The sequence below is a fragment of the Amycolatopsis dongchuanensis genome, from assembly GCF_039542405.1.
Taxonomy (GTDB): domain Bacteria; phylum Actinomycetota; class Actinomycetes; order Mycobacteriales; family Pseudonocardiaceae; genus Amycolatopsis_E; species Amycolatopsis_E sacchari.
Genome location: NZ_BAABIB010000141.1, coordinates 1 through 52,301 on the forward strand (window position 1 = coordinate 1; position 52,301 = coordinate 52,301).

General features: G+C 72.9%; 51 protein-coding genes. 19 read left to right on the top strand and 32 right to left on the bottom strand.

Annotated elements, in window-relative coordinates:
* Nucleotides 1-248: 248 nt before the first annotated feature.
* The 6 genes from ABFX51_RS33760 to ABFX51_RS33785 form a co-directional block, all read right to left on the bottom strand.
* Nucleotides 249-1,046, bottom strand: coding sequence for an SAM-dependent methyltransferase (locus ABFX51_RS33760; RefSeq protein WP_346056162.1), 798 nt, complete (start codon nt 1,044-1,046; stop codon nt 249-251).
* A 12-nt stretch (nt 1,047-1,058) separates the two neighbouring features.
* Nucleotides 1,059-1,970: a helix-turn-helix domain-containing protein gene (locus ABFX51_RS33765; protein ID WP_143249836.1), complete on the bottom strand. Its 912-nt coding sequence runs from the start codon at nt 1,968-1,970 to the stop codon at nt 1,059-1,061.
* A gap of 67 nt (nt 1,971-2,037) precedes the next feature.
* Nucleotides 2,038-2,826, bottom strand: a complete 789-nt coding sequence (locus ABFX51_RS33770) for an HpcH/HpaI aldolase/citrate lyase family protein (protein WP_346056163.1) — start codon at nt 2,824-2,826, stop codon at nt 2,038-2,040.
* Complete coding sequence (locus tag ABFX51_RS33775) at nt 2,819-3,619, bottom strand: HTD2 family dehydratase (RefSeq protein ID WP_346056164.1); 801 nt, start codon at nt 3,617-3,619, stop codon at nt 2,819-2,821. Before ABFX51_RS33775 ends, ABFX51_RS33770 begins: the two co-directional genes overlap by 8 nt.
* The gene (locus ABFX51_RS33780) at nt 3,616-4,761 is read right to left on the bottom strand and encodes a CaiB/BaiF CoA transferase family protein (protein ID WP_346056166.1); all 1,146 of its coding nucleotides are present in this window, start codon (nt 4,759-4,761) and stop codon (nt 3,616-3,618) included. Before ABFX51_RS33780 ends, ABFX51_RS33775 begins: the two co-directional genes overlap by 4 nt.
* The gene (locus ABFX51_RS33785) at nt 4,758-5,936 is read right to left on the bottom strand and encodes an acyl-CoA dehydrogenase family protein (protein ID WP_346056167.1); all 1,179 of its coding nucleotides are present in this window, start codon (nt 5,934-5,936) and stop codon (nt 4,758-4,760) included. The genes ABFX51_RS33780 and ABFX51_RS33785 overlap by 4 nt, the downstream gene beginning before the upstream one ends.
* Nucleotides 5,937-5,977: 41 nt before the next feature.
* On the opposite strand from ABFX51_RS33785, the gene ABFX51_RS33790 reads away from it, so the two are divergent.
* The gene (locus ABFX51_RS33790; RefSeq protein WP_346056168.1) at nt 5,978-6,940 is read left to right on the top strand and encodes a LysR family transcriptional regulator; all 963 of its coding nucleotides are present in this window, start codon (nt 5,978-5,980) and stop codon (nt 6,938-6,940) included.
* A gap of 3 nt (nt 6,941-6,943) precedes the next feature.
* On the opposite strand, the gene ABFX51_RS33795 is transcribed toward ABFX51_RS33790, so the two are convergent.
* Nucleotides 6,944-7,882: an NADP-dependent oxidoreductase gene (locus ABFX51_RS33795; protein WP_346056169.1), complete on the bottom strand. Its 939-nt coding sequence runs from the start codon at nt 7,880-7,882 to the stop codon at nt 6,944-6,946.
* Nucleotides 7,883-7,932: 50 nt separating this feature from the next.
* On the opposite strand from ABFX51_RS33795, the gene ABFX51_RS33800 reads away from it, so the two are divergent.
* A complete protein-coding gene (locus ABFX51_RS33800) occupies nt 7,933-8,553 on the top strand; it encodes a TetR/AcrR family transcriptional regulator (protein ID WP_346056170.1) in 621 nt (206 codons plus the stop codon).
* Between the two features lie 50 nt (nt 8,554-8,603).
* Here the strand turns inward: ABFX51_RS33800 and ABFX51_RS33805 are convergent, their stop codons facing one another.
* On the bottom strand, nt 8,604-9,170 hold the full coding sequence (locus tag ABFX51_RS33805; protein ID WP_346056171.1) for a class I SAM-dependent methyltransferase: 567 nt from the start codon (nt 9,168-9,170) through the stop codon (nt 8,604-8,606).
* Nucleotides 9,171-9,262: 92 nt separating this feature from the next.
* On the opposite strand from ABFX51_RS33805, the gene ABFX51_RS33810 reads away from it, so the two are divergent.
* Nucleotides 9,263-9,847: a helix-turn-helix domain-containing protein gene (locus tag ABFX51_RS33810; RefSeq protein WP_346056172.1), complete on the top strand. Its 585-nt coding sequence runs from the start codon at nt 9,263-9,265 to the stop codon at nt 9,845-9,847.
* Here ABFX51_RS33810 and ABFX51_RS33815 read toward each other — a convergent pair.
* Both ABFX51_RS33815 and ABFX51_RS33820 read right to left on the bottom strand, forming a co-directional pair.
* Nucleotides 9,823-10,965 carry an FAD-dependent monooxygenase gene (locus tag ABFX51_RS33815; RefSeq protein WP_346056174.1) on the bottom strand — a complete coding sequence of 381 codons (1,143 nt, stop codon included), beginning with the start codon at nt 10,963-10,965 and terminating at the stop codon, nt 9,823-9,825. The two genes, ABFX51_RS33810 and ABFX51_RS33815, sit on opposite strands and share 25 nt — an antisense overlap.
* Before the next feature lie 57 nt (nt 10,966-11,022).
* Nucleotides 11,023-11,889, bottom strand: coding sequence for an enoyl-CoA hydratase-related protein (locus ABFX51_RS33820; protein WP_346056176.1), 867 nt, complete (start codon nt 11,887-11,889; stop codon nt 11,023-11,025).
* A gap of 215 nt (nt 11,890-12,104) precedes the next feature.
* Here ABFX51_RS33820 and ABFX51_RS33825 point away from each other — a divergent pair, with 215 nt between their 5' ends.
* Entirely contained in the window at nt 12,105-13,328 is a 1,224-nt protein-coding gene (locus ABFX51_RS33825) for an MFS transporter (protein ID WP_346056212.1), read from the top strand.
* Between the two features lie 405 nt (nt 13,329-13,733).
* Here the strand turns inward: ABFX51_RS33825 and ABFX51_RS33830 are convergent, their stop codons facing one another.
* From ABFX51_RS33830 to ABFX51_RS33845, 4 genes are all read right to left on the bottom strand, one after another.
* Complete coding sequence (locus ABFX51_RS33830) at nt 13,734-15,329, bottom strand: DUF2079 domain-containing protein (protein ID WP_346056177.1); 1,596 nt, start codon at nt 15,327-15,329, stop codon at nt 13,734-13,736.
* Between the two features lie 65 nt (nt 15,330-15,394).
* Nucleotides 15,395-16,750: an MFS transporter gene (locus tag ABFX51_RS33835; protein WP_346056178.1), complete on the bottom strand. Its 1,356-nt coding sequence runs from the start codon at nt 16,748-16,750 to the stop codon at nt 15,395-15,397.
* 31 nt (nt 16,751-16,781) lie between these two features.
* Nucleotides 16,782-17,696: an amidohydrolase family protein gene (locus tag ABFX51_RS33840; protein ID WP_346056179.1), complete on the bottom strand. Its 915-nt coding sequence runs from the start codon at nt 17,694-17,696 to the stop codon at nt 16,782-16,784.
* Nucleotides 17,693-18,724, bottom strand: coding sequence for an amidohydrolase family protein (locus ABFX51_RS33845; RefSeq protein WP_346056180.1), 1,032 nt, complete (start codon nt 18,722-18,724; stop codon nt 17,693-17,695). Before ABFX51_RS33845 ends, ABFX51_RS33840 begins: the two co-directional genes overlap by 4 nt.
* A 72-nt stretch (nt 18,725-18,796) precedes the next feature.
* Between ABFX51_RS33845 and ABFX51_RS33850 the strand changes: the two genes are divergently transcribed.
* Both ABFX51_RS33850 and ABFX51_RS33855 read left to right on the top strand, forming a co-directional pair.
* Complete coding sequence (locus ABFX51_RS33850; RefSeq protein ID WP_346056181.1) at nt 18,797-19,099, top strand: hypothetical protein; 303 nt, start codon at nt 18,797-18,799, stop codon at nt 19,097-19,099.
* Nucleotides 19,096-19,911, top strand: a complete 816-nt coding sequence (locus tag ABFX51_RS33855; RefSeq protein WP_346056182.1) for an MBL fold metallo-hydrolase — start codon at nt 19,096-19,098, stop codon at nt 19,909-19,911. The genes ABFX51_RS33850 and ABFX51_RS33855 overlap by 4 nt, the downstream gene beginning before the upstream one ends.
* On the opposite strand, the gene ABFX51_RS33860 is transcribed toward ABFX51_RS33855, so the two are convergent.
* Genes ABFX51_RS33860 through ABFX51_RS33875 form a run of 4 tightly spaced genes read right to left on the bottom strand, consistent with a single transcriptional unit; the run spans nt 19,899 to nt 24,931 of the window.
* Complete coding sequence (locus tag ABFX51_RS33860) at nt 19,899-21,059, bottom strand: epoxide hydrolase family protein (RefSeq protein WP_346056183.1); 1,161 nt, start codon at nt 21,057-21,059, stop codon at nt 19,899-19,901. The genes ABFX51_RS33855 and ABFX51_RS33860 overlap by 13 nt on opposite strands.
* Nucleotides 21,056-21,490, bottom strand: a complete 435-nt coding sequence (locus tag ABFX51_RS33865; protein ID WP_346056184.1) for a hypothetical protein — start codon at nt 21,488-21,490, stop codon at nt 21,056-21,058. The genes ABFX51_RS33860 and ABFX51_RS33865 overlap by 4 nt, the downstream gene beginning before the upstream one ends.
* Before the next feature lie 19 nt (nt 21,491-21,509).
* Nucleotides 21,510-24,620 carry a WXG100 family type VII secretion target gene (locus ABFX51_RS33870; protein ID WP_091505525.1) on the bottom strand — a complete coding sequence of 1,037 codons (3,111 nt, stop codon included), beginning with the start codon at nt 24,618-24,620 and terminating at the stop codon, nt 21,510-21,512.
* A complete protein-coding gene (locus tag ABFX51_RS33875; protein WP_091505527.1) occupies nt 24,620-24,931 on the bottom strand; it encodes a hypothetical protein in 312 nt (103 codons plus the stop codon). The genes ABFX51_RS33870 and ABFX51_RS33875 overlap by 1 nt, the downstream gene beginning before the upstream one ends.
* A gap of 244 nt (nt 24,932-25,175) precedes the next feature.
* On the opposite strand from ABFX51_RS33875, the gene ABFX51_RS33880 reads away from it, so the two are divergent.
* Nucleotides 25,176-26,354: an acyltransferase family protein gene (locus tag ABFX51_RS33880; RefSeq protein ID WP_346056185.1), complete on the top strand. Its 1,179-nt coding sequence runs from the start codon at nt 25,176-25,178 to the stop codon at nt 26,352-26,354.
* On the opposite strand, the gene ABFX51_RS33885 is transcribed toward ABFX51_RS33880, so the two are convergent.
* Genes ABFX51_RS33885 through ABFX51_RS33895 form a run of 3 tightly spaced genes read right to left on the bottom strand, consistent with a single transcriptional unit; the run spans nt 26,347 to nt 28,897 of the window.
* A complete protein-coding gene (locus ABFX51_RS33885; RefSeq protein ID WP_346056186.1) occupies nt 26,347-26,823 on the bottom strand; it encodes a hypothetical protein in 477 nt (158 codons plus the stop codon). The genes ABFX51_RS33880 and ABFX51_RS33885 overlap by 8 nt on opposite strands.
* Nucleotides 26,820-28,226: a sensor histidine kinase gene (locus tag ABFX51_RS33890; RefSeq protein ID WP_091505531.1), complete on the bottom strand. Its 1,407-nt coding sequence runs from the start codon at nt 28,224-28,226 to the stop codon at nt 26,820-26,822. The genes ABFX51_RS33885 and ABFX51_RS33890 overlap by 4 nt, the downstream gene beginning before the upstream one ends.
* Nucleotides 28,223-28,897 (bottom strand): response regulator transcription factor, encoded by a 675-nt coding sequence (locus ABFX51_RS33895; RefSeq protein ID WP_091505533.1) that lies wholly within the window; start codon nt 28,895-28,897, stop codon nt 28,223-28,225. Before ABFX51_RS33895 ends, ABFX51_RS33890 begins: the two co-directional genes overlap by 4 nt.
* Before the next feature lie 112 nt (nt 28,898-29,009).
* On the opposite strand from ABFX51_RS33895, the gene ABFX51_RS33900 reads away from it, so the two are divergent.
* Nucleotides 29,010-29,747, top strand: coding sequence for an SGNH/GDSL hydrolase family protein (locus ABFX51_RS33900; RefSeq protein ID WP_177228630.1), 738 nt, complete (start codon nt 29,010-29,012; stop codon nt 29,745-29,747).
* 381 nt (nt 29,748-30,128) lie between these two features.
* On the opposite strand, the gene ABFX51_RS33905 is transcribed toward ABFX51_RS33900, so the two are convergent.
* Together ABFX51_RS33905 and ABFX51_RS33910 are read right to left on the bottom strand one after the other, a co-directional pair.
* Nucleotides 30,129-30,875 carry an alpha/beta fold hydrolase gene (locus tag ABFX51_RS33905; RefSeq protein WP_346056187.1) on the bottom strand — a complete coding sequence of 249 codons (747 nt, stop codon included), beginning with the start codon at nt 30,873-30,875 and terminating at the stop codon, nt 30,129-30,131.
* On the bottom strand, nt 30,875-31,249 hold the full coding sequence (locus tag ABFX51_RS33910) for a DUF1330 domain-containing protein (RefSeq protein WP_346056188.1): 375 nt from the start codon (nt 31,247-31,249) through the stop codon (nt 30,875-30,877). Before ABFX51_RS33910 ends, ABFX51_RS33905 begins: the two co-directional genes overlap by 1 nt.
* A 79-nt stretch (nt 31,250-31,328) precedes the next feature.
* Here ABFX51_RS33910 and ABFX51_RS33915 point away from each other — a divergent pair, with 79 nt between their 5' ends.
* Entirely contained in the window at nt 31,329-31,931 is a 603-nt protein-coding gene (locus ABFX51_RS33915; protein ID WP_346056190.1) for a TetR/AcrR family transcriptional regulator, read from the top strand.
* Here ABFX51_RS33915 and ABFX51_RS33920 read toward each other — a convergent pair.
* Nucleotides 31,894-32,781 (bottom strand): LysR family transcriptional regulator, encoded by an 888-nt coding sequence (locus ABFX51_RS33920; protein ID WP_346056191.1) that lies wholly within the window; start codon nt 32,779-32,781, stop codon nt 31,894-31,896. The genes ABFX51_RS33915 and ABFX51_RS33920 overlap by 38 nt on opposite strands.
* 84 nt (nt 32,782-32,865) lie before the next feature.
* On the opposite strand from ABFX51_RS33920, the gene ABFX51_RS33925 reads away from it, so the two are divergent.
* The gene (locus ABFX51_RS33925; protein ID WP_346056192.1) at nt 32,866-33,735 is read left to right on the top strand and encodes an LLM class flavin-dependent oxidoreductase; all 870 of its coding nucleotides are present in this window, start codon (nt 32,866-32,868) and stop codon (nt 33,733-33,735) included.
* Nucleotide 33,736: 1 nt separating this feature from the next.
* Here the strand turns inward: ABFX51_RS33925 and ABFX51_RS33930 are convergent, their stop codons facing one another.
* Entirely contained in the window at nt 33,737-34,741 is a 1,005-nt protein-coding gene (locus ABFX51_RS33930; protein ID WP_346056194.1) for an Lrp/AsnC family transcriptional regulator, read from the bottom strand.
* Nucleotides 34,742-34,851: 110 nt separating this feature from the next.
* Here ABFX51_RS33930 and ABFX51_RS33935 point away from each other — a divergent pair, with 110 nt between their 5' ends.
* From ABFX51_RS33935 to ABFX51_RS33945, 3 genes are read left to right on the top strand one after another with little or no spacing between them, the layout of a single operon-like run.
* Nucleotides 34,852-36,057 (top strand): M20 metallopeptidase family protein, encoded by a 1,206-nt coding sequence (locus ABFX51_RS33935; protein WP_091505545.1) that lies wholly within the window; start codon nt 34,852-34,854, stop codon nt 36,055-36,057.
* Nucleotides 36,054-37,331, top strand: coding sequence for an MFS transporter (locus ABFX51_RS33940; protein WP_091505547.1), 1,278 nt, complete (start codon nt 36,054-36,056; stop codon nt 37,329-37,331). The genes ABFX51_RS33935 and ABFX51_RS33940 overlap by 4 nt, the downstream gene beginning before the upstream one ends.
* Complete coding sequence (locus tag ABFX51_RS33945) at nt 37,328-38,122, top strand: cyclase family protein (RefSeq protein ID WP_346056195.1); 795 nt, start codon at nt 37,328-37,330, stop codon at nt 38,120-38,122. Before ABFX51_RS33940 ends, ABFX51_RS33945 begins: the two co-directional genes overlap by 4 nt.
* Before the next feature lie 2 nt (nt 38,123-38,124).
* Here the strand turns inward: ABFX51_RS33945 and ABFX51_RS33950 are convergent, their stop codons facing one another.
* The 4 genes from ABFX51_RS33950 to ABFX51_RS33965 are packed head-to-tail and all read right to left on the bottom strand — an operon-like array spanning nt 38,125 to nt 42,214.
* Nucleotides 38,125-39,018 (bottom strand): SMP-30/gluconolactonase/LRE family protein, encoded by an 894-nt coding sequence (locus tag ABFX51_RS33950; protein ID WP_346056196.1) that lies wholly within the window; start codon nt 39,016-39,018, stop codon nt 38,125-38,127.
* Nucleotides 39,018-40,025 (bottom strand): LLM class flavin-dependent oxidoreductase, encoded by a 1,008-nt coding sequence (locus tag ABFX51_RS33955; RefSeq protein ID WP_346056197.1) that lies wholly within the window; start codon nt 40,023-40,025, stop codon nt 39,018-39,020. The genes ABFX51_RS33950 and ABFX51_RS33955 overlap by 1 nt, the downstream gene beginning before the upstream one ends.
* Nucleotides 40,026-40,040: 15 nt before the next feature.
* A complete protein-coding gene (locus ABFX51_RS33960; protein ID WP_346056198.1) occupies nt 40,041-40,883 on the bottom strand; it encodes an SGNH/GDSL hydrolase family protein in 843 nt (280 codons plus the stop codon).
* Nucleotides 40,880-42,214, bottom strand: coding sequence for an MFS transporter (locus tag ABFX51_RS33965; protein ID WP_346056199.1), 1,335 nt, complete (start codon nt 42,212-42,214; stop codon nt 40,880-40,882). The genes ABFX51_RS33960 and ABFX51_RS33965 overlap by 4 nt, the downstream gene beginning before the upstream one ends.
* A 156-nt stretch (nt 42,215-42,370) precedes the next feature.
* Here ABFX51_RS33965 and ABFX51_RS33970 point away from each other — a divergent pair, with 156 nt between their 5' ends.
* A complete protein-coding gene (locus ABFX51_RS33970; protein ID WP_346056200.1) occupies nt 42,371-42,991 on the top strand; it encodes a TetR family transcriptional regulator in 621 nt (206 codons plus the stop codon).
* Nucleotides 42,992-43,025: 34 nt separating this feature from the next.
* Here ABFX51_RS33970 and ABFX51_RS33975 read toward each other — a convergent pair whose 3' ends face one another.
* Nucleotides 43,026-43,373: a VOC family protein gene (locus ABFX51_RS33975; protein WP_346056202.1), complete on the bottom strand. Its 348-nt coding sequence runs from the start codon at nt 43,371-43,373 to the stop codon at nt 43,026-43,028.
* Nucleotides 43,360-44,091 carry an IclR family transcriptional regulator domain-containing protein gene (locus ABFX51_RS33980; protein WP_346056203.1) on the bottom strand — a complete coding sequence of 244 codons (732 nt, stop codon included), beginning with the start codon at nt 44,089-44,091 and terminating at the stop codon, nt 43,360-43,362. Before ABFX51_RS33980 ends, ABFX51_RS33975 begins: the two co-directional genes overlap by 14 nt.
* Nucleotides 44,092-44,223: 132 nt before the next feature.
* On the opposite strand from ABFX51_RS33980, the gene ABFX51_RS33985 reads away from it, so the two are divergent.
* The 5 genes from ABFX51_RS33985 to ABFX51_RS34005 are packed head-to-tail and all read left to right on the top strand — an operon-like array spanning nt 44,224 to nt 50,648.
* Entirely contained in the window at nt 44,224-45,213 is a 990-nt protein-coding gene (locus ABFX51_RS33985; RefSeq protein WP_346056204.1) for an alcohol dehydrogenase catalytic domain-containing protein, read from the top strand.
* Entirely contained in the window at nt 45,210-47,117 is a 1,908-nt protein-coding gene (locus ABFX51_RS33990; protein ID WP_346056205.1) for an oxidoreductase, read from the top strand. The genes ABFX51_RS33985 and ABFX51_RS33990 overlap by 4 nt, the downstream gene beginning before the upstream one ends.
* Complete coding sequence (locus ABFX51_RS33995; protein ID WP_346056207.1) at nt 47,114-48,487, top strand: FAD-dependent oxidoreductase; 1,374 nt, start codon at nt 47,114-47,116, stop codon at nt 48,485-48,487. Before ABFX51_RS33990 ends, ABFX51_RS33995 begins: the two co-directional genes overlap by 4 nt.
* A 16-nt stretch (nt 48,488-48,503) precedes the next feature.
* Complete coding sequence (locus ABFX51_RS34000; RefSeq protein ID WP_091505562.1) at nt 48,504-49,811, top strand: MFS transporter; 1,308 nt, start codon at nt 48,504-48,506, stop codon at nt 49,809-49,811.
* Between the two features lie 18 nt (nt 49,812-49,829).
* The gene (locus ABFX51_RS34005) at nt 49,830-50,648 is read left to right on the top strand and encodes an IclR family transcriptional regulator domain-containing protein (protein WP_346056208.1); all 819 of its coding nucleotides are present in this window, start codon (nt 49,830-49,832) and stop codon (nt 50,646-50,648) included.
* A 10-nt stretch (nt 50,649-50,658) separates the two neighbouring features.
* On the opposite strand, the gene ABFX51_RS34010 is transcribed toward ABFX51_RS34005, so the two are convergent.
* Nucleotides 50,659-52,301, bottom strand: a 1,643-nt coding sequence (locus ABFX51_RS34010; protein ID WP_346056210.1) for a LuxR C-terminal-related transcriptional regulator, incomplete at its 5' end; no start/stop codon positions are given.

Consider the following 52,301-nt stretch of genomic DNA (forward strand, 5'->3'; position numbering starts at 1 on the left):
ACCCGTCCCCTCACCTCAGGCCCTCACCCACGTCACCAACGTCACGACCCGCAACAACTAGACCTCATTGACTTTCCGCCAAAAGCGGCGCGGGGCGCAGCGGAGTTTCAGCTTTTGCAGCATCCGCCATTGGCCGTTCATCGATGCTGGCGTCTACGCTGCCCGTGGCTTCCGGCAAGCGCCCTCTCCATCACCTGCCGTCCGACCGGTTCGAGCAGGACTCCGTACGCCCTGGCCGTCCTGTACCGTCAGACCCGGCCCACGCCACCCGCGAGGACGGCGCTCGCCTCGTCCTCCTCGTCGTGTTCGTGTGCCGGGTCCTCCGGGTGCCACTCCGTGGCGAGGACGAGCCCCGGCGGCACCAGGGTCGTGCCGGCGAACAGGCTTTCGATCTCCGCGAACGTGCGGGTGTAAGCGCTTTCGCTCACCTTGCGGTTGTACGTCTCGTTCGTCGCCGTCTGGTTGGCCAGTTCCCGAGCGCCCGCGGCGTACGTGCCGTGGCTGATCGCCAGATAGCTGCCGGGCGCGAGGTGGTCGACGTAGCGGCGCACGGTGCGTGCGGCCTCGGCGGTGTCAGGCAGGAAGTGCAGGACGGCGATCATCAGCACGCCCACCGGTTCCGTGAAGTCGAGCAGCTCGCCGACCTCGGGGTGGTTCAGCACGCCCTCGGGATCACGCACATCTCCCAGAATGCTTGTCGCGTCAGGATTTCCGGCGAGGATCTCGCGGCCGACGTCCACTGTGCCCTGTTCGTGGTCGACGTACACCACCCGCGCGCCGGGCTCGAGCTCCTGCGCGATCTCGTGCACGTTGCCGGAACTCGGGTAGCCCGAACCGAGGTCGAGGAACTGCCGCACCCCCTGCCCGACGAGGTGCCGCACGACGCGCTGCAGGAACTGCCGGTTGTACAACACGGTGCGGGCCAGCACGGGGAACGCCCGCTGGCTGGCGATCGCCGCCTCGATGTCGGCCTCCCGCGCGTACCGGCCGCCGAGGAACCAGTCGTACACGCCGGCCGCCGTGGCCTTTTCACCGCTGGGGGACATCCGTTACCGCCTTCAGTCGAGCTCGTTCAGGACCGTGGTGAGGAACGCGCGGGTCTCGGCCGGGGTCAGCGCCGCCGCGGTCGCCTCGGTCCACAGCGTCTCGTAGTGCCGCACGTGATCGCTGAACGTGAGGTCCGCTCCGCTCTTCGTGAACGCGTAGTCGAGGTGCTCGGGCAGCTTGCCCGGCACCTCCGGCGTGGTCAGCCGCAGCAGCGCGAACCGTTCGAGCAGCCCCGTGCGGGCGATCGGCCGGACCGGGCCGCGCGGCCGGAACGGCACCAGCTGGATGGTGATGTGCGGGCGCCGCGACAGCGAGATCAGGTGCGCCACCTGTTCCCGCAGCACGGCGTCGTCGCCCTGGGTGCGGCGGACGCAGGATTCGCTGAGCACCGCGTAGAACTGGGCCGGGTCCGGCCGGAGCAGCACGGTCCGCTGCCGGGCCAGTTTCGCTTGCAGCTCGGGCGCGTCCGCGCGGGTGGCCGGGTGTTCGGCACGCAGGTACGAGGGGCTCTGCAGGATCTCCGGCACGACCTCCGCCGCCACCAGGCGGATGAGCGTGGCGTCCTCCTCCAGGTCGATGTAGCGGCGCGTGGCGTCGTCGTGCACCGCGCGGAACCCCGTCCAGCGGCCGCGCTGCGAAAGGCCCGACTGCAGCTGCAGCGCGAGGTCGGTGACCGCCGCGTCCTGGACGCCGTACACCGCCAGCAGGCTGCGCAGGTCCTCCAGCTTGATCCCGGCGTCACCGCTCTCGAGCCGCGCGATCTTGTTCTGCACGCTGGCCGCGCTCGAAGACGGCCACACGGAGCGGCCCGCGTCGCCCTGCGTCAGCCGGGCCTGCTCCCGCAGGCGCCGCAGCAGCACGGCGAGCTGCATCCGGCGCCCGGTGGGGGTGCGTGCGGCCACCGTCATCACCACAGCACTCACCTCACCCTCTCACCCGCGCCGCCGCATCCTCCCCGATCCCGGGCAGGCAGGGCAAGGAAAGCCGGGATCAGCCCGGTGCCCGGGCGAGCACGGCCTGTGCCCGCAGCACCACGGGCCGGTCGATCATCTGCCCCTCGAACACCGCGACCGAACCGTCCCCCGCCGCGGCGAGGACGCCGCGTGCCCACGCGACTTCCTCCGGTGTCGGCGCGAGACGGCGGTGCACGACCGGCACCTGGCGCGGGTGCACGCACAGCTTTGCGGTCAGCCCCAGCGTGAGGGCGTGTTCGAGATCCGCGACGAGCGCGTCCTCGTCGTCGAGTGCGGTGGTCACGCCGTCGACCGGGGCGGCCCGCCCCGCGGCCGCCGCGGCGACCACCAGCGCCGACCGCGCGTACCGCAGCGCCTCGTGCGAGCGGTGGTCGACCCCCAGCTGCGCGGCGAGGTCGACGCTGCCGAACGCCGGGCGCACCACGCCCGGAGCGGCGCACACCTCGGCCGCCCGCGCGATGCCCGCCGCCGTCTCCACCAGCGGCACGACCCCGGCCGACACCCCGAGCGCCGCCAGCACCGCCGGGTCCTCGGCCTTCGGCAGCATCACGGGGCAGCCGTGCTCGACGGCCACCGCCAGGTCCTCCTCGTGCCACGGCGTGCCGGGCGGGTTGATCCGCACCATCGCCGGGTGCCCGCCCGCGAGCCAGGCGCGGACGTGCTCCCGCGCCGCGACCTTGTGCCCGGGCCCGACCGCGTCCTCCAGGTCCAGCACCACCACGTCCGCGTGCGCCTTGGGGAAGCGGTCCGGGCGGTGTCCGGGGACGAACAGGAAGGTCCTGGCGTGGGCGAGGAACTCAGTCATCGAGCCTCCGCAGCAGCCCGGTCGCCGTCTGCCGTCCGCAGAGGTCCCGCACGGCGGTGGCGAACCCGCCGGCCTCTTCGGTCGCCCTGACCACGAGCCCCTGGAAGTCGAACAGCGGCGAGACCAGCCGGTACTCGAAACGCAGGTCTCCGCTCAGTCCCCGGGCGCGCGCGGCCTCTGCCATCGCCAGCGCCTGCAGCGGCCCGTGCGTGAGCAACCCGGGGTAGCCCTCGACGTCCCGCGCGTAGTCCCGGTCGTAGTGGATGCGGTGTGCGTTGTAGGTCAAGGCCGAGAAGCGGAACAACAGCGTCGGGGACACCTCGATCGACCACTGGCCGGGTTCGGGCGGCACCTCGGGGCCGCTGTCGGAGACGGACAACGTCGCCTGCCGGTAGACGAGGTCCTGCTCCTCCTCGACCACGACGCGTCCGCCCTGCTCGATCCGGTGCCCCACCACCACGAACGTCAGCGCGCCCGACCGGCCCTGCTTCTCCCGCACCGAGAGCACGCGCGTCTGCCTCGTGGCGACCTCGCCGGAGCGCAGCGTCCCGCGGCTGCGCACGCGGCCGCCCGCCCACATCCGCCGGCGGCCCGGCCCCGGCGGTGCGGGGACGGTGTTGCGCACCGGGTGCCCGTCCGGCCCGAGATCCGCCTGCGCGGGCCGCTCCAGCAGGTACACCCAGTGCCACAGCAACGGCAGCCCGCCCTCGGGTTCCGGTACGCCCAGCAACGACGCCAGCGCGGCGGCCGGTTCCGGCGTCAGCAGTTCCGTGCGCGTCACGACCTCGCTCATCCTGCCTCCTCCCCCGGCGCGAACTCCGCCCGGATCGCCTCGTTGTGCTCGCCCAGCGCAGGGACCGCGCCGAGCACCGGCTCCCAGTCATCCGACACGACCGGTGGCAGCAGTGCCCGCACCGGTCCCGCGGGGGTGCCGACCTCGCGCCACCGGTCGCGGGCGGCCAGCTGCGGGTGCCGGGTGAACTCCTCCGGGGTGCGCAACCGCGCGTTGGCGATCCCCGCCCGGTCGAGCAGTTCGACGACCTGGTCGGCGGTGCGCTCCGAGAAAGCGCTTTCCAGCAATCCGGTAAGCGCTTCCAGGTTCGCCACCCTGTCCGTGTTGGTGGCAAAACGCGGGTCCCGCGCGAGATCGGCGTCCCCCAGCACCTCCGCGCACAGGACCGTCCACTCGCGATCGTTTTGCACACCGAGGAAAACCTGCCCGTCCCGGGTGCGGTACGGGCCGTAGGGCGCGATGGACGGATGCCGCGCCCCGGTGCGGCGCGGCGGTTCGTTGCCGTAGCGGGAAAAGTAGGCGGGCTGGCTCATCCACTCCCCGAGTGCGTCGAGCATCGCGACCTCCAGGCTCGCGCCCTCGCCGGTGCGCTCGCGATGGTAGAGCGCGGTGAGGATGCCGCTGTAGGCGTACATGCCGGTGGCGATGTCGGCGACGGAAAACCCGGCCTTCGCGGGGGCTTCCGGCGTCCCGGTGGACAGGACGAGCCCGGTTTCGCACTGCACCAGCAGGTCGTAGGCCTTCTTCGCCCGGTACGGCCCGTCCGGCCCGTAACCGGAGATCGAGCAGTGGATCAGCTCCGGCCGTCCGGCCCGCAGCGTCGCGGCGTCGAGGCCGAGGCGCTCCGCCGCGCCGGGCACGAGGTTCTGCACGAACACGTCGGCCCGCGCGAGCACCGCGTCCAGCAGCTCCTTGTCCTGCTTGACGTCCAGTTCGAGGCTTTCCTTGCCGCGGTTGAGCCAGACGAAGTAGCTCGACTGGCCGTGCACCGTCCGGTCGTAGCCGCGGGCGAAGTCGCCGACCTCGGGCCGCTCGATCTTCACCACGCGCGCGCCGAGATCGGCGAGCTGGCGGGTGGCCAGGGGTGCGGCCACCGCCTGTTCCAGCGCGACGACCAGGATCCCGTCCAGTGGCGCGCTCACAGCGGGTTCCGCTGCACGAGCTGGCGGACGATGACGTTGCGCTGGATCTCGTTCGTGCCCTCGCCGACGATCATCAGCGGGGCGTCGCGGAAGTAGCGCTCGACGTCGAACTCGGTGGAGTAGCCGTACCCGCCGTGGATGCGCACCGCGTCGAGCGCGACCTGCATCGCGGTCTCCGACGCGAACAGCTTCGCCATCCCGGCTTCGAGGTCCGCCCGCTCGCCCGAGTCGTAGCGACGGGCGGCGTGGTGCACGAGCTGGCGCGCGGCTTCGAGCCGGGTGGCCATGTCCGCCAGGTAGTTGCCGACGGACTGGTGCTGCCAGATCGGCTTGCCGAAGCTCTCGCGTTCCTGCGCGTACCGCAGCGCGTCCTCCAGCGCCGCCCGCCCGACGCCCAGCGCCCGGCACGCGACCTGGATCCGGCCTATCTCCAGTCCCCGCATCATCTGCGTGAACCCCCGGCCCTCCTCGCCGCCGAGCACGGCGGTGGCGGGCACCCGGTAGTCGTCGAACGCCAGCTCGCAGCTTTCGACACCCTTGTAGCCCAGCTTCGGCAGGTCCCGCGAAACGTGGAAACCCGGGCCCTTCTCGGCGAGCAGGATGCTCATCCCGCGGTGCGCGGGCTCGGCAGCCGGATCGGTCTTGCACAGCAACGCGACCAGCTGCGACCGGCGTGCGTTGGTGATCCACGTCTTGGCGCCGTTGACGACGTAGTGCTCGCCCGCGCGCCGCGCGGTGGTGCGCATCGCCTGGAGGTCTGAACCACCGCCGGGCTCGGTGAGCGCCATCGTCGCGCGGATCTCGCCGGTCGCCATGCGCGGCAGGTACGTGTCCTGCTGCTCGCGGGTGCCGTGCTGCACGAGGAGCTTCGCGACGACGGTGTGCCCGCCCATCGCGCCCGCGAGGCTCATCCAGCCCCGCGCGAGTTCCTCCGTCACGGCGGCGTAGCACTGCGCCGACACCGACGCCTCGCCCCACGGCTCGGGGATCGCCAGCCCGAAGATGCCCATCTCCTTCATCTGCTCGATGAGCTTCTCCGGGTAGGTGTTCGTGTGGTCCAGCTCCCGCGCCACCGGCCGCACCTCGCGGTCGACGAACTCGCGCACGAGCGACACGATCGCGGTTTCCTCTTCGCTGAGCCCGTCCACCTCGTGCCTCCTCTCCGTCCCAGTCATCATGGACTCTCATGAGAAGGCATGTGAAATACTGATTCGTGATGGTGACATGCCGGACGGGGATGGCGGGGATGGACCTCAAGCAGCTCAAGGCGCTGGTGACGGTGGCCGACGTCGGCAGCGTGACGAAGGCCGCCGAGCTGCTGCACGTCGTCCAGCCCGCCGTGACCAGGCAGATCCGGGCGCTGGAGCACGAGGTCGGGGTGCCGCTGTTCGACCGCACACGGCAGGGCATGCGGCCCACGGAGGCCGGGCTCAAGCTCGTCGAACGCGCCCGCCGCGCCCTCACCGAGCTGGAGCGCGCCCGTGCGGAGCTGACACCGGACCGCGGGGCGATCACCGGGATCGTGACCGTCGGCCTGCTCGACAGCACCGCCGAACTGCTCGCCGAGCCCCTCGTGTCGGCCGTGCGGCGGGCCCACCCCGGCATCGAGCTGCGCGTGCTCAGCGCCTACTCGGGGCACCTGCAGCAGTGGCTCGACGACGGGGACCTCGACCTGAGCCTGCTGTACAACCTCACCGGCACCCCGTCGCTGAACGTGACGCCGGTCGTGCGCGAGCGGCTGTGGGCCGTGGCGGGGCCCGGGGAGGGGCTGCGGCCGGACGTGGCCGTGCCCTTCGCCGAGGCCGCCGCCCGGCCGATGGTGATGCCCGCGCCGGGGCACGGGCTGCACACCCTGATCACAACCGCCGCGCGGGAGGCGGGCACCACCATCGACGCGGTGGTGCAGACCAACTCGATGGCGTTGCAGAAGCAGCTCGTGCGCGGCGGGCACGGCTGGACCGTGCTGCCGGCGGTCGGCATCGCCGCCGACCTCGCCGCGGGCACGCTGACCGCCGCGCCGCTGGCCGAGCCGGAGGTGTGGCGCTCGATCGTCCTCGGCGTCCCGCGGGCCGCACCCGCCACGCCCGCCGTGCGGGTGGTCGCCGCCGAGCTCACCGCCCAGGTGCACACCGCCGTCCACAAGGAACAGTGGCCTTCGGCGCGCCTGCCGGGGGACTGACGCTCAGTGGACCAGCACGATCCGCCCCGGGGCGTGCTTGCCCTCGCTCAGCTCGTGCGCGGCCGCGACCTCCTCGAGCGGGAACGCGGCCGCGACCGGCACGCGCAGCTTCCCCCGGGCCGCCAGTCCGACCGCGAGGTCCAGGCCGTGCACGGCCAGCGGGTCGGCGTTCCCGCCAGCCTCGGCCTCCGGCGTCCCGTGCGACAGGTGCACGCCGTGGCTCGCCGCGGTCATGTCGGCGATCGTCACCACGCGGTCCGGGCTCCCGGCGATCTTGACCAGCTCCGGCAGCGAACCCCCGGCGCAGTCGAACACCGCGTCCACGCCGTCCGGCGCGAGCACGCTCACGCGGTCCGCCAGCCCCGGCCCGTACGTCACCGGTTCCGCGCCGAGCGAGCGGAGGAACTCGTGGTTGCGCTCGCTGGCCGTGCCGATGACCCTCGCACCCCGGGCGGCCGCGAGCTGCACGGCGAGCGTGCCCACCGCGCCCGCCGCGCCCTGGACCAGCACCGTGTGCCCGGGGCGGACGGCGAGCCGGTCGAGCACCCGCGTGGCCGTCTCGACGTTGCCCGCGGCGGCACCGGCCTCTTCCCAGCTCCACGCGGGCGGTTTCGGCGCCCACGAGACCAGGACGACGTGGTCGGCGTTCGCTTCCCGCGTCACCGACGAGGTCATGCCGAACACCTCGTCCCCGGATGCGACGCCGGTGATCCCTTCGCCGACCTCGTCCACCACGCCCGCCGCGTCGAACCCGGTCCGCCACGGGAACCGCGCCGGCACGAGGTCCCGCATCGCTCCGGAGCGGATCGCGACCTCACCGGTCGACAGACCCGAGACCCGCACCGCGATGCGGATCTCCCCCGGCCCGGCGTGGGGTTCCTCGACCTCGACCACCCGCACGACGGCGGGCGGACCGTATTCGGAAAACTGAACAGCTCTCATGTCCGCCGACGCTAACGAAACGCGCCGTTCGCCTGGCTAAAGTGAGAACGGTGAGCACGGAAGTGAGTCGTCCGCTGCGGTCGGACGCCACGGACAACCGGCAGCGCATCCTCGCGGCGGCACGCGTGGCCTTCGGCAGCAGGGGCTTCGACGTGCCGATGCGGGAGATCGCCCGCCGCGCGGCCGTCGGCCTCGCGACGGTGTACCGGCGGTTCCCCACCAAGGAGGCGCTGTTCGCCGAGGCGTTCGCCGAGCAGCTGGCGCTGTGCTCCGCCATCGTCGAGGAAGGCCTCGCCGAGCCCGACCCGTGGCGCGGGTTCAGCCTCGTGCTCGAAAGGCTCATGGAGGCGCACGCCCGCGACCGGGGCTTCCGCGCGCTGCTCGCGCAGCTGCCGCACACCGCCGACGTCGCCACCGACCGCGACCGCACCCTGCGCATGCTGCTCGACCTCCTCCACCGCGCGAAGGAATCCGGGCAGCTGCGCGAGGACATCGTGCTGGAGGACGTCATCCTCGCCATGATGGCGAACGAGGGCATCCAGGCCCGCTCCCCGGAACTGCGCGTGGCGGCCTCCCGCCGGCTGGCCGCCCTCATGCTCCAGTCCTTCCGGGTGCGACCGGAGCCGGCGCCCCTGCCGCCCGCGGTCCGGCTGCCGCTGCCGCTCCGCTGACGGGGAGTGGAAACACACCTCCGGTGCGGGCTCGACGCGCGAGGTTCCGGTCACCGCAGGCGCCGGGCCCGGAGGACGGTGTCCCGGGTGTGGAGCGAGCCCTCCGGGGTCCGGCGCGGCCGGACTTCGTCGACCAGGATCGTCCAGTCGCCGCCGAGGTGCGCGGTGACGTCGGCGGAGCGGTAGTAGTCGCCGGAATCCAGGCCGGCGAGGTCGTGGCTGACGAACAGCAGCGTGCCGCCCGGCGCGACCGCCGCCAGCAGGCCGAGGAGCGGTCCGTCGCCCGGCACGCGCGGGAGCGGCACGTAGTGGACCGACACCAGGTCGAAGGTCCCGGCCGGCCACCGCGCCGTCGCGAGATCGGCCCTCGTCCACGCGACGCGGCCGGTGTCGTCCGCCGCGGCCGCGCGTTCGAGCGCCGTGCGGGAGATGTCGACCGCCGTGACCAGCCAGCCACGGCGCGCCAGCCACAGCGCGTCGGCGCCTTCCCCGCAGCCGACGTCGAGCGCCTGGCCCGGCGCCAGGCCGGCGACCTCGGCGACCAGCGCGCCGTTCGGTTCACCGCTGAAGAGCCGGTCGCTGCTGCGGTACCGCTGTTCCCAGAACCCCACCGTCATCGGTGACCACCTCCGCCCGTCAACCTGCCCCAAGAGGCGCGATCCGGCGAAGATCTTTGCGAAAACCGCAAAACCCCGGCGACACTGGAGCGATGAACGACGACGCCGTGCTGGTGGCGGTCGGCCCGCGGCTGCGGGACCTCCGCCGCCGCGCCGGGCTCACCCTGACCACGCTGTCGCAGCGGACCGGCATCCCGGTCAGCACCCTGTCGCGGCTGGAGTCCGGTCAGCGCAGGCCCGGGCTGGAACTGCTGCTGCCGCTGGCGCGGGCGTACCGGATGACGCTCGACGACCTCGTCGGCGCCCCCGCCGGCGCCGATCCGCGGGTGTTCCCGCGCCCGGTCCGGCGCGAGGGGCTGACGATCATCCCGCTCGCCCGCAAACCCGGTGGCCTGCAGGCGTTCAAGCAGATCCTCCCCGCGGGCCCCGACGTCGAGCCCGAACCGCGCACGCACCCGGGGTACCACTGGCTGTACGTCCTCAATGGACGGTTGCGGGTCGTGCTCGGCGACAAGGACCTCGTGCTCGGCCCCGGCGAGGTCGCCGAGTTCGACACGCACCTGCCGCACTGGTTCGGCAACGCCGGGGACCACGCCGCGGAGTTCCTCAGCATCGTCGGCCCGCAGGGCGAGCGCTTCCGGCTCCGGGCGCGCTACCTGCCGGCGTCGTTGCCGTAGATCCAGCTGAGCGACTCCACGTTCATCCCCTCACCCGCGGCCAGGGCCGCGTCGCGGCGCCGTTGTGCCGGGCCATCGGGCAGGTGGTAGTCGACGTTGTTGTCCCACGAGCGCCGCTGGATGCGCGCGGTGTGCGGCCGCCGCCGCGCCTCGTAACGCGCGAGCGCGGGCGCGAGGTCCCCGTCCAGCGCGGCGGCCAGCGCCGCCCCGTCCTCGATCGCCTGCGCGCCGCCCTGCGCCAGGAACGGCAGCATGGGATGACAGGCGTCACCGACGAGCGTGGTCGTCGCCGTGGACCAGCGCGGCAACGGTTCCCGGTCGTAGAGGCCCCACCGGTACACCGGCTCGCGGACGTGGTCGAGCAGGTCGTTCAGCTCGCGGGACCAGCCCCGGAACGCGGCCCGCAGCTCGGCGAGGCTGCCCGGCGCCGTCCACGACTCCTCCGGCCAGTCGGTCGCCGGCACCACGCACACGAGGTTCACGAAGCGGCCCACGGGATAGGCCACCAGGTGGCGGTTCGGCCCGAGCCACACGCGGACGGCCGGCTCGGCGGAAAGCGCGTCGGCGGGCACGAGCGCGCGGTAGGCGCACATGCCGGAGAACCGCGCCGCCGTCTCCGCCACGGTCGCCCCGCGCACCGCCGAGTGGATGCCGTCCGCGCCGACGACGACGTCCGCCGTCTCCGCCGTGCCGTCGGCGAACCGGACCAGCGGCCGCGGGTGCCACGACTCGACAGCGGTCACCGCCTTGCCGAAGCACACGACACCGGCGGGCAGCGCCGCGGCGAGGACCGTGATCAGGTTCGGCCGGTAGACCGTGTAGTACGGCGCACCGAAGCGGGCCTCCATGTGCCCCGCCAGCGGCCACTCGGTGAGCACGGTGTCGTCCTCCCACCGCAGGAACCGGGTCGCTACCGGCGAAAACGCGTTCCGCCGGAGCGCGGCGTCCAGCCCGAGGCCGTGCAGCACCCGCGTCGCATTCGGTCCTAATTGGACACCCGCGCCGATCTCCCCGAACCCCGCGGCGCGTTCGTCCACCCGGACCTCGTGCCCGGCCCGCAGCAGCGCGAGGGCGGCCGTCAAACCCCCGATCCCACCTCCGACGACGATGACGCGCACGAGGCGAACCGTAGCCCTCCCCCGGCCTCCCGCGTGAGGGCCATCCGCACGAATTCCTCACGGCCGCCCGGGGAACGGCGGCACGTCCGGCGGGTAGTCGGTGCTCACCCTGCCGGGGAAGTCCGCCGGGCGCTTCTGCAGGAACGCCAGCACCCCCTCCATCGCGTCCGGCCCGGCGCCGAGCCGCAGCAGCGCCCGCGAGTCCTCGCGGTGGGCGTCCCACGGCGTGGGCGAACCCAGCATGCCCCACAGCAGCTGCCGTGACACCGCGACCGACACCGCCGACGTGTTGTCCGCGATCTCCCGCGCGATCGACCGCGCCACCGGGATCAGCTCGTCCGCCGGGACCACCCGCGACACCAGTCCCCCGGCCAGCGCCTCGGCCGCGTCGAAGACCCGCCCGGTCGCGACCCACTCGACGGCCCGGGAGATGCCCACGATCCGCGGCAGGAACCACGTCGAGGCCGCCTCGGGCACGATGCCGCGGCGCGCGAAGACGAAGCCGAACTTCGCGGTCTCGGCGGCGATGCGGATGTCCATCGGCAGGGTCATGGTCACGCCGACACCGACCGCCGGGCCGTTGAACGCGCCGATGACGATCTTGCGGCTGGCGGCGATCCGCAGCGAGACCGCGCCACCGGCGTCCCGCGGCACGCCGTCGACCTCGCCGAACCCCTCGACGTCGCCGTGCGCGTCCTTGTCGAAGGTGCTCGCGCCGCGTTCGAGGTCCGCGCCCGCGCAGAACCCGCGCCCGGCGCCGGTGACGACCACCACGCGCACCGAGTCGTCGGCGTCGGCCTCGTCGAACGCGGCGATCAGCTGGTGCGCCATCTCCAGCGTGAACGCGTTCAGCCGCTCCGGCCGGTTCAGCGTGATGGTGGCGATCGCGTCCGCGACCTCGTAGCCGATCTCGTCGTAGATCACCGCACCGAGAGTGCGGCAGCGCGCGGGAACCGTCAACAACCGGGCCGCCGAGAAGCGTTACCGGGAAACGATGTTGCCATGCCCACACCCCGCGTCGCTACAAAACGTCGAGATCGAGGTTTACTTTGGGTCACGGTGGGCAGGGGTGCCCGCCGCGTTCTTGTTCGTTCTTCTCTTCTCTCAAGGAGTTCCCGTTGCGGCGAACTGTGCCGCCGATGCTCCGTGCGCTCGGAAACCACAACTACCGGCTGTGGGCTCTGGCCGACGTCGTGTCGGTGACCGGCGGCTGGATGCAGGTACTCGGCCTGAACTGGGTGGTACTCGCCCGCACCGGCTCGGCGACGGCCGTCGGGTTCTCGGTGCTGATCAGCACGCTGCCCGCGTTGCTGCTGGGCCCGTGGGCCGGGGCGCTCGCCGACCGGTTCCCGCCCCGGCGGCTCATCGTCGCGGGTGAGGTTGCGCACCTGGTCATCGCGCTGCTGCTGGCTTTCCTGGTCTGGCGGGAGCTGCCGCTGACCCCGATCTACGCCCTCACCGCCGCGGGCGGGCTCGTCAGCACGCTGGAAGGGCCCGCGCTGGGCCGGTTCGCCGGACAGGTCGTGCCCCGCGACGACCTGGGCAACGCGCTCGCCCTCGGCTCGCTCAGCAACGCCATCGGCCGGGTGCTGGGCATGAGCCTGGCGGGCGCGCTCGCCGCGACGGTCGGGGACGCGCCGCTGTTCCTGATCAACGCGGCGAGTTTCCTGTTCGTGCTGGGCACACTGGCCGTGATGCGGCCGAGCGAGTTCCACCCGCTCGCGGTGAGCCCGCCGGAGGAGGCGGGGGTGCGCGCGGGACTGGTGTACCTGCGGGGGCACCGGGTGCTGCTGGTGTTGTTCGCGCTGGGTTTCGTGCTGTCCGCGCTGGGCCGCAACTACCAGGTGACGATGGCCGCGATGACCGAGGGCCCGCTGCACGCCGGTGCCGGCGGGTACGGCGCGCTGTCGACGGTGTTCGCGGTGGGGACGGTGCTCGGCGGGGTGCTCGCGGCGCGGGTGCGGGAGCTGACGGTGCCGTTGCTGCTGGCGACGGGTGCGGTCACGAGCGTGCTGCAGGCGGTGAGCGGGTACGCGCCGGGGCTGCTCGGGTTCGCGGTGGTGATCCTGCCGATCGCGGCGGGTGCCGTGGTGATCGACACCGCGAAGAGCACGCGGCTGCAGCTGGACGCGGCGGAGGGCATGCGCGGCCGGGTACTGGCGGTGCACGGGACGATCGCCGCCGGGGCGGGCGCCGTGGGCGCGCCGCTGCTGGGGTGGCTGTGCGAAAGCCTGGGTCCGCGGGAGGCGCTGCTGGTGGCGGGCTTGGTGACGCTGGCGGTCACCGCCGTGGCGGCGGCGGCCCTGCGCAAGCCGCGCGTCGCGGAGATCCCGGTGCCGGAACCCGCGCTGGCGACGGTCTGACGGGCGGAGCAGGGGCCTGGGCGGCGAGGCCGCCAGCGCGGGCGGGTTTCCGCCGCGCGGCTGGCGGGGAGACGCCCGGGCGGCGACGCGGCCAGCGCGGGGGGCCACCCCGCGACAGGCGGCAAGAAGCCTCGGGCGGCAACGCGGCCAGCGAACGCGGCCACCTCCGCCGCGCGGCTGGCGGGGAGAAGCCCAGGCGGCGGCGCGGCCAGCGCGGGCGAGTTTCCGCCGCGCGACAGGAGACACAAGGCCCGGGCGGCAACGCGGCCACCTCCACCCCGCGGCAGACGGTGAGAAGCCCGGGCGGCAAGGCCGCCAGCGCGGGCGGGTTTCCGCCGCGCGACAGGCGAAACAAGCCCCAAGCGGCAAACGCCGCCATCACACTCGGCCACCCCCAGCGCGGCCTCAACCGCCGCTGCGCGACAACCGGTACAACCCCCCGGACTGCACAGCGAGCACGGTGAGATCCGCCGCACCCGGGGCCGCCACCGCGCGCCAGCCCGGTTGTGGCGTGTCCGCGCGGGACAGGTGCGAAACCCCGCCCCCGACCACCGCCCCCGTACCGTCCACGACCAGGACGCACTCCGGGGCCTGCCCACCGACGACCGCCCACCCCGACAACACGGCGTCCCCCGTCACGGCCGGGCTGTCGATCACGCCCTTGCTCGGCCCCGCGTCCGCCGGGCCCGGCAACGCCGTCACCCGCGACAGGTCCACTCGCGACCCCAGCTCGTACGGTGCGCAGCCCAGGGTGAAGTGGTCGTTGAACGGGAATGCTCCCAGCGCCCGCGCCGCCGGCACCACCGACGGCTCGATGCTCAGCGCCGCCATCGCCTGGGGCGCCTCCACCCGCAACGCCACCGCCGCCACCTCCAGCGGCGCGTACGCCGCCCGCGCCTGGTCCTGCTTCCCGCCACCGATCGCGTGCGTCACCAGGCCCAGCGTCACCACCCCGGTCACGACCACCCGCGACGACAACCCCGGCCGCACGTACACCACCAGCACCAGCAACGCACTCGTCGCCAGCGCCGCCGCCAGCCCGTACCGGCCCAGCAACCCCACATTCCCCACCGCCGTCGTCGTCCGGCCCAGCGCCAGCAAACCCGCCACCAGCACCGCATACCCCGCCAGCCCGACCCAGCCCGCCACGGCCGCGTCCCGCCCCACCCGGGACACCAGCAGCACCAGCGCCACCACCGGCACGTCCGCCGACCACAACCCGCCCAGCGCCGCCGCGAACACCGACAGCCGCCGGTCCGGATCCACCGCCGTCGTCGCCAGCGACTGCGGCCCCGCGGGCTTCGTCACCCACCACACCACGACCACCACGACCCCGGCCACCACCGGCGTCAGCCACCGCCACCGCCGCTCACCCCGCGCCGCGCTGGTCAACGCCACCGCGAACCACACCGGCAACCCGGCCCCGAAACACAGGCACGCCACCACCGCCGCACCCCACGACCACCACACCCGGCCCCGGTGCGCACACCACACCGCCACCACCGCGCACGTCACCGCCGGCACCCAGCTGATCCCGTTCGTGGCCTGCAACCACAACTCCGCCAGGTGCGACGAACACACCAGAAACGCGAACCCCGCCGTCAGCGCCGCCTTCACCAGCGGCGAGAACGTCCCCGGCAGCATCGCCCGCAACACCACCACCACGACCGCCAGCAACAGCACCGCCAGCACCGTCAGCACCCGGTTGTCCCCGCCCAGCCACGCCGCGTCCGCCCAGAACAGCAACGACGGCACCACGAACGGCTGGTCCAGGTGGTAGGTCAGCACCTGACCCCACCGCAACGACCCGTCATCGGCCGTCACCTTCGCCAGCACGTGCCAGTAATCCAGCAGCACGTGCGCCCGCGACGTCCGCGCCGCCGTCCACAACGCCAGCACCACCGGCACGACCGCCAACGCGGTCAGCACCACCACACCCACGCGAGGACGAGACCCGCCCCGCGGCCCGACCCGCTCCCCCACCGCCAACGACGCCGTCATCCCAGCCCCTCGTCCACAGCCGCCAGCGCGGCGACAACGAGCGGATGCTACGGCTGCCGGGGCAGTCAGACCTCGGCGGCCTTCGGTGCCGTGGCCGGCTTCAGCGTGGCCTGCCGCGTGCGCGGGCCGAAGATCGCCAGCACCACGGCGCCGACCGTCCACGTGCCCGCGATGAAGAAGAACACGCTCTGGTACCCGCTGCCGTTGTACAGCGCGGCGACGATCAGCGGCCCGGCCGCGTTCGACAAGCGGCCGAGGCCGTAGGACACGCCGGTGCCCAGCGACCGGCCACGGGTGTCGAACAGCTCGGGCGAGTAGGCGTAGCCGAGCGCCGTGTACCCGCGCTCGAACAGGTTCACCAGGAAGCCGAACACCACGATCAGGATCGGGTCGAACGTCAGGCCGTAGAACAACCCGCACACCGCGATCACCACGCCGAACGCGACGAGGCACCACTTGCGCTCGAAGCGGTCGGTGACCAGCGCCGCCAGGTACGACCCCAGCGGCGCGCCGACCGTGGTGAGCGCGACGTAGAACACGGACCTCTCGACGCTGAAGCCCTCCTTGGCGAGCAACGTCGGCGCCCACGTCGAGTACCCGAAGAACCCGATCGTCTGCGTCACCCACACGACGGTGAGCAGCAGCGTCGGGAACAGGTACTTCTTCTGCAGCAGCATCCGCAGCGGGGCCTTGCCCGCCGGCGCCTCCTGGACCGGCGGCGCGGGCTCGGGCAGCGGTCCCTTCTCGGCGGCGACCTGCGCCTCGATCTCCCGCAGCACCGCGTCGGCCTTGTCGTGCTCGCCCCGGCTTTCGTACCAGCGCGGCGATTCCTTCAGCTGCCGCGTGAACAGCACCAGCAGCACGCCCAGCGCGCCCCACAGGTAGACCAGCCGCCACGTCCAGTCGTTGATGCCGACGACCGCGCTCGCGATGAGGTTCGTGACGGGCGTGCCGCAGATGCCGATCACGATCGCGTAGGCCTGGTACTTGCCGCGGCTGGCGGCCGGGTACAGCTCGTTGACGTAGATGACCGCCACGACGGTCATCGCCGACAGCCCGGCCGAGGTCAGGACGCGGAACGCGCCCAGCGACACGATGTCCCACGAGAACACCGCCGCGAACGAGAAGAACCCGAACCACACCGTCGTCAGCAGCAGCGCGCGCTTGCGCCCCCACCGGTCGGCGATCGTGCTCGCGACGATCGAGCCGAGGAACATCCCGACGAACGACAGCGAGGTCACGTACGCGACCTGGTTGACGGTCACGCCCCACAGCTTGATCAGCTTGGGCGAGGTGGTGGCGAAGCTGTTGATGTCCGCGAACTCGAAGAAGTAGGCGAACGCCACGGCCAGCAGGGTGAGCTTGTGGAACCGCGCGATCGGCAGCCGGTTGAGCCGGTTGAGCGCGTTGGCGTGCTGCATTGCATGCCCTTCGGGGGAGGGAGGAGGGGCCTCAGGCGGTTTCGCCGGGCCAGTACAGGCGCATCGGGTTGCCGACGAGCAGCTTGTGCCGCTCCTCGGCCGTGGTTGCGATCGTCGGCACGTAGTCGACGAGGAGCCCGTCGTCGGGCATGTGGTCCTTCAGGTTCGGGTGCGGCCAGTCGGTGCCCCACAGGACGCGGTCTCCGAACTCGGCCACGACGCGCCGCGCGAACGGCACGACGTCGGTGTAGGCGTGGCGCTGCCCGTCGAGCGCGGCGGGTCCGGTGACGGTGAGCCGTTCGGGGCAGCTCACCTTCACCCACACGTCGTTGCTGCCGACGAACCGCAGGAAGCCGCTGAACTCCGGTCCCCCGACGGGTTTCGTGACGTCCGGCCGTCCCATGTGGTCGATCACCAGCGGGGTGGGCAGGCTGCTGAAGAAGCCTTCCAGCTCGGGCAGGTCGGCGGCCTCGAAGTAGAGCACGATGTGCCAGCCCAGTGGTGCGACCTTCGCCGCGATCGTGGTCAGGTCCTCCTTCGGCGAGGCGTCCACGAGCCGCTTCACGAAGTTGAACCGCACCCCGCGCACGCCCGCCGCGTCGAGCCTGCGCAGCTCGGCCTCGCTGACGTCGGGGCGGACGGTGGCGATCCCGCGGGCGCGGTTCCCGGCGGCCCGCACGGCGTCGAGCATCGCGGAGTTGTCCGCGCCGTGGCAGGTGGCCTGCACGATCACGGTCCGGCTGATGCCGAGGTGGTCGCGCAGCGCGAACAGCTGGTCCTTGCTCGCGTCGCAGGGCGTGTACTTGCGTTCCGGCGCGAACGGGAACTCCGCCTGGGGGCCGAAGACGTGGCAATGCGCGTCGACGGTCCCCGGCGGCAGCACGAACTCCGGCTTGGACGGGTTGGGGTACCAGTCCAGCCAGCCGGGTGTCTTGGGTGCGGTCACCGGCCTTGTTCCTTCAGCAGGGCGTCCAGCCGCGGGTACACGGTGCGGGCGTTGGTTTCCCGGATCGCGGCCCAGTCATCCGCGGCCAGTTTCGGCGAGGCCTCGGCGTAGCGGCGGGTGTCGTCGAAGTAGTGCCCGGTCCGGGGGTCGACGCTGCGGACCGCGCCGATCATCTCGGAGGCGAACAGGATGTTGCGGGCCGGGATGACGTCGAACAGCAGGTCCGAACCGGGCTGGTGGTAGACGCAGGTGTCGAAGAAGACGTTGTTCAGCACGTGCTCCTCCAGCTCGGGCTTGCCCAGCGCCATCGCCAGCCCGCGGAAGCGGCCCCAGTGGTAGGGCACCGCGCCGCCGCCGTGCGGGATGATCAGCTTCAGCGTCGGGAAGTCCGCGAACAGGTCGCCCTGCACGAGCTGCATGAACGCGGTGGTGTCGGCGTTGAGGTAGTGCGCGCCCGTGGTGTGGAAGGCCGGGTTGACGCTCGTGCTGACGTGCACCATCGCGGGCACGTCGTACTCGACCATCTTCTCGTAGATCGGGTACCAGTGGCGGTCGGTCAGCGGCGGTGCAGTCCAGTGCCCACCGGACGGGTCCGGGTTGAGGTTGAGCGCGACGGCACCGTACTCCTCCACGCAGCGGGTCAGCTCGGGGATGCACGTGGCGGGGTCGACGCCGGGTGACTGCGGGAGCATCGCGGCGGGCACGAAGCGCTCGGGGTACAGCGTGCTGATGCGGTAGCACAGCTCGTTGCAGATCGAGGCCCACTCGGCGGAGGTCTCGAAGCCGCCGATGTGGTGCGCCATGAACGAGGCCCGCGGCGAGAAGATCGTGACGTCGATGCCCCGCTCGTCCATCAGCCGCAGCTGGTTGGCTTCGATGGTCTCGCGCAGCTCGTCGTCGCTGATCCGCAGGTCCGCGCGCACGGGCGCGGTGGTGCCGGGGTCGGACAGCGCGGCGACCTGCTGCTTGCGCCACGCCTCGAGCGCGGGCGGGGCGGTCGTGTAGTGGCCGTGACAGTCGATGATCAAGGCTTTTCCTCTTCGCGTGCGGACGGGTGGCGCCTGCCCAGCACCCTAATCGCCAACGAAATTGTTGACAATATGTACGACGAAAGTAGCAGGCTTAGGGGACGATGCGAGCAGCTCCTGAAGCTGGCCGAGGAGTTCGCGCGAGCCGGGCTGCGGGCGGGATGGAGGCGCTCGCCCGCGGCGGGACGCCCTGGCGGCGCGTTCTACGACCGGGTGCCGGCCGACCGCACCGGGCCCCTCGTGCAGTTGCAGGCCGTCGCGCGTGCGGCGACCCCGAGGTGCGCGACGGTCGCGGCGCTGTTCGCCGTCGTCGCCATCGCGGTGGCCTTGCGGGTTAAAGTGGCGCAAACGAGCGACGCGGGGGAACGGGTATGACCTTCTGGATCTGCGGCACCTGCGCGGTGGAGCACGCCGAGCGGATCGACGTGTGCGCCATCTGCGCCGACGAGCGCCAGTGGGTGCCTGCCGACGGGCAGCACTGGACCACGCTCGAGGAACTGGCCGGGAGCGGCTACCGCACCGAGGTCGTCGAGCTGGAGCCGGACCTGTTCGGGGTGTCGAGCACACCGAAGGCGGGCATCGGGCAGCAGAGCAAGCTGGTGCGCACCCCGGCGGGCTCACTGCTGTGGGACCCGCTGGGCTACCTCGACGACGACGCCGTGCGGCGCGTGCGTGAACTGGGCGAGGTCGTCGCCATCGCGGCGAGCCACCCGCACATGTTCGGCGTGCAGGTCGAGTGGAGCAGGCGCCTGGGAGGCGTGCCGGTGCTCGTGACCGAGGCGGACGCGGAGTGGATCGCGAGGCCCGATCCGGTGATCCGGCTGTGGAAGGGCACGGAGGAGGTCCTGCCGGGCGTGACGCTGAGCCAGGTCGGCGGGCACTTCCCCGGCAGCGCGGTCGCGCACTGGGCGGCCGGGGCCGGTGGCCGGGGCGTGCTGCTGAGCGGGGACACCTTGTTCCCGAACCCCGACCGCAGCTCGGTCAGCTTCATGCGCAGCTACCCGAACCGGATCCCGTTGTCCCCGGGAGTGGTCGAACGCGTGACCCGGCACGTCGAGCAGTTCGCGTTCGACCGCGTCTACGGCAACTTCGAGAACCGCATCGACGCGGACGCGCGTGCCGTCGTCCGCCGCTCCGCGGACCGCCACATAGCCTGGACCCGCGGGGACTTCGATCACCTGACCTGAGGGCGGTTCCGGTACGGGCGGAAGAACTCCCGCAGTTCCTCCACGTACAGCTCCGGTTCCTCGAACGGCGCGAAGTGGCCGCCGCGCGGCATTTCCCTGAAGTGCACGACGTTCGCGACGCGCTCGAGCCACGCTCGGGGCGGGCGGACGAGATCGCCGGGGAACACGGAGAAACCGGACGGGACCTCGACGCGCCGGGCGTGCTGTTCGAGCGGGATCGCGGCGTTCGCGTGGTACATGCGCATCGACGAGCCGATCGTGCCCGTCAGCCAGTAGAGCATCACGTTCGTGAGGATCTCGTCCTTGGTGTACCTGCGTTCCACGTCGCCACCGCAGTCGCTCCACGACCGCAGTTTCTCCACGATCCACGCGGCCAGCCCGGCCGGGGAATCGGTGAGGCCCACAGCCGCGGTCTGCGGCTTCGTCCGGTGCATCGCGGCATACGCGCCCTCCGCGCCGCCCCACGCCGCGGCGGCCTCCAGGAACGCGCGCTCCTCCGGCGCCAGATCCGCCGGATCCCCTTGGTACACCGGCAGTCCCGCGTCGACGCGGTGCACCGCCACGACGCGGTCCGGGTGGTCGAGCGCCAGGAAACGGCTGACCGCGCTGCCGACGTCCCCGCCCGCCGCGCCGAACCGCTCGTACCCCAGCACGGTCATGAGCTCGGCCCACAACCCGGCGACGGCGATCGAATCCAGCGGGCGCGGCGGGTGGTCGGAGTAGCCGAAACCCGGCATGTCCGGCACCACCACGTCGAACGCGTCGGCCGGGTCGCCGCCGTGCGCGCCGGGATCGGTCAGCAGCGGGATCACCTTGGTGTAGCGCCAGAACGAGTCCGGCCAGCCGTGCGCCAGCACCAGCGGCAGCGCGGGCCCGGCCGGCGCGACCGCCCTGGCGTGCACGAAGTGGATACCTAATCCGCCCAGCCGGACGCGGAACCGCGGCAGCGCGGCGAGTTCCGCCTCCCGCGCCGGCCAGTCGAACCCGTCGGCCCAGTACCCGGCCAGCTCACGCAGGTAGGCGACGTCCGCGCCCAGCGTCCACCCGGCGTCCTCGGGCGCGTCGGGCCAGCGAGTCGCGCGGAGGCGGGCACGCAGGTCCGACAGCTCCTCTTCCGAGGTGCGGCGGGTGAACGGCTGCGGGGTCATTCGTCGCGCCACCGGTTGTTGAGGAAGTCGTCGTCGTCATCCTCGTCGAGTTCGCTCGCCCTGGCGCGGGTGCTGCGGCGTGGAACCGGGGCGGGCGGCGGCGGGGGCGGTGCCGCCTGCGGCGGCGCGGGCGGGGCGGGCGGGGGCGGCGGCGGGACAGTTTCCTCGTCGGCCTCGGACTCCGCGAAGCCCTCGGGCTCGAAGTCCAGCTCCTGCACCGAATCCGGGCGCTCCTCCTCGGCCTCGCGCCGCCCCAGCTCCCGCCGGTGCTGGAGGTAGCGCTCGGCGGCCTGGGCCTGCTTCGTCATGTACTCGTGTGCCTCGGCCTTGATCTCCACGGCCTGCCGCTGGTGCAGCGCGTGCCGGTCGGCCTGCTCGCGGACCAGGCCGGCCATCGCCGCCTTCAGCCGCTGGACGTCGTCGGTGACCATCTGCTCCTCCTCGATCCGCTCAGCCGCGCCGGCGCTTGGCGGGCTTTTCCTCGTCCTCGTCCAGCGAACCGATGATGCGGGGCCCCGGTTTCTCGCCGCCGTCGAAGATACCGCCGTCGATCCGGTACGCCCGCGAGCTGCGCTCGGTGTTCTCGCCACCGCCGCCGCCGGCGCCCATGGCCCCCATGCCGCCCATCGGCATGCCGCTCATGCCCGTGGCGGGCTGGCCTGCCACGCCGGCGGGAGTGGCCCCGGCCTGGACGCCGAGCCCCGCGGGGTCCCCGGGGTGCGCGCCGACGGCGATGCCGGTCTGGGCACCCGCCGCCAGCGACACGGTCTCGCCGGTCGCCGGCGTGACGCCGCCGAGGTCGGCGGCGGGCAGGTCGGGCACGGCGCCCCCGCCACCCCCGCCACCGCCGGAAAAGTCCGTGTCGGGCAGGTCGGGCACCGCGCCGCCACCGCCGCCACCGGAGAAGTCGGTGTCGGGCAGGTCGGGCACGGCGCCGTCGCCGGCCGGGAGGTCGGGCAGCTCGGGAGCGTGGAAGCCGGGCACGGACGCGTGGCTTTCGTCGGGCAGCTCCGCACCCGGGGCCAGCTGCGAGGCCACGTCGTGCAGCGGCGACCGGCCGCTGTGCTCCTCACCCAGGGTGTAGGTCGTCGGCTCGCCCTTCCCGTCGTCGACGGTGACGACGGTCGGGCCGTCGGGACCGTCGGGGCGCTCCGCGGTGATCTTGAGGTCACCGTCCTGGATGTGGATCTTGCCGTCGGGTCCGGGGCGGTAGACCCCGTCGGCACCCTTGCCGTCAGCGTCGCCGCCGCTGTCGGCGCCGTCCGTGCCGCCGGTGCCGTCCTCGGGCCAGTCGAGCTTGAAGTCCTTGGGGGTGCCGGAGCCGTCGTCGACGGTGATCTCCATCTTCCCCTCGGAGTCGGGCTCGGTCATCTCGAAGGTCTTGCCGCCCTGCTCGACCTTGAGGTGGTCGAGGTCCTCGTCGCCGGAGTCGCCGTCGCCGCCCTTGAAACCGTTCTCGCCGTCGAGGCTGTCGGTACCGCCGAGGGTGTCGCCGGGGTCGGTCTTGATCGGGTCGCCGTCCTGGAACCCGCTGCCCGTGTCCAGCGACGGGATGTCCGGGATGGAGGCGCCGCCGCCGGAACCCGAACCGCCACCCGCGCCGGAGTCCGTCTTGATCGGGTCACCGTCCTGGAACCCGCTGCCCGTGTCCAGGGGCGGGATGTTCGGCATCGAGGCGCCGCCGCCCGAACCGCCACCGGTCGACGACGGGATGTCGGGCAGGGAGACACCCGAACCCCCCGTGCCCGGATCGGTCTTGATCGGCTCGCCGTCCTGGAAACCACCGCCGGTGTCCAGCGGGGGGATGTTCGGCACCGAAGCGCCACCGCCCGAGCCGCCACCCGTCTTGCCCGGGCTGCCGCTCTGGAAGCCGCTGGTGTCCAGGGGCGGGATGTTCGGCACCGAAACGCCACCACCCGAACCCGAGCCACCGCCCGAGGTGGAACCGGGAGGCGGGATGTTCGGGACGGAGGCTCCTCCGCCCGAACCGCCTGAGTCGCCCGAGCCGCCGGCGTCGCTCGGGTCGGTCTGGATGGGGGCACCTTGGTAGGAGCTGCCGCCCGTATCGAGCGGCGGGATGTTCGGCACGGGAGCGCCGCCACCGGAGCCGGACCCGCTGCCCGAACCGGAGCCGGACCCGCCTCCGTAGCCGCCGCCCGAACCACCGCCGTAGCCGGAGCCGCCGCCGGAGCCACTGCCCTCGCCCGAGCCGCCCGGGCCGCCGTAGCCCTCACCCGCGCCGTAACCCGAGCCGCTGCCGTCGCCCGAGCCGCCGCCGTAACCCGAACCCGAGCCGCCGTAACCCGAGCCGGAGCCGCCCCCGTAACCCGAGCCCGAACCGCCGCCGTAGCCGCCGTTCCCGGGGCCGGTGTACGAACTCCCGCTGCCGCCCGGGCCACCGGCACCACCGCCGGTCCCGGCGCCACCGGAACCCGTGCTCCCGGGCGTCTCGCCCGTGCCGAACTCGTTCTGCACCTTGCCCATGAACTCATCGAGCGTGGTGTAGGCCTGGTTGACCAGCTCCAGCGTGTTCTTGCACGTCTTGTCGAAGCCCGCGTAGATGACGTCCCACATCTCGGGGTTGAACTGCTTCTGGATCCACTGCTTGGCCAGGTCCTTGCCGTGGGCCTCGATGTCGTCGTCGTCGCAGCAGCCGTCGTCGTTGAGGGTCTCGACGAGGTTCGTGCCGAAGTTCAGGTCCATCCACCCGGCGATCTGCGCCAGGTCGTCCTTGCTGCCGTGCTCCCCGTTGGCGACCGCGATGACCTTCTGGGCCAGCTGGTAGTCGGCCTTGCCCACCTGGTTGGTGTACAGCTCGACGACGGCGTTGGCCTTGCCCTTGCACAGCTGGAAGACCGTGTTGGCCGCGGTCATCGTCGCCTCGCTCGCGGCCTCCAGCGTCTGCGCCAGCTTGACGGCCTTGGGCTGGATCTTCTCGTTGTAGTGGTCGGAGGCGGCGTCGGCACCGGCACCGCTCCACGTCTGGAACAGCGTGCTCAGCGCGGTGCCCGTGTCCTTGGCCGTCTGGTCGACCGACTGCGACCCGGTCTTGAAGTGCTCGGCGTCGGCGACGAAACCCTGGAAGTTGATGCCGCGCTGCTCGTCGAAGCGGCTCCTGATGTCCTTGTCCAGGTCCAGTGGCCGCGTGTTGCCCCGGCAGTCGTCCGGGATCTTCGCCAGCAGCGACCCGAACGTCTCGAACACCTTCAGCGCGGGCGCCGCCGCGTCGAAGATCTCGTCGGAGGTCTTGGTGCCGCCTCCCCCGGTGGCGGGTTCGTGCTTGTCCTCGAGCTGGGTCTTCCCGTCGTTGACGGCCTTCTGTTCCTGGTTGCTGTTGTAGCCCGCCTGGTCACCCTGCTTCTTCGCCTCGTCGAAGGTGTCGTCGAGGGGCTGGGCGAAGAACGGGAACCCGTTGTAGGCGTTGAGGTACTTCCGGACCTCGTCCTCCGACGGGTCGGTGCCGTGCTCGGCGAACCAGCTGCTGATCAGCGAGGTCTTGTTGCCCGGCGGCACGGCCGGGTCGTCCAGCAGCGCCTTGACCTCTTCCCACGTGTGCGCCATCAGAGGGTCCCCGCGTTCCCGATCGCCCCGGACTGGGTGTACTCGTTCTGCCCGTAGGCCTGCCCGCTGGAGCCGATGTTGGCGCCGAAGCTGCCGAGCGTCGTGCCGTAGCCGGTCAGCGACTCCCACAGCTTCTGCACGCCGGCGGTGTACTTGGTGGCGTGATCGCCGTGCGCCCTGCCGAACCCGGCGGCGTTCAGCACCGTGGTCTGCATGTCCGAGTTGTTCTCCGGCAGGTCCTCCGCCAGCCGGCTGATGGTCTTCGACGCCGTCGCCATCGCGTCGGTGCTCGCGGTGTACCCGCCGCTCATGTACGCCAGCTCCCCTGGTCAAGTGGTCCAGACGATGGTGGGACGGAACGCGGCCCCCGTCGGTTCGGTTGCACACGCAACGGATTCGATCATCGTCACCGCCGACCCTAACGCGCCTGTCCGAACAGGCGGGGCAGACTTCCCGTGACGGCCAGGTGAACTGCCTGTCCGGTCACCCCGCCTGCGACAGAACCGCGACCTGGCGCGGGCGGCGCGGGGACACCCGCCCGGCACGCTCGCCGGCATGGATCCGGCTGATCGACTCGCCTCCCCGCCGCGGACGGCCGCCCGGAAGGCGCACCTGCCCGCGCTGGACGGGCTGCGCGGGGTCGCCATCCTCGGGGTGCTGCTGTTCCACACCGGTCACCTGCCCGGCGGGTTCCTCGGCGTGGACCTGTTCTTCGCCCTCTCCGGCTACCTGATCACGGACCTCCTGCTGCGGGAGGCCGGCGCGACCGGGACCGTGTCGCTCGCCGCCTTCTGGGGCCGCCGGGTCCGCCGCCTGCTGCCCGCGCTCGCGCTCGTGCTCGCCGTGGTCACGGTCGTCGTCCGGCTGGCGGGCGAGCCCGATCTCGTGCGGACCACGCTCGCGGACGGGCCGTGGGTGCAGGCGAACCTCGTCAACTGGCACCTGCTCGCCGAATCCGCGAGCTACTGGGACCGCTTCGGGCCCGGCCGGGTGTTCGAGCACCTGTGGAGCATCGCCGTCGAGGAGCAGTTCTACCTCGTGTGGCCGGTGCTCGTGCTGCTCATCGCCCGGTCCGGCCGCCGCGTGCACGCCCGCGTCGCACTCGCGGCGGTGGTGATCTCCGTGGCGTCGGTGGTGCTGATGGCCGTGCTCGCCGACCCCGCCGATCCGACGCGGGTCTACACCGGCACCGACACCCGCGCGTTCTCGCTGCTGCTGGGCGCGCTGGCCGCGACCGCACCCGTGCGGAAAGCGCTTTCACGGCTGCCGGGCGCGGTGCAGCTGCTCCCGGCGGCGGCCGTCGCGGTGGTGTGGGCGCTCGCCGACGGGATGCACTCGCAGTGGCTGTTCACCGGCGGGCTGTTCGCCTACTCGCTCACCGCGTCCGCCCTCATCGGGCTCTGCGCGGCGGCCCCGCACGGCCGGGTCGCGACGGTACTGGCCTGGAAACCGTTGCGGTGGCTGGGCTCGGTGTCCTACAGCCTGTACCTGTGGCACTGGCCGGTGATCGTGCTGCTCTCCCCCGAGCGGACGCTCCTGGTGTTCGCGGTGTCGATCACGCTCGCCGCGTTGTCGAAGTACCTGGTCGAAGACCCGGTCCGCTTCCGGGCGCGGTGGGCGAGGGGACGGCGCGGGGTGTACGCCTTCACCGGTGTCATGCTCTCGCTCGCGATCCTGTGGCTGGCCGTGCCGGCGCCCCCTCCCCCGGTCGTCGACCTCACCGGCCTCACGTGATCAGCGGGCAGTGCCGCGGTGCCTCCGAGCCCGGGGCGGGGTGGACGAAGCCGAGCTGCACCGCCGTCCGCCTGGACCCCCCGCTTTGGACGTGCACGCCGAGCGCCGTGCAGACGATCTGGTCCGCTCCCCGCGGGGTCACGTCCTGCGGGTCCAGCGGCAGGATGATCCGCAGCGCCTCCGGCACGGTCGTCACGATGACCCGCGTCATCCCATGGGCCTGGATCTCCGTGTGCAGCCGGTCCCCGCCGGAACCGGGCCCGGTCAGCAGCAGGGACACCGCCTCGGTCACCGAGCCGAGGTGCCCGCTGCCGCGCAGCTGCGGCCGGAGCGCGCCGGTGCCGTCGACGAAGTACAGCGTGACCCCGGGCGCGAGGCCGGTCGGCGCGTCACCGGCATCGGTCACGCCGGAGGGCCGCACCCCGCACCCGGCGAGGAGCAGCAGCACCACCAGCAGGATCCCCCTCATCGCGCCTCCTCGCGGGGCAGGCGCAGCACGAACCGCGCCCCGCCGCCTTCGTCGTTGCCCGCCGTGAGCTCACCGCCGTGCAGCTGGGCGTTCTCCCGCGCGATCGCCAGCCCCAGCCCGCTGCCCGGGGTGCGGGTGCGTGCCGCGTCGGCCTTGTAGAAGCGGTCGAACACGTGCGGCAGCACCTCCCGCGGCAACCCCGGCCCGTGGTCGGTGACGACCACCGACAAGTCCTCTTCGGACACCCGGACGCGCACGCGCACCGGTGGCGCGCCGTGCCGCAGGGCGTTGCCGACGAGGTTGGCGACGATGACGTCCAGGCGCCGCCGGTCCAGCCGCAGCACGGCCGCCGCCGGGGCGTCGAGTTCGACCCGCCCGAGCCAGCCCCTGGCACGCAGGCAGTCCCGTACCGCGGTGGGCACGTCCACGTCCTCCAAGTGCAGTTGTGCGGTACCGGCGTCGAAGCGCGAGACCTCCATGAGGTCCTCGACGAGGCGCACCAGCCGCGCGGTCTCGGTGATCGCCAGCCGCGCGGACTCCCTGGCGTCCGGCTCCATGCCGTCCGCCGCGGCCGACAGCACCTCCATCACCGCGGTCAGCGTGCTCAGCGGGGTGCGCAGCTCGTGGGACACGTCGGCGGCGAACCGCCGGGCGTCGGCCTGCATCTGCCGCATCGCGGCCATCGACGTCTGCACCGACTCCGCCATCTCGTTGATCGTCACGGTCAGCTCGGCCAGCTCGTCGGCTCCCCTGGGTTCCGAGCGGGCGCCGAGGTCGCCCGCCGCGAGCCGGCGCGCGGTGTCGCGGAGCCTGCGGACCGGGCGCAGCACGCCGCGGGCCGCCAGCAGGGCCAGCAGCGCCGTGACCGGCAGCGTCAGCGCCGTGGTGATCCCCGCGGTCCGGGTGAGGTCGCCGACCTGCTGTTCGACGGCGGAGAGGTCGCGCACGGCGTACACCTCGACGCCGGAGGGCGTGCGCTTGCCGTCCGGCGCGGTGATCACGACGGGCATGCCCACGAGGAGCCACGGTCTGCCCTCGGCGGTGATGCGCTGCGTGACGAGCCGCGCCCGCGACCGCACGGCGGCACGCAGCTCGGGGGTGAGGAGGGGGACTTCGGACCCCGAGGCGGAAGCCGCCGTTCCGTAGGTGACCAGGGCGTCGTCGCCGACGGCGCCGCGGAGCCGGTCGAGCGCCTCCTGGTCGGGCGGGTAGGTCAGCTCGGGCGCGATGGCGGTGATCTGCCCGGCGATGGTCTCGGTGAGGCGCCGCTGGGTGGACTCGACCAGCGACGAGCTCGCCGAGCCCGCGCTCGACCAGGCCGCCGCGGCGGCGCCGAGCACGGTGACCAGCGTGAACGCGACCAGCAGCCGGGCACGCAGCCCGCGTGGCCACAGCCGTCTCATACCGGCCCGAAGCGGTAGCCGAAACCCCGCACGGTCTGGACGTAGACGGGAGCGGCCGGGTCGGTCTCGATCTTCGCGCGCAGCCGCTGCACGCAGTTGTCGACGAGCCGTGAGTCGCCGAGGTAGTCGTGCTCCCAGACCTCCTCCAGCAGCTGCTGACGCGTGAAGACCCGGCCGGGGGCGCGGGAAAGCGTCAGCAGCAACCGCAGTTCCGTTGGTGTCAGCGGCACCGGCTCACCGCTCAGCGACACGGTGAGCGCGGTGGTGTCGACGCGCAGCGCGCCGAAGGTCCGCACGCCGTCGGAGGCGCCCGCGCTGCGGCGCAGCACGGCCCGGATCCGGGCGTCCAGCACGGTCGGCTGCGCGGGCTTGACCACGTAGTCGTCCGCCCCCGCCGCGAGACCGCCGACGACGTCGTAGTCGTCGCCGCGGGCGGTCAGCATGATCACCGGCACCTCGCCGTCGGCCCGGATGCGGCGGCACACCTCGATCCCGTCGATGCCGGGCAGCATCAGGTCCAGCACCACCAGGTCCGCCGGGGTCTCGCGGAGTGCGCGAAGCCCGTCCTCGCCGGTCTCGGCGGTGTGCACGTCGTGGCCGTGCCGGGACAACGCGAGCTGGAGCCCCCGCCGGACCAGTGGGTCGTCTTCGATGAGCAGGATCGCCGCCACGGGGCCAGTATCGACGACCCCCGCGCGCCGTGCGGCAGGCGCCGGGTTCCTGCGACACAACCGGGACACGACGGCGGAACCCGTGGGACGCCACGACGGCACCGTGGCGGCCATGAGCAGAAAACTCCTCCTCACGCTCGGCCTTGCCGGGTTGCTCCTGCTGGGCACCGCCTGTGCGGCGGGCGAGTCCACGACGACCGGTGCCCACGCCGCCGGACTGTCCAAAGTGCTCTGGCTCGGCGACTCGATCGCGGAGGGCGAGGCGCTGCCGCTGGGTGCGGCGCTGAAGGCCAGCGGCACCGGGTTCACGTCCATCGCGGCCGACGGTGGCGGCAACGTCGTCGGCCCGTTCTCCGACAAGAACTGGGCCGAGCTGCCGGGGCAGATCACGGGGGCGAAACCGGACGTCGTGGTCTACCAGATCACCACCTACGACTGGGGCAGCGCGCAGGAACAGCAGGCGGCGTACGAAAAGCTGCTGACGACCGTCACGGGCGTGGGGGCGAAGCTCGTGTTCGTCACCATGCCGCCGATCCAGCCGGGCGAGTTTTACGAGCCGCACATGGCGGATCTGACGCGGACGACGTCCGTCGCGCAGGCGGTCGCGGCCGGGGGCAAGGCCACGGTGCTCGACGCGAGCGCCGTGTGGGGCGGCGAGTACCAGCAGCAGCGGGACGGCAAGGCCGACCGCAGCTCGGACGGGATCCACACGTGCCCACAGGGTGCGGCGCGCTTCACCAGCTGGCTGCTGGGCGAGCTGGCAAAGCTGTTCCCCGGCTTCACGCCGGCGAGCGCGCCGACGTGGGCCAACACCGGCTGGTCGGCAGACAAGCGCTTCCACGGCTGCTGAACCCGCAGCCGTCGGTGCAGACGGCGCGGCCACACCGACGGCTCACCCCCGGCTCGCCCAGGATCTCGGGACAGGCCCTGGGGCGAGCTGGTGACCTGGCCCCAGGCCCAACTCCGCGCCCGCGGCCGCACGCGCCGGATCCTAGGCAAGCCATCAGCGCCGAGCCGATGGCCGATCGCGGCAGCACCGCGAGCCGGGTCTTGGGCAAGCTGCCGCAGTCACCCCAAACCCGCCCAGAACTCCGCGATCGCGGCCGCAGCGCGCGCCGGGTCCTGGGCCAGCCACCAGTGGCCTAGACCTCCCAGCCTCGCCACGCGGGCGCCCGCCCGCCGGGCCACGCTGGCCGCACTCAGGCCGGGCCTTGGGCCATACCGCCCGCAGTCACCCCAAACCCGCCCAGAACTCCGCGATCGCGGCGGCACTACGTGCCGGATCCTGGGCCAGCCACCAGTGCCCCAGCCCTTCCAGCGTCGCCACGTGGGCGCCCGCCCGCCGGGCCGCGCGTCGCCGCTGCTCCTCTGTGCCCACGACCTGGTCCTCGGTCGCCAGCACCACCAGACCCGGGCGTTGCGCCGCCCGTTCCAGGTCACGGCCCAGCTCGGCCATCACCGGCTGCGCCGCGGAACGGTACAACGCCAGCACCGCGCGGCCCATCTCCTCGTTCATCCCCTCCGCGAGCCGCTTCGCCACGGCCTCGCTCATCCCGCGCCCGACCAGCAGCTCGACCCGCTCCGCGAACGGGGCGCCGAACCGCTCGGCCACATCCGCCTCGCCCACCCCCGGTGTCTGCCAGCGCCGCGCCAGCTCGTGCCACTCGTAGTCCGGCTCGAGCCCGCCCGCCGTGTCGCTGACCCAGCTGCGCACGAGATCGGGACGGCTCATCACCGCGCCCAGCACGTGGTGCCCGCCCCAGTCGTGCCCCACCAGGTCCACCGGCTCCGTGAACCGGGACAGCTCCGCGATCAGCCAGTCCCGGTAGTCCCCGACGGTCGCGCCGAAGCCCTCGGGCAGCGGCGCGCCGAACCCCGGCGGGGACAGGCACACGACGTCGTCGCGCCCGAGCTCGGCCAGCAGCGGCTCCCACACCGCCGCGGTTTCCGGGTTGCCGTGCACGAACACCGCGGGCATCAGACCACCACCTCGCCGCGCGGCACGGTCGGCTGCAGCACCGACTCGGCCAGCGCCTCCGACCGGAAGTGAGCCACCGCCTGGTACTCCGGGTCGCGGAGCATCGCGGCGAACGCCTGCCTGCTCGGGTACCGCACCAGCAGCACCATGTCCCACGCCTGCCCGTCCTCGGCGACGAGGGGCCGCCCGCCGTCGCCGAGGTAGGCGACCTCGACGCCGTAGCGCGCGTTGATCTCCGGGCCGAGCGACTCGGCGTACCGCCGGTAGCTTTCGCGCCCGCCGGGCCGGAAGCGCAGCAGGTTGAGCATCACGACCGGGCCGCCGGGGTCCTCCGCCAGCAGCGTGTCCAGTGCGTGTTCTTCGACTTCGATCATGGAAAGCCTCCGATTCGGGATCCCTCCCACCGTGGCACACTTGTTGGTCAGCTGGCAAGTATGTTGTAGACTCACGGCCATGACCACCTCCCGCCGAACGCAGCAGGAACGCCGCGAGCAGGCCGAGAACGCCCTGCTCCGCGCCGCCGCCGAACTGGTCGTCGAACAGGGGGTGCGCTCGCTGACGCTGGCCCGCGTGAGCGAACGCGCCGGCTACAGCCGCGGCCTCGTGACGCACCACTTCGGCGCCAAGCAGGTGCTGGTCGAGCGCCTGGCGCGCGCCGCGCAGGCCGGGTTCGTGCCCGGTCTCGCCGACCTGCCCCCCGGGCTGGAGCGGCTGCTGAAGCTGATCGACGGCTACATCGGCGCGCTCGGCAGGCTCGACTCGTTCAACCGGGCGTTCCTCCTGCTGTGGGCGGAAGCGGCCACGACACCGGAACTCGCACCGATCTTCCGCGAGCGGGACGAGGCGTTCCGCGCCGACCTGCGTGAGGAGGTCGCCGCCGGGCTCGCCGAGGGCACCATCCGCGCCGACGCCGAACCGGACGACGTGGCGATCGCCGTCGTCGGGCAGTTGCGCGGAATCGCGCTGCAGCGGTTCCTCTCCCCCGAGTCCGTCGACACGGAACGGCTGCGGCGGTCCGTCACGCGGTACTGGCGCGAAGCTCTGGCGCGTCGGTGAAAGCGGCCATGAACGAGCCGACGCAGAAGTCCGGTGTGGACAGTGAGACGACGAGGTGACCGTCGATCTCCAGCGGCGGTTCGAGCGGCACGGCCCGCACGCGGCGTGACGCGAGTGCGGCCAGTTGCTCGGCGGGCAGCAGCGTCCAGGCCCCGGCGCGGGCGCCGACGTCGACCAGCACGCTGAGCACGCTCCCGGCGGCGACCCTGCCCGGCGGATTCACGCCCGCCTGCCGCAGGGCCGACATGACCGCGTCGTACAGCGGGGGGTCCTGCGCTCGCGCGGGCAGCCGCAGCGCCGCGGGGTCGAGGTCCGCGAGGGTCACGGCGCTCCGGTCCGCGAGCGGATGGTCCCTCGCGACCGCGACCCGCAGTGGTTCGGACCACGCGCGCACCACCTGGAACCCGTCGGGGACGACCGCACCGTGCACCAGCGCCAGGTCCAGTTCGCCGTTGCGCACGGCGTTGAGCCGCGCGGGCACCGGCAGGTCCACCAGCACGACCTCACCGGTCGGCGACTCGCCGCGCAGCGCGGCGACGCCCCGCTCCAGGCGTGCGGTCAGCCCGGAGGTCACCCCGATCCGCACCCTGGCCGCCGATTCCGCGGCCACCACGCGGACCCGCGCCGCGGCCGCGAGGGTTTCCCGCGCCGCCGCCAGCACGCGCTCCCCGGCGGGGGTGAGCCGGACCCGGCGGGCGGAGCGGTCGAACAGCCGCACGCCCAGCTCGCGTTCGAGCCGCGCGATCTGCTGGCTCACCGCCGCCTGCACGATCCGCAGCCGCTCGGCGGCACGGCCGAAGTGCAGTTCCTCCGCGACCACGACGAAGTACCGCAGCGTGCGCAGCTCCACGACCCCTCCACGATCACAAAAAGTGATTGCTGCCGACTCTAGTCGAGGCTGGTTCGCGGCGGTCCCGCGTATTGGGATGGAGCCATGCGAATCGGTACGAGCACGATCAACTCCGCCACGCCGGGCGACTTCGCGGCCGGCGCCGCCGACGCCGCGCGGCGCGGCTTCGACAGCTTCTGGACCAACCAGCTCCCGGGCGGATGGGACCCGTTCGTCACGCTGACGGGGTTCCGCGAGCGCCCGCGTGAGATCGGCACCGCGGTCGCGCTCACCTACCCCCGCCACCCGGCGACGCTCGCCGCCGAAGCGCTGACCTTGCAGGCCGCCACGGGCGGGGGCCTGGTGCTGGGCGTCGGCGCCGGGCACGAGTGGTACGTGCAGGGCCAGCTGGGCCTGTCCTACGCCTCCCCACTGCGGCACACGCGCGAGTACCTCACCGTCCTGCGCCCGCTACTGCGAGGTGAACAGGTCGACCACGAGGGCGAGTACTTCACCGTCCACACGCGACTGAACGTCGAGGCCCCCGCTCCCCCAGTGCTGATGGCCGCGCTCGGCCCGCGCATGCTCGCGCTCGCGGGCGAGCTGACCGAGGGCGTGGTCTCGACCTGGGTGACCCCGGAGGTCATCAGCGACCACGTCGTCCCCAGCCTGCCGGCGGGCGCCCGCATCGTCGTCGGGGTGGTGGTCTCGGTGACCGACGAGCCGGACCGGGTGCGGGAGCGCCTCGCCGCGGACTTCGGCGGTGTCGGGGAGCTGCCCGCCTACCGCGCTTCCCTCGCCCGCGCCGGCCTGTCCAGCCCGGCGGACGCCACGGTGCTGGGAAACGAAGCCGCGGTCGGGGAAGCGATCGCCCGCTTCCGCGACGCGGGCACCACCGACCTCGTCGTGATCCCGCTCGGTTCGCCCGAGGAGCAGGCACGCACGCTCGACGTGGTGGCCACGTTCAAGAACTGACTCACAACGGCGTCACGACCTTCCCGGTGGCGCGGCCCTCGGCGTCGAGGAGCCAGCCCATGCGTTTCGGGGTGCGCAGGTTGATCCCGCTGTCCCGGATGGACAGCCACGGCAGGCGTTCCCCGACCAGCTGCTCAAGCCGGGTCAGGTCGGCCAGCGAACGGGTCCACACCGTGAAGGCGAGGGTGGCGTCCCCGGTGATCGAGGCGCACATCCGCAGTTCCGGCAGCGTCACGAGCGCGGCGACCGTGCGCTCCTGGTCCGCCGGGGACACCGCCACCGTCCAGGTGCTGCTGACCGGGTGACCGGACACCGACTGCGCCACCTCGCACCGGAACGTCAGGACCCCCGAAGCGAGCAGGCGGCCGAGCTGCCGCCGCACCGTCGCCGGGTTGCGCCCCGTCGCGCGGGCGCAGTCCGCGGCGGTGGCGCGCCCGTCGGCGGCGAGCACCTCGATCAGCGGTCCGGCGTCGGCGGGCGGCGTCACCCCGGGCACCGGCCGCATCGCCCTGGCCGCCGCTTCGAACGCCGCCACCTGCCCGGGGTCGAGCGCGCCCAGCCGCCAGTCGCCGCCGTCGCGGTGCATCGTGGTGATCACGGAGGTGCGCTGCCGCTCGACCCCGGGCACCGAACCCAGGTCGTCGAGCACGAACTCGGTCAGCCCGGCGAGGTCGCGGGTGATGGTGGTGAGCAGCAGGTCCCGGCCCCTGGTCGACTCCTCGACCGTCGCCGCTCTCGGGTCGGCGCAGATCGCCTCGACGACGTCGGCGCGGGCGCCCGGCAGGCAGTCGACCTCGACCAGCGCCAGTACCACGCGCCGGTAGTCGCCGCCCCGGTGCGCGGTGACCCACGCCAGCCCCTCGCGCCGCAGCCGCGCCCACCGGGCGGCGAGCGTCGCGGGTGTCGAACCCAGGATGCGCGCGGCCTCGGCCCAGCTGACGCGCGGCGCGATCTGCAGCCCGTGCAGCAGTTCGAGGTCGAGTTCCGTCAACGCCTCCGGATGCACGAATCCTCCTCAGAACCGGGCTTCGGTGCGCGAATCGAAAGTTTTCCGCCCGATCGACTCTAACGACACCCACACTCTGCCGAAAGTTCGAGCGAGTGAGGAGGACCGGGATGTCGGTGGTGGCGGACGCGCGGGAGCTGGCGGGCGAGCTCGTCGGGCTCCGGCGGGCCCTGCACCGGGAACCGGAGGTCGGCCTGCACCTGCCGCGCACGCAGGAGCGGGTGCTGCGGGCACTCGACGGGCTGCCGCTGGAGATCACGACCGGCCGCGACTGCACGTCGGTCACCGCGGTGCTGCGGGGCCGCGGGGACGGCGTGGTGCTGCTGCGGGGCGACATGGACGCGCTGCCGGTACAGGAGGAGACCGGGCTGGCGTTCGCGTCCGAAGTGGACGGTGCGATGCACGGGTGCGGGCACGACCTGCACACCGCGATGCTCGTGGGCGCCGCCCACCTCCTCTCCGCCCGGCGGGACCGGCTCGGCGGCGACGTCGTGTTCATGTTCCAGCCCGGCGAGGAGGGCTGGGAAGGCGCGCGCACGATGATCCGCGAAGGCGTCCTCGACGCCGCGGGACGACGCGCCGACGCCGCGTACGGGCTGCACGTGTTCTCCAACCTCGGCCCCGCGGGGCGGTTTTCCACCCGTCCCGGGGTGATGCTCGCGGCGTCCGCGACGCTGACCGTCACCGTGCACGGCGAAGGCGGCCACGGTTCGGCGCCACACCAGGCGAAGGACCCGGTGCCCGTCCTCGCGGAGATGGTCACCGCGCTGCAGACCGCCGTGACGCGCCGGTTCGACGTGTTCGACCCGGTGGTGCTGACGGTCGGGGTGCTGCGGGCGGGCACGCGCAGCAACGTCATCCCCGACACCGCGGCCTTCGAGGCCACCATCCGCACCTTCTCCGAGGAGTCGGGGCGGCGGATGCGGGAGACGGCGCTGCGCGTGGTGTCCGGTATCGCGGAGGCGCACGGCGTGACCGCCGAGGCGGACTACACCGAGGGCCGCCCGCCCACGATCAACGACGACGAGGAGGCCGCGTTCGCCCGTGAGGTGGTGGCCGAGACGTTCGGCGACGAGCGCTACGCCCCCTTGGCCGACCCGTTCACCGGCGCCGAGGACTTCTCCCGCGTCCTGCGGGAGGTGCCCGGCTGCTTCCTCGCGCTGGGCGCGCTGCCGCCGGGAGCCGACCCGGACAAGGCGCCGTACAACCACAGCCCGCGTGCCGTCTTCGACGACTCCGTCGTCGGAGACGGCGCCGCCCTGCTGACCGAGCTGGCCCGGCGCCGGCTCCTCACCCCTTCCGGAGGCCAACGATGACCGACACCGCCCAACAGCAGCAGGCACCCGCGACGCGGCGCACGTCCCAGCTCGTCGGGACCGCGCTCGGGCACGCGCTGGAGTGGTACGACTGGGGGATCTACGCGATCTTCGTGCCGTTTTTCGCGACGCAGTTCTTCTCGCAGGGCGACCAGTTTTCCGCCGTGCTGTCGAGCCTCGCGGTGTTCGCGGTCGGCTTCATCGCCCGCCCGGTCGGCGGTTTCCTGTTCGGCTGGCTCGCGGACCGGATCGGACGGCGCGTCACCATGTCGGCGACGGTCGCGACGATCGCCGCCGCGAGCTTCGTCATCGGGATCGCCCCGACCTACGCCAGTGTCGGCGCGTGGGCGTCGCTGATCCTGCTCCTCGCCCGCGTGGTGCAGGGCCTCGCGTGTGGCGGCGAGCTGCCGTCGGCGCAGACCTACCTGTCGGAGATCGCGCCCGCCGCCCGGCGCGGGAAGTGGTCCAGCCTCATCTACATCGCCAGCGTGTTCGGCAACACCGTCGGCGTGCTACTGGGGCTGGTGCTCACACTGACGCTGACGTCCGGGCAGATGCACTCGTTCGGCTGGCGCATCCCGTTCCTGCTCGGCGGTGTGTTCGGCCTGGTGGCCGTCTACATGCGACGGAAGATGGCCGAGACGGAGGCCTTCACGCAGGCGGGCGCCGAGCGGCCCAGGCTGTGGCCGCAGCTCGTCGCGCACCGCAAGGAGGCGGTGCGGGTCATCGGCCTGTCGGTCGGCTTCACCGTCGTCTACTACTCGTGGGTGGTCGCCGCGCCCGCGTACGCCATCAGCACGCTCCACGTGTCCTCCACCGGCGCGCTGTGGGCCGGGGTGGCGTCGGCCGTGCTGCTGATCGCCGTGATGCCGTTCTGGGGCGCGCTTTCCGACCGCATCGGCCGCAAACCCGTGCTGCTGATCTCGACCGTCGGCGGCGCGGTCACGCTCTACCCGGTGCAGCTGCTCGCGCAGGACAGCGCGTGGCGGCTGTTCGCGGGGATGGCGCTGGCGGCGGTGTTCATCTCGGCCGGGGTGTCGATCCTGCCCGCGGTCTACGCGGAGATGTTCCCGACCCGCATCCGCGCCGTCGGGCTGGCGGTACCGTACTCGGTGGCCGTGGCGCTGTTCGGTGGCACGGCGCCGTACCTGCAGACGTGGATCGGCGCGAACCTCGGGCGCTCGTCGTACACCGGGTACCTGGTCCTGCTGCTGCTCGTGTCGGCCGTGGTGATCGCGACGATGCCCGAAACCCGCGGAAAGGACCTCAGGTGAGCCCCTCCCTGCTCGACGCGCTCGCCGCCGCCCGGCCTCGGGTCGTGGACCTGGCCCAGCCCCTTCGCGACGGTATGCCGTGTTCGCCCACCCACCCCGGTTTCCACCTGGCACTGGCCCGCCGCCACGGTGACGTGGCGAGGCCGGACGGGATGACGGGTGCGCACGAGCTGCTCGTGCTGGGCGGTCACGTCGGCACGCACATGGACGCGTTGTCGCACGTGGCGGTGGACGGCCGGTTTCACGGCGGGGCCCCGGCCGTCGTGGAGAACGGGCGGTACCGCAGCCACGGGATCGACGAGGTCGCGCCGCTGGTGTGCCGCGGCGTGCTCGTCGACGTCCCGGCCCGGCGCGGGGTCGCGCGGCTCGCGCCCGGGGAACCCGTCACGGCCGAAGACCTGGCGGACAGCGACATCCGCGAGGGCGACGTCGTGTTGATCCGGACGGGCTGGGCCCAGCTGTGGGAGGACGCCAGCGCCTACGTCGGCGGCGAGAGCGGGGTGCCCGGGCTCACCGCCGACGGCGCGGAGCAGCTGGCCGCCGCCGGGGTCGCGGCTGTCGGCGCCGACACGATCGCGCTGGAGCACATCCCCGCCGGCGCCGGGCTCGCGCGGCTGCCGGTGCACCGGATCCTCCTGCACGAGCACGGGATCAACCTCATCGAGGTGCTCAACCTCGAGCCGCTGGCGGAGACGGGCGCGCGGGAGTTCTTGTTCGTCGGCGCTCCGCTGCCCGTCGTCGGGGCCACGGGAGCGCCCATCCGCCCGCTTGCGCTCGTCGAGCGGGGCTGAGGTCAGGGCCGCCCGGCGTGCGGGCTTTCCACGCGCACCGCGCGCAGGGTGCCCTCCCGTTCCCGGGTGCGGGCGTCCTCGTGGAAGTCGGGCGCGGCGCACACGAACAACGTGCGCCCGTCCTCCCCACCGAGCATGCACGCGAAAGCCCCGGTGCCGGGCGAGATCTCCTCGCTGACCTCGCCGCCCTCCCGCACCCGCAGCACGCGGTTGCCGGTGGCGTCGGCGACCCACAGCGCGCCTTCGGCGTCGAGGCAGCAGCCGTCCGGCGCGACGACCACCTGGGCGAACAGCGGCTCCAGGTTCCGGTCGGTCGGCAGCTCGCCGAACTTCGCCCACGTGCGGCGGTTGACGAGGTCGCCGTCGTCGGTGACGTCGAAGGCGCTGACGCGGTTGCCGAAGGTCTCGCAGACCAGGAGCACCCCGTCGTCGGTCAGCACGCTGCCGTTGGGGAACCACACGTCCTCGGCGACCGTGGTGACGGTGCCGTCCGGATCGGCCCGCAGCAACGCCGCGGTCTCCAGCGGGGCGCCGCCCATCAGGTCGAACCCGAACTCGCCCACGAACGCCCGCCCGCGCGCGTCGACGACCATGTCGTTGGGATAGCCCTTGACGTGGCTGGACAGGTCGGCGTGGGTGACGAGGCTGCCGTCGGGTTCACGGCGGAGCAGGCGCGCGTCCCGCATCGAGACGACCAGGAGCCGCCCGTCCGGCAGCCAGCCCAGCCCGGACGGCTGCCCTTCGACCTCGGCCTCGACGCGGAGATCACCGCCGTCCTCCGTGGCGGAGTACACGCGGTGGGTGTAGAAGTCGGCGAACCAGATCCGCCCCTCGTGCCAGCGGGGGCACTCCAGGAACGAAAGCCCGTCGACGACCGTCTGGATCTCCCGGCTCATCACGCACCTCCGGCAAGTACTGGGTCTGCGGCTTCGAGGAAGTGTTCCAGTTCCGCGCGCACATCGGAACCACACGGCTGGAAGACGATCTCGGTGACGCCGAGCGCCTGGAACTCGTCCAGTTTGCGGCGGATCTCGGCGCGGGTGCCGCTGAGCGTGACGTCCCGCAGCGTCACGCTCCCGCCGGCCCGCCACGCCGCGGTGTCCGCCGCGTTGAGCTCGACGCAGTGTCCGCTGTGGACGGACAGGTGGCGCTGCTCCGGCGGCTCCGCCTCCAGTGCGTCGAGCCATTCCTGCCCGCCGGGCAGTGCGCGCACGGCATCCGGGCCGCCGAACTCGTAGGCGCCGTGCAGCGACAGGGCCCAGCCGGGGCCGGCCGTCTCCCTCGCGTGGTCGGAGTCGGGCGCCTCGTCCTCGTCGAGCACGGTCCCCCACGCGAGATAGGCCACCCAGGGGTGTTCGCTCATGAACTCCGGGGTGCTCAACGTCGCGTACAGCCCGTCGCCGAGCTCCCGCGCGACCTTGGCGCCCTTGGGTCCCAGCGCGCCGACGAGCACCGGGACCTCGACGGGCCGCGACGGCGCGTGCCCTTCCGGATGCAGCATCCGCATCCGCGCGCCCTCCCACTCGATGGTCTCGCCCCTCAGCAGCGCGCGGTAGGCGCGGATGTAGGAATCCATGTACGACCAGGGAACCGCGCCGTAGCCCATCGCGCGGCGCCCGGTGAACCCGGTGCCGAAGGCGACCGCGACGCGGCCGGGCGCGAGCGCCGTGAGGGCGGCCGTCGCCGCCGCGTTGACCATCGGGTGCCGCAGGCTCGGCACGAGCACGCCCGGCCCCAGCCCGATGCGCTCGGTGCGCTCGGCGGCCAGTGCGAGCATCATCCACACGTCCGGGCTCTGCTGGGGCGTGTCGTAGAGCCACGCGCGGTGGTAGCCGAGCTCCTCCGCGAGCGCGATGTTGTCCGGTGAGTCCAGTGCGGTGGGAAACGCGCAGGACACGTCCATCGGGTCCTCCTCCCGTCAGTGCCGGTTCTCCAGTGCGCCGGCCAGTATCGCGGCCACGTGCCGCATGCCTTCGGCGTTCGGGTGGTAGGGGTACGCGGGCGACGACGGTGTCGCCCCCTCCAGCCAACGCCGCTCCGGTGGTTCACACAGGCCGTGCCGCGCACTGGGCAGCCGGATGTCTACATAGGACGCCCGGTGCGTCACGGCCTGCCACGCCAGCATCCCCGCGACCATGTCCAATCTGGACTGGATGTAGTTCGCGTCCGCGGGCGTGTACGGGTCGGCGGGGAAACAGCCGCCGGGGCGCCAGTACGTCAGGTACCCGGTCACGACGATCTTCGCGTGCGGGGACCGGCGGTGGATCTCGTTCAGCGCCGCACCGACTTTCGGGGCGGTGTCCCGGATCCTCGCGGCGAAGGTGTCCACGCCGCCGGAGTCGTACCGCTCCCGGCACGAGGGCTGGGCCGGGACGCCACCGGGGCTCGCGCACGCGACGAACGCCGAGGACAGCACGATGTCGTTGGCGCCGATCGCGACCGTGACCAGGTCCGTGTCCGGCCGCAGCGCGCCGAACTGGGGCGGCACGATCCCGGCCTGGCGACCGGTGAAGTCGGCCGTCGTGGCGCCTGAGCACGACACGTCGGTGAGCGCCGCGTGCAGCGTCGCGGCCAGCACGTGCGGCCAGTTCCGGTCCGAGCGCAGGCACGTCGTGTCGATCTGGTCGGGGATCAGCGGGCCCGCCGCCGACGAGTCGCCCAGCGCCACGTACCGCAGCGGACCGCCCGCCACCGCCTGCCCGCCCGTCACACACCACAGCAGGACCGCCAGCGCGAGGGCGGCCACGCGCCGCGCGGTCACGCCGCCCCGCTCCGGTCGACGGCGACCGGCGCGGCGGTGTCGTCCCGGCGGTGCCGGAGGGTGCGCGCCAGCACCGGCACGAGCGCGACGGCGACGACGGACGCGACGAGCAGCGTGTAGTACGGCGACAGCAGGTTGCCGGTCGCCTCCTCGATGAGCCCGTAGGCGTAGGGCCCGACAAACCCGCCGGTGATGCCCACGGTGTTGATGAACGCCAGCCCCGCCGCGGCCATCAGCCCGGACATGCGGGACATCGCGACGGACCAGAACAACGGCAGCGTGCCGAGCGCGAAGAAGCTGGACAGGAAGATCAGCACGATGCGCACCGGCGCGTACGGCAACAGCAGGAACAGCGTCAGGATGACCAGCGTGCCCCCGGCGCCGACACCGATGAGGGTCACCTCGTGGCCGATGCGCCGCTTGAGCCACGGGAAGAACAGCACGCCGGCCAGCCCCGCGAGCCCGCCGCTGCCCGCGACGAGCCCGACCAGGAACGTGTTCTTGATGCCGATCGACTGCAGCAGCGACGGGTAGTTGAAGCCCACGCCGGAGCTGATCGCCTGGTTGATGAAGTAGATCGCGGCGAGCGCGAGCACCGGCGGGCGCCCGAAGGCCAGCCGCAGGTTGCCCCGGATCCGTTCCGGCGACGGGGCGTCGTGCGCGACCGCGCGCTCGCTCAGTTCGATGGCCTGCTCGGGGGTGAGCCACTTCGCGTCCGTCGGGCGCCCCGGCAGCGCGAACCAGACCAGCACCCCGGCGGCGATCGTGACCAGGCCTTCGATGAGGAACATCCACTGCCAGCCCTGCAGGCCGCCGAGCCCGTCCAGCTCCATCAGCGCGCCACCGGCGGGCGCGCCGAGGAAGATCGCGACACACGGCGCCACGTAGATGAACCCGACGATCGTCACCCGGTGCCGCTGCGAGAACCACAGCGTGACCAGGTACATCATCGCGGGGAACAGACCCGCCTCCGCCGCGCCGAGCAGCAGCCGCAGCAGGTAGAACGACCACTCGTTGCGCACGAACATCATCGCCGCCGAGACCGCGCCCCACGTCAGGGCGATGCGGGTGATCCACACCCGCGCGCCGACGCGGTAGAGGACGAGGTTGCTCGGCACTTCCAGCAGGGCGTAGGTCAGGAAGAACAGCCCGGCGCCGAGCCCGTAGGCGGCCGCGCCGATGCCGATGTCGGCCTCCAGCGACGTCTTCGCCAGCGAGATGTTCGTCCGGTCGACGTAGGACATGAAGTAGGCGATGCCCAGGACGGGCAGGAGCCGGACCATGGCCCGTTTCGTCGCCAGCTCGTGCAGCAGGTCTTTCGCGTTCGCCATCGCCACGACCCTCCGTGAGCCACTTTGCTCTGGAATTTCTGCCGGTCTACCTGCGATACTACCGAGTATCACGGTAAGCGCCCCGCGTTCGCCGTGTCAACGCCGGGCGCCGGGCGTGCGACGATGGCGGCGGTCTTCGCGAGGGGAGGAGCAACGGTGAGCGCGAGCCCAGAGGTGGCTTCGGAGGTGTGGCAGCGGATCCTCGACGCCGCCGCCGAGGCGTTCATGGTCAACGGGTTCGCCAACGCGACGATCGACGACATCGCGCGTGAGGTGGGGGCGACGAAGGGCTTGGTGTACTACCACTTCCGCTCGAAGTTCGACATCTACCTCGCCGTGTACGAGGAGGGCATGCGGCGCGTCCGGGAGCGGGTCGAGCCCCACGCGCGGGGCGGGGGCAGCGGCCGGGACCGGCTCGTGGCGATGTGCGTGGCGCACGAGATCAACCTGATGGAGGACCTGGCCTACCACCACGTCGTGCACCAGGGCGTGCGGGACCAGCGCTCGACGGCGCTGAAGGCGCGTCAGCGGGACGCGCTGACGGAGCTGAACAGGCTGCGCAGCGACTACGAGGACCTGTTCCGCGGTGTCGTCACGGAAGGCATCGAGGACGGTTCGCTCCGCCGGGTGGACGCCGCCCTGGCGACGAGGACGCTGCTGAGCAACCTGAACGCGGTGGACATGTGGTACCACCGCCGCGAAGGCCAGCCACCCGACGAGGTGCACGACCTCGCGAGGCGGGTCGTGGACCTGCTGATCGGCGGTTTGGCGGCCTGAGGGGAGCCGGACCCGGCCGAGAAAGCCCCGCGAATCAGCCCGCCTGGATGTACTCGAACACCGCGCCGTCGCCGTGGCGGGCGATCATGCGGGCGCCGTTCGGGCCCTCGCCGGGGCCTTCGAGGACCTGACCGCCGCCGGCGGTGACCGCGGCGCGCGCCGCCTCGATGTCCGCCACCAGCAGGGTCGCCGTCCTCCGCACCCGTGACAGCTCCTCGGCCTCCCCTGCCAGCAGCAGGAACGGGCCGACCCACGCCAGTTCGACCGCGCCGAAACGGAAGCGCCTGACCTCGGTGGTCCCGGCGAGTGCGCGGTAGGTGTCCAGCGCCGCGTCAAGGTCGTCGACCTCGACCCTCGCCAGCACGCGCTCAACGATCGGCACCGGCGTCCTCCTCCCGGTACGCACGCTCGATCCGCTCGGCGGCCTCGGTGAGCGCGGGGCGCAGCGTTTCCGCCAGCGCCGAAGCGCTCACGCGGTCGGCGTGCGCGGAGATCCCGATGGCGGCCACGGTGGCCGGCGCCCCATCGCGGACGGGCACGGCGACCGAGCGGACACCTTCCTCCTCAGCGGCGAACCAGCCGTCCCGCCGGGCCGCGTCGATTTCCGCGCGCAACGCCGCGTCGAACCGCTCACTCGCCAGGTCACCGTCCGGTCTGCCGGCGAGCAGGACCCGGCCCAGCGACGTCCGGTGGGCCGCGACGCTGCTGCCCACGGTGACCACGGGCGCCATCAGGCGCTTGCCCGGCACGTGCACGACGTACACGACCTTGTCCCCGTCCAGCACGGCCATCGACGCCGACTCGGTGAAGCGCGCGGACAGCTCCGCCAGGTGCGGCAGGGCGAGCCGCGGCAGGCGCAGCGCGGCGAGGTAGGCGTTGCCGAGTTCGAGCACCGCGGGGTGCAGGCGGAACTGCTGCCGGTCCGCGCGGAGGTACCCCCTGGCCACCAGCGTGTGCAGGAAACGCCGGGCCGACGCGCGGTCGAGGCCGCTTTCCTTGGCGACCTCGCTGAGCGTCATGCCGTCCTGATCGGGCCGGAACGCCGCGAGGACGGCCAGCCCGCGTTCCACGGAGGCCACCAGCTCCGGGTCTTCGTTCACGCCCGCAGCCTAACACCAGCCGAGCGTCCAGCGCACAACTGTGCGATCCGTGAAACACGCCTCTTGCCTTCGCGGACCTGAGGACGCATAGTCGAGCGCTATGCGAACGTTTGTGCGTCAGGAGCCCGAGTCATGAGGGCCGCGGTGACCACCGCCCCGAACCGGGTCGAGATCGTCGAACGCCCCGCGCCCGTGGCCGGGGAAGGACAGGTGCTCGTGCGGGTGGAGTGCGTGGGGGTGTGCGGCACCGACGCCCACATCTGGGCCGGCGAGTACCCGGCCTCGTCGCTGCCGCTCGTGCAGGGGCACGAGATCACCGGCTGGGCCGGCGGCGAGCGGGTGGTGGTCGAGCCCGCGTTCTCGTGCGGCCGGTGCCACGCCTGCCAGTCCGGCAGGGCGAACGCCTGCGCCCGCAGCGCCGTGCTCGGCGTGCACCTCGACGGCGCGCTGGCCGAAGCGGTCGTGGTACCGGCCGCCCACGCGCATCCGGCGCCCGGCCTGTCCGCGACGACGGCGGCCGTGGTGGAACCGGCGGCCATCGCCCTGCAGGCCGTCGAGCGCTCGCTGGCGCCCTCGGAAGCGTTCGCGCTCGTGCTGGGCTGCGGACCCATCGGGCTGCTGGCGACGCGGGCACTCGCGGACCGGGGCGCGCGGGTCGCCGCGCTGGACCGCGATCCCGCGCGGGCCGAGCGGGCCCGGCGCTTCGGCGCCGAGTTCACCACCGCGGTCGACGGGCGGCCGGACCCCCGGCAACGGGCGGCGCTCGCCGAGTGGGCGGGCGGCGAGGGGCCCTCGGTCGTCGTCGAGGCCACCGGCGCGCCCGCCGCACTGGCCACCGCGCTCGACCTCGTCGTCAGCGCCGGGCGGGTGGTGACCGTCGGGATCTCCGCGGCGGAGGCGCGGCTGCCGATGAACCTGTTGCCCTACAAGGAACTCGACCTCGTCGGCAGCCGGAACAGCCGGGCGCTGTTCCCGGCGGCCATCGACTTCGTCCGGCGGCACCGGGCACTGGCCGAGGACCTGGTCACCCACCGCCTGCCGCTGGCCCGCACGGCGGAGGCGTTCGCGCTCGCGCACCACGGCGACGCGGCGGTCGGCAAGATCCTCATCGAGGTCCCGTGAACACCGCGACGCCGCTCAGGCTGGGCCCGGCGACACTCCGCAACCGCGTGGTCGCCGCGCCGATGGAGCGCAACTACTGCCGCCACGACGGAAGTCCCACCGAGCACTACGTGGACCGGGTCGCCGCCGTGGCGGAAGGCGGCGCCGCGCTCGTCTACGCCGAGGCCGCCTTCGTGCGTGCGGACGGGCGGGTGCGCCCGCGCCAGCTCGCCGTGGACGAGGACTCGCGGATCGCGGGCCTGCGGCGGCTCGCGGACGCCGCGCACGCGGGCGGGGCGCTGTTCGGCATGCAGCTGGTCCACGGTGGACGGTTGGCGAAGGCGGCTGTCAGCGGGTACACGCCGGTGGCCCCGTCCCCGGTCGTCGCGGAGGTCGTGGACGGCGACCTCCCGCTGGAACTCGACCACGACGACATCGCCGACCTCGTCACCCGGTTCGCCGACGCGGCGCGCCGCAGCGCAGAAGCCGGTGCCGACGTGGTCTCGGTCCACGCCGCACACGGCTACCTGCTCTCGCAGTTCCTGTCCCCCAGGACCAACCGGCGCACCGACGAGTACGCCGATCCCGCGCGCTTCCTCGGTGAGGTCCTCACCGCAGTGCGTGCCGCGGTGCCGGAACTCGCCGTCGGCATCCGCATCTCCGCCTACGAGGGCGTACCGGACGGCCTGGACGCCGAGGCCACCATCGCCATCCTTCGCAGGGCCGGAGCGTCCACACTGGACTTCGTCGACGTCTCCGCGGGTTGCTACGAGGCGGGCCAGTGGATCACCCCGCCCGGTGAGCTGCCGCAGGGTCTGCACGCGGAGACCACCGCCGGCTTCCGCGTGCTCGGCCCGCCGGTCGGTGTTTCTGGCCGCATCACCGACGAAGCCACCGCGAGCCGGATCCTCTCCCTCGGACAGGCCGACTTCGTCACGGTCGCCCGCGCACTGCACGCCGACCCGTCGTGGACCCGCAAAGTCCTCAGTGGACAAACGCCACGCCCCTGCATCGCGTGCAACTACTGCACCGACGCGCTGCGCACCGGGGAACCCGTCGGCTGTGCGGTGGCACCCGAGGCGGCCGGACCACTGCCGGTGGTACGGCCCGCCGCACGCCCGCCGGTCCTCGTCGTCGGCGGTGGGCCCGCCGGGCTGGAAGCGGCCAGGACCGCGGCGGCGAACGGGCACCCGACGCGGCTCGTCGAGCGCGCCCCCGCACTGGGCGGGGCCTTGCGCCTCGCCTCGCGGCTGCACGAGTACCCGGAGTACCACCGCATCCTCGACTGGTACGCGGAGGAACTGGCCGCGGCGAAGGTGACCGTCGAACTCGGCAACGCCCTCTCCCCCGCCGAAATCGCCGCGCAACCCGAGGAGATCGTCGTCCTCGCCACCGGAACACCGCGCTCGATCCCCGTACTGCCCGGTGCCCCGGCCGGACGGGTGCACCACCTGCGCGACTGGCTCGCCGAGGACCACGACCTCGAGGACGAGTACGTCGTGTGGGGCGCGGACCGCGACGGCACCGCCGTGGCCGACCACCTGCTCGCGGCGGGCGCCCGGGTGACGCTCATCGGCGCGGAACCCGAGCCCGCGCACGACGTCGGCGCGCGGGCGAAGATCCTCCCGCTCGCCCGGCTCCGCGCCTCGGCACGAGTCCGTCTCGTCCTCGAATCCGTACCGACCGCCGTCGAACCGGATCGCATCCACGTCCAGCACGCCTCCGGGCGGCACACCGCCATTCCCGCCCGCGGCCCGATCCTCGTGTCCGTCAACGGCTCCGACGCGCTCAGCCCGCGGCGCGTCGTTCCCGGCAAGACGGTCGTGGCGGTCGGCGACGCCGCGGGGCACGGCGGCTGGTCCGCACTCGCCGTGCGGCACGCCGCGGAAACGATCCACCGGCTCTCGCAAGGAGAACACGCATGACCGCACTACCGGAACTCACGACGGAGCACACCGTCACCGTGCCGCCACGCGAACTTCCCGTGACCACCAGCGCCGACGTCGTGGTCGCCGGCGGTGGACCCGCCGGGTTCTGCGCCGCGGTCGCCGCCGCGCGGGCCGGGGCGCGGACGGTGCTCGTGGAGCGCGGCCCGTTCCTCGGCGGCACCGCGACCGGCGCGATGGTGGCGAGCTTCATGGGCTTCTACTGGCGCACGGCACTGGTGGCCGGGGGCATCGGCCACGAAATCACGCGACGGCTCGTCGACGCCGGGGGCGCGACCGGGTTCACCCCGTACGTCCTCGCCGAAGCCAGCGAAAACCCGCTGCGCGTGCGGACCTTCCCGTTCGACCCGGAAGTCCTCAAGCTGGTCCTCGACGACCTCGCCGCGGAAGCCGGGCTCGACGTCAGGCTGCACAGCCAGGCCGTCGACCCGGTGGTCTCCGAGGGATCGGTGCGCGGGCTGGTCGTCCAGGGCCGGTACGCGCCCGAGGCGATCGGTGCCGGGGTGGTCGTCGACGCCACGGCCGACGCCGTGGTGTGCCGCAGAGCGGGTTGCGCCGTCGAGAACCCGCAGGGCAGGCACGAGCGCCAGCCGATGACGATGATGGCCCGTCTGTCCGATGTGGACATATACCGCTTCCGCGCGTTGCCCCGCGAGGAGAAGCGGCGGCTGGCCAGGCTCGGCGTGGCGGCGGGTGAGCTGGCCCAGCAGCTGCTGTCGCTGGTCAGCTCCCCTTCCGGGCACGACGCGTTCATCCTGATGACCCGCGTGTCCGGATTGGACGGTTCGGACAGCGAGGAGCTGACGCGGGCGGAAATCGCCGGACGCGAACAGGTGCGCAGGGTGCTGTCGTTCCTGCGTCGCGAGGTGCCCGGCTTCGAAAACGCCCACCTGTCGGCGATCGCGCCGTGGATCGGGGTGCGGGAGACGTGGCGTGTGGTGGGCGACCACCTGCTGACCGAGTCCGACGTGCTGAGCGGGCGGCAGTTCCCCGACGCCGTCGCCCAGGCCGGTGGACCGCTCGACGTGCACGACAACACCAACGGGCTCACGCTCGTCGAACCGCCCGCCCCGTTTTCGGTGCCGTACCGGAGTTTGCTGCCGCGCGGTGTGGAGGGACTGCTCGTCGCCGGGCGGTGCCTGTCCGCGACGCAGGCGGCGATGGGCGCGGTGCGGCACATGGGCACGGCGATGGCCACAGGACAGGCCGCCGGAGTCGCGGCCGCACTCGCCACCCAGCTCGGCGTACCTCCGCGTGCCGTGCCCGCCGACCGGCTCCAGGCCCTGCTGCGCGAGCAGGGCGCGATCGTCGATTCCCCCGCCCAGCCCCGGCTTCCCCGCACCGCCTAGACCCCGGAGGTCAACGATGACCAGTTCCGCCCGCACCCGCGCGATCGCCTCGAACCTCGTCGGCACCGTGCTCGAGTGGTACGACTTCTACATCTACGGCACGGCCACCTCCCTGGCCTTCGGTTCGCTGTTCTTCCCGTCCTCCAGCGCGCTCGCGGGCACGCTCGCCGCGTTCGCGACCTACGCGATCGGCTTCGTGCTGCGCCCCGTCGCCGGCGTGGTGCTCGCCCGCTGGGGCGACACCCTCGGCCGCAAGAACGTGATGGTGCTGTGCCTGGTGCTCATGGGTGCCGCGACCGGCGGCATCGGCCTGCTGCCGACCTACGCCCAGGTGGGCGCGCTCGCGCCGGTCCTGCTGGTGCTGCTGCGGCTGGTGCAGAGCATCGGCGCCGGCGCGGAGTACGGGACGGCGATCACGATGAGCGCCGAGCACTCCACCGCCCGCCGCCGCGGTCTGCTGTCGAGCATGCCCGCGCTCGGCGTCTCGCTCGGCATCCTGCTCGGCACCGGCGTGTTCGCCTCGCTGTCCGGGCTGCCGAAGGCGGAGTTCCTGGCGTGGGGCTGGCGCGTGCCGTTCCTCGTCGGGTTCGCGCTGGTCCTCGTCGGGCTGTACATCCGGCTGCGGGTCGACGAATCGCCGGAGTTCACCGAGCTGAAGTCCGCCGGCGCGATCGTGCGCAACCCGATCCGCGAACTGCTCAGGACGCACCGGCGGCACGTCGTGCTCGCCGCGCTGGCCCGCGCGACCGACGCCGTGGGCAGCCAGGTGTTCAACGTGTTCGCGATCTCCTACTGCACCGGCACGCTCGGCATGTCCTCCGGCCCCGCGCTGACCGGGGTCATGGCCGCGAACCTCACCGGTCTCGCCGTGATCCCGCTCGCCGGGCGCTGCGCGGACCGGTGGGGCCGCAAGCCGGTGTTCCTCACCGGGCTGCTGTTCGTGGCGGTGGCCGGGTTCCCGTTCTTCTGGCTGCTCCAGACCCGCGAACCGGTGCTCGTCGTCCTCGCGCTCGTGCTGGTCTACGGCATCGGCATCAAGATCGCGCTGTCGGTGTCGGGGGCCTACCTCGCGGAGATGTTCGACCCGCGCGTGCGCAACAGCGGGGTGAACCTCGCCCGCTCCGCCTCCGACCCGCTCGCCGGGTTCACGCCGCTGATCGCGACGGCACTGCTCGCACTGGCCGGCTCGTACTGGGCGGTCGGGGTGTTCGTCGTCGGCACGGCGCTGGTGTCGGCCGGTGCCGTGCTCGCCGGGCCCGAAACCCGGCAACCGCACCCGGCCGGCGAGCGGCGTGGTGGAATGGCGGAGCAGGCCAGGAGCTGACGGCGAGGGAGGCACGGCGTGGCGGAAGGTGGCGGCGGTCCGTTCGTGCGGACCTTCGACCGCGGCTTGGACGTGCTCACGGCTTTTTCCGCCGAGCGCGCCGAACTGTCGGTGACCGAGGTCGCGACGACGTGCGGTTTCGACCGCGCCACCGCCCGCCGCCTGCTGCGCACGCTGGAGTCGCTCGGCTACGTCGAGAGCACCGGCACGAAGTACCGGCTCACGGCGAAGGTCCTCGAACTGGGGTACGCGACCATCGCGTCCCAGACCTTCCCCGAGATGGTGCAGCCCTACCTGGAGGACGTGGCCCATGCGGTGGACCACTCGTGCTCGCTGGCCGTGCTCGAGGGCGAGGCGGCGGTGTTCCTCGCCCGTGCGGCCGTCGGCCGCGTCATGACGATCAGGCTGGCGCCCGGGACGCGGGTGCCGGCCGCGGCGTCCGCGGTCGGCCGCGCGCTGCTGTCCGGCCTGCCGCCCGCGGCGCTCACCGAGTACTTCGAGCGGTTTCCCCCGGTGCGGTACACCGACCGCACCGTCACGGACCCCGGTGAGCTCGCGGGCCTGATCGCGGAGGTGCGCGAGCGGGGGTGGGCGTTGCTCGACCAGGAGCTCGAACGCGGGGTGCGCAGCGTGGCCGTGCCGTTGCGCGACACCGCGGGCGAGGTGGTCGCGGCGGTCACGATCGGCACGCACACGGGCCAGGTCACCGACGACACGTTGTTCGGCTCGATCCTCCCGCGCCTGCGGGACTGCGCGGCGGCCATCGAACGCACGATCACCGCGAGCCCGCTCTCGCCAGGGCCTTCCGACGGCACGTTCTTCCCGGCACGACCGTAAGCGACCGGGCTCAGCCCTCCCCCGGATCCCGCAGCGGCAGCTCCGCCAGCTCACCCCGCGAACGCACACCCAGCTTCGGATACGCCTTGTACAGGTGGTGCCCCACCGTGCGGGGGCTGAGGAACAGCTGCGCCGCGATGTCCCGATTGGACAGTCCACTGGCGGCGAGGCGGACGATCTGCAGTTCCTGCGGGGTGAGCCGGGACAGTGCGCCGGGTGCCGTGGTCGTGCCGCCACTGCCGCTCACACCCGTCGCGACGAGTTCGGCCTCCGCCCGCGCGAGCCACGGCGCGGCGTGCAGACGTTCGAACGTCTCGCGTGCCGAGCGCAGGTGGGTACTCGCGTCGGCCTTGCGCCGGGCCCGCCGCAGCCACTCCCCGTACAGCAGCTCGGTCCTCGCCTGCTCGAACGGCCTGCGGTCGGCCTCGTGCAGTCCGAGCGCGGTCTTGAAGTGCTGCTCGGCTTCGTCCTCCGGACCGAGCAGCGCCCGGCAGCGTGCGACGAGGGCGTCGGCCCAGGCCTGGCCCATGCCGCGCGCCCGTCCGGTGAACCACCGGAAAGCGCTTTCCGACCGCCCCGGTTCGCCCACCCGCACCGCCGCCTCCACGAGATCGGGCACGCTACGGGCCGCCAGGCCGTAACGCGCCGGGGACGCGGCAAGCGCTTCCAGCCGTGCGAGCGCGACCGCCGCCCGGCCCCGCCCCAGGTCGAGCACGCCCATCGCCCAGTTCGCGCGCGGGATGCCGGGACCGTCGTGGGCACCGAGCACCGCGGCGGCCAGCTCGCGGCACCGGGTTTCGTCGCCTTCGATGGCGGCGACGTGGGCCAGCACGCTCGCATGCAGGCCCCGCCACTGCCGCTGGCCGATGTCCTCGGCGATCCGGTCGGCCTCGGCGGACGACGTGACCGCGTCGCGGTGCAGGCCGACCGCGAGCTGGGCTTCGGCGAGCAGGAACAGCAGGTTCGGCAGCCGCGCGATGCGCCCCTCCGCCCGGGCGTCCGCCACAGCTCTCGTGGCGAGCGAGAGCACCGCGCCGTCCTGCCCCAGCACCTGCTGGAGCCCGCACACGAGCAGCAGCCCGTCGGGACCGGCCGCCTCGCGCCCCACCTGTTCTCCCAGAGACGCCAGGTCGGCCGCGACTTCGCGGTCGAGCAGGACGGAGATCGCCGCTTGCACGAACCGGTGCAGCGGACCGGAACCCGTGAGCCGGTCCGCGCTTTCGGCGAGCTCCCGCCGGCCCGCGAACCAGCCGAAGTAGGCGCCCTCCAGCAACAGTTCCCGCGCCCGCTCCGGCGGCAGCCCGGCGGAGGCGTCCAGCACCAGCCGGTGCGCCTCGCCCGCCCGGCCCTGGGAGAACCGGGCGAGCGCATCGACGAGGACCAGCCGAGTCCGCAGGTCCGGGTCGTCCGGGGGCGTCGACACCTGGGCCGCGAAGGACCGGGCCCGGTCGGCCTCCCCCGCCTCGGCCGCGGCCTCGGCGGCGAGGACGAGCCGGCGCACCCTGGCGGGTTCGGTGGAGCTGAGCTGCGCGGCGCGCGCGTAGGCGGTCGCCGCGGCGGTGTGGCCGCGGCGCCGCCCCGCCTCGGCCGCGGTGCGCTCCAGTTCGGCGGCCACGGCCTCGTCCGGCCCGGTGGCCGCGCTCGCGAGGTGCC

What these genes read in the sequence shown, in the direction of transcription:
- ABFX51_RS33760 (WP_346056162.1), bottom strand. Translation starts at nt 1,046, where the DNA reads ATGTCCCCCAGCGGTGAAAAGGCCACGGCGGCCGGCGTGTACGACTGG.
- ABFX51_RS33770 (WP_346056163.1), bottom strand. Translation starts at nt 2,826, where the DNA reads ATGACTGAGTTCCTCGCCCACGCCAGGACCTTCCTGTTCGTCCCCGGA.
- ABFX51_RS33775 (WP_346056164.1), bottom strand. Translation starts at nt 3,619, where the DNA reads ATGAGCGAGGTCGTGACGCGCACGGAACTGCTGACGCCGGAACCGGCC.
- ABFX51_RS33785 (WP_346056167.1), bottom strand. Translation starts at nt 5,936, where the DNA reads ATGACTGGGACGGAGAGGAGGCACGAGGTGGACGGGCTCAGCGAAGAG.
- ABFX51_RS33790 (WP_346056168.1), top strand. Translation starts at nt 5,978, where the DNA reads ATGGTGACATGCCGGACGGGGATGGCGGGGATGGACCTCAAGCAGCTC.
- ABFX51_RS33795 (WP_346056169.1), bottom strand. Translation starts at nt 7,882, where the DNA reads ATGAGAGCTGTTCAGTTTTCCGAATACGGTCCGCCCGCCGTCGTGCGG.
- ABFX51_RS33805 (WP_346056171.1), bottom strand. Translation starts at nt 9,170, where the DNA reads ATGACGGTGGGGTTCTGGGAACAGCGGTACCGCAGCAGCGACCGGCTC.
- ABFX51_RS33810 (WP_346056172.1), top strand. Translation starts at nt 9,263, where the DNA reads ATGAACGACGACGCCGTGCTGGTGGCGGTCGGCCCGCGGCTGCGGGAC.
- ABFX51_RS33825 (WP_346056212.1), top strand. Translation starts at nt 12,105, where the DNA reads ATGCTCCGTGCGCTCGGAAACCACAACTACCGGCTGTGGGCTCTGGCC.
- ABFX51_RS33830 (WP_346056177.1), bottom strand. Translation starts at nt 15,329, where the DNA reads ATGACGGCGTCGTTGGCGGTGGGGGAGCGGGTCGGGCCGCGGGGCGGG.
- ABFX51_RS33835 (WP_346056178.1), bottom strand. Translation starts at nt 16,750, where the DNA reads ATGCAGCACGCCAACGCGCTCAACCGGCTCAACCGGCTGCCGATCGCG.
- ABFX51_RS33850 (WP_346056181.1), top strand. Translation starts at nt 18,797, where the DNA reads ATGTACGACGAAAGTAGCAGGCTTAGGGGACGATGCGAGCAGCTCCTG.
- ABFX51_RS33855 (WP_346056182.1), top strand. Translation starts at nt 19,096, where the DNA reads ATGACCTTCTGGATCTGCGGCACCTGCGCGGTGGAGCACGCCGAGCGG.
- ABFX51_RS33860 (WP_346056183.1), bottom strand. Translation starts at nt 21,059, where the DNA reads ATGACCCCGCAGCCGTTCACCCGCCGCACCTCGGAAGAGGAGCTGTCG.
- ABFX51_RS33865 (WP_346056184.1), bottom strand. Translation starts at nt 21,490, where the DNA reads ATGGTCACCGACGACGTCCAGCGGCTGAAGGCGGCGATGGCCGGCCTG.
- ABFX51_RS33870 (WP_091505525.1), bottom strand. Translation starts at nt 24,620, where the DNA reads ATGGCGCACACGTGGGAAGAGGTCAAGGCGCTGCTGGACGACCCGGCC.
- ABFX51_RS33875 (WP_091505527.1), bottom strand. Translation starts at nt 24,931, where the DNA reads ATGAGCGGCGGGTACACCGCGAGCACCGACGCGATGGCGACGGCGTCG.
- ABFX51_RS33880 (WP_346056185.1), top strand. Translation starts at nt 25,176, where the DNA reads ATGGATCCGGCTGATCGACTCGCCTCCCCGCCGCGGACGGCCGCCCGG.
- ABFX51_RS33885 (WP_346056186.1), bottom strand. Translation starts at nt 26,823, where the DNA reads ATGAGGGGGATCCTGCTGGTGGTGCTGCTGCTCCTCGCCGGGTGCGGG.
- ABFX51_RS33890 (WP_091505531.1), bottom strand. Translation starts at nt 28,226, where the DNA reads ATGAGACGGCTGTGGCCACGCGGGCTGCGTGCCCGGCTGCTGGTCGCG.
- ABFX51_RS33900 (WP_177228630.1), top strand. Translation starts at nt 29,010, where the DNA reads ATGAGCAGAAAACTCCTCCTCACGCTCGGCCTTGCCGGGTTGCTCCTG.
- ABFX51_RS33905 (WP_346056187.1), bottom strand. Translation starts at nt 30,875, where the DNA reads ATGCCCGCGGTGTTCGTGCACGGCAACCCGGAAACCGCGGCGGTGTGG.
- ABFX51_RS33910 (WP_346056188.1), bottom strand. Translation starts at nt 31,249, where the DNA reads ATGATCGAAGTCGAAGAACACGCACTGGACACGCTGCTGGCGGAGGAC.
- ABFX51_RS33915 (WP_346056190.1), top strand. Translation starts at nt 31,329, where the DNA reads ATGACCACCTCCCGCCGAACGCAGCAGGAACGCCGCGAGCAGGCCGAG.
- ABFX51_RS33925 (WP_346056192.1), top strand. Translation starts at nt 32,866, where the DNA reads ATGCGAATCGGTACGAGCACGATCAACTCCGCCACGCCGGGCGACTTC.
- ABFX51_RS33935 (WP_091505545.1), top strand. Translation starts at nt 34,852, where the DNA reads ATGTCGGTGGTGGCGGACGCGCGGGAGCTGGCGGGCGAGCTCGTCGGG.
- ABFX51_RS33940 (WP_091505547.1), top strand. Translation starts at nt 36,054, where the DNA reads ATGACCGACACCGCCCAACAGCAGCAGGCACCCGCGACGCGGCGCACG.
- ABFX51_RS33950 (WP_346056196.1), bottom strand. Translation starts at nt 39,018, where the DNA reads ATGAGCCGGGAGATCCAGACGGTCGTCGACGGGCTTTCGTTCCTGGAG.
- ABFX51_RS33955 (WP_346056197.1), bottom strand. Translation starts at nt 40,025, where the DNA reads ATGGACGTGTCCTGCGCGTTTCCCACCGCACTGGACTCACCGGACAAC.
- ABFX51_RS33965 (WP_346056199.1), bottom strand. Translation starts at nt 42,214, where the DNA reads ATGGCGAACGCGAAAGACCTGCTGCACGAGCTGGCGACGAAACGGGCC.
- ABFX51_RS33985 (WP_346056204.1), top strand. Translation starts at nt 44,224, where the DNA reads ATGAGGGCCGCGGTGACCACCGCCCCGAACCGGGTCGAGATCGTCGAA.
- ABFX51_RS33995 (WP_346056207.1), top strand. Translation starts at nt 47,114, where the DNA reads ATGACCGCACTACCGGAACTCACGACGGAGCACACCGTCACCGTGCCG.
- ABFX51_RS34000 (WP_091505562.1), top strand. Translation starts at nt 48,504, where the DNA reads ATGACCAGTTCCGCCCGCACCCGCGCGATCGCCTCGAACCTCGTCGGC.